Origin of the sequence: Mesorhizobium ventifaucium (genome assembly GCF_935822925.1) — a bacterium.
Lineage (GTDB): Bacteria > Pseudomonadota > Alphaproteobacteria > Rhizobiales > Rhizobiaceae > Mesorhizobium > Mesorhizobium ventifaucium.
The window spans coordinates 340308-397978 of sequence record NZ_CAKXZS010000011.1; the positions used below are offsets into that span (position 1 = coordinate 340308).

The 57671-nt window shown below is 62.7% G+C and carries 49 protein-coding genes and 3 pseudogenes (1 of these 52 only partly in view); 28 read left to right on the plus strand and 24 right to left on the minus strand.

What is annotated here, in order from left to right:
* Positions 1 to 195 precede the first annotated feature (195 nt).
* Positions 196 to 669, minus strand: a complete 474-nt coding sequence (locus NMG70_RS09875) for a VOC family protein (protein WP_077376998.1) — start codon at positions 667 to 669, stop codon at positions 196 to 198.
* Positions 670 to 946: 277 nt separating this feature from the next.
* On the opposite strand from NMG70_RS09875, the gene ilvD reads away from it, so the two are divergent.
* The 4 genes from ilvD (at position 947) to NMG70_RS09895 (ending at position 5491) form a co-directional block, all read left to right on the plus strand.
* Complete coding sequence (ilvD, locus tag NMG70_RS09880) at positions 947 to 2791, plus strand: dihydroxy-acid dehydratase (protein ID WP_254024307.1); 1845 nt, start codon at positions 947 to 949, stop codon at positions 2789 to 2791.
* Between the two features lie 28 nt (positions 2792 to 2819).
* A complete protein-coding gene (locus NMG70_RS09885) occupies positions 2820 to 4130 on the plus strand; it encodes an amidohydrolase family protein (RefSeq protein WP_254024308.1) in 1311 nt (436 codons plus the stop codon).
* Positions 4131 to 4178: 48 nt separating this feature from the next.
* Positions 4179 to 4433: a hypothetical protein gene (locus NMG70_RS09890; RefSeq protein ID WP_254024309.1), complete on the plus strand. Its 255-nt coding sequence runs from the start codon at positions 4179 to 4181 to the stop codon at positions 4431 to 4433.
* Positions 4434 to 4570: 137 nt separating this feature from the next.
* Positions 4571 to 5491 (plus strand): DMT family transporter, encoded by a 921-nt coding sequence (locus NMG70_RS09895; RefSeq protein WP_254024310.1) that lies wholly within the window; start codon positions 4571 to 4573, stop codon positions 5489 to 5491.
* 19 nt (positions 5492 to 5510) lie between these two features.
* On the opposite strand, the gene NMG70_RS09900 is transcribed toward NMG70_RS09895, so the two are convergent.
* Positions 5511 to 6413 carry a phosphotransferase family protein gene (locus NMG70_RS09900; RefSeq protein WP_254024311.1) on the minus strand — a complete coding sequence of 301 codons (903 nt, stop codon included), beginning with the start codon at positions 6411 to 6413 and terminating at the stop codon, positions 5511 to 5513.
* 159 nt (positions 6414 to 6572) lie between these two features.
* Between NMG70_RS09900 and NMG70_RS09905 the strand changes: the two genes are divergently transcribed.
* The gene (locus NMG70_RS09905) at positions 6573 to 7205 is read left to right on the plus strand and encodes a class I SAM-dependent DNA methyltransferase (protein WP_254024312.1); all 633 of its coding nucleotides are present in this window, start codon (positions 6573 to 6575) and stop codon (positions 7203 to 7205) included.
* 34 nt (positions 7206 to 7239) lie between these two features.
* On the opposite strand, the gene NMG70_RS09910 is transcribed toward NMG70_RS09905, so the two are convergent.
* Both NMG70_RS09910 and NMG70_RS09915 read right to left on the minus strand, forming a co-directional pair.
* Positions 7240 to 9693 (minus strand): GcvT family protein, encoded by a 2454-nt coding sequence (locus NMG70_RS09910; RefSeq protein WP_254024313.1) that lies wholly within the window; start codon positions 9691 to 9693, stop codon positions 7240 to 7242.
* On the minus strand, positions 9690 to 10574 hold the full coding sequence (locus tag NMG70_RS09915; RefSeq protein WP_254024314.1) for a phosphotransferase family protein: 885 nt from the start codon (positions 10572 to 10574) through the stop codon (positions 9690 to 9692). The genes NMG70_RS09910 and NMG70_RS09915 overlap by 4 nt, the downstream gene beginning before the upstream one ends.
* Before the next feature lie 426 nt (positions 10575 to 11000).
* On the opposite strand from NMG70_RS09915, the gene NMG70_RS09920 reads away from it, so the two are divergent.
* From NMG70_RS09920 to NMG70_RS09950, 7 genes are all read left to right on the plus strand, one after another.
* Positions 11001 to 11774 (plus strand): DeoR/GlpR family DNA-binding transcription regulator, encoded by a 774-nt coding sequence (locus NMG70_RS09920; protein WP_254024315.1) that lies wholly within the window; start codon positions 11001 to 11003, stop codon positions 11772 to 11774.
* Between the two features lie 76 nt (positions 11775 to 11850).
* A complete protein-coding gene (locus NMG70_RS09925) occupies positions 11851 to 12777 on the plus strand; it encodes a LysR family transcriptional regulator (protein WP_254024316.1) in 927 nt (308 codons plus the stop codon).
* 125 nt (positions 12778 to 12902) lie between these two features.
* The gene (locus NMG70_RS09930; protein WP_254024317.1) at positions 12903 to 14054 is read left to right on the plus strand and encodes an ABC transporter substrate-binding protein; all 1152 of its coding nucleotides are present in this window, start codon (positions 12903 to 12905) and stop codon (positions 14052 to 14054) included.
* Positions 14055 to 14248: 194 nt separating this feature from the next.
* Positions 14249 to 15247: an ABC transporter ATP-binding protein gene (locus NMG70_RS09935; protein ID WP_254024318.1), complete on the plus strand. Its 999-nt coding sequence runs from the start codon at positions 14249 to 14251 to the stop codon at positions 15245 to 15247.
* A gap of 250 nt (positions 15248 to 15497) precedes the next feature.
* Positions 15498 to 16463, plus strand: coding sequence for an ABC transporter permease (locus NMG70_RS09940; RefSeq protein WP_254024319.1), 966 nt, complete (start codon positions 15498 to 15500; stop codon positions 16461 to 16463).
* Positions 16453 to 17268, plus strand: coding sequence for an ABC transporter permease (locus NMG70_RS09945; RefSeq protein WP_254024320.1), 816 nt, complete (start codon positions 16453 to 16455; stop codon positions 17266 to 17268). The genes NMG70_RS09940 and NMG70_RS09945 overlap by 11 nt, the downstream gene beginning before the upstream one ends.
* A gap of 29 nt (positions 17269 to 17297) precedes the next feature.
* Complete coding sequence (locus tag NMG70_RS09950) at positions 17298 to 18725, plus strand: gamma-aminobutyraldehyde dehydrogenase (protein ID WP_254024321.1); 1428 nt, start codon at positions 17298 to 17300, stop codon at positions 18723 to 18725.
* Positions 18726 to 18857: 132 nt separating this feature from the next.
* Here the strand turns inward: NMG70_RS09950 and NMG70_RS32895 are convergent.
* The 11 genes and pseudogenes from NMG70_RS32895 to NMG70_RS10000 form a co-directional block, all read right to left on the minus strand.
* Positions 18858 to 19145, minus strand: a pseudogene (locus tag NMG70_RS32895) (hypothetical protein); the annotation flags it as partial.
* 10 nt (positions 19146 to 19155) lie between these two features.
* Positions 19156 to 19518, minus strand: coding sequence for a nuclear transport factor 2 family protein (locus NMG70_RS09955; protein ID WP_254024322.1), 363 nt, complete (start codon positions 19516 to 19518; stop codon positions 19156 to 19158).
* A 102-nt stretch (positions 19519 to 19620) separates the two neighbouring features.
* Entirely contained in the window at positions 19621 to 19791 is a 171-nt protein-coding gene (locus NMG70_RS09960; protein ID WP_254024323.1) for a helix-turn-helix domain-containing protein, read from the minus strand.
* A gap of 34 nt (positions 19792 to 19825) precedes the next feature.
* A complete protein-coding gene (locus tag NMG70_RS09965) occupies positions 19826 to 21136 on the minus strand; it encodes an alpha/beta fold hydrolase (RefSeq protein WP_254024324.1) in 1311 nt (436 codons plus the stop codon).
* Between the two features lie 166 nt (positions 21137 to 21302).
* Positions 21303 to 21650 carry a formate dehydrogenase subunit delta gene (locus NMG70_RS09970; protein ID WP_254024325.1) on the minus strand — a complete coding sequence of 116 codons (348 nt, stop codon included), beginning with the start codon at positions 21648 to 21650 and terminating at the stop codon, positions 21303 to 21305.
* The gene (gene fdhD, locus NMG70_RS09975; protein WP_254024326.1) at positions 21640 to 22470 is read right to left on the minus strand and encodes a formate dehydrogenase accessory sulfurtransferase FdhD; all 831 of its coding nucleotides are present in this window, start codon (positions 22468 to 22470) and stop codon (positions 21640 to 21642) included. Before fdhD ends, NMG70_RS09970 begins: the two co-directional genes overlap by 11 nt.
* A 3-nt stretch (positions 22471 to 22473) precedes the next feature.
* A complete protein-coding gene (gene fdhF / locus NMG70_RS09980) occupies positions 22474 to 25350 on the minus strand; it encodes a formate dehydrogenase subunit alpha (protein WP_254024327.1) in 2877 nt (958 codons plus the stop codon).
* Between the two features lie 10 nt (positions 25351 to 25360).
* Positions 25361 to 26917, minus strand: a complete 1557-nt coding sequence (locus NMG70_RS09985; protein ID WP_254024328.1) for a formate dehydrogenase beta subunit — start codon at positions 26915 to 26917, stop codon at positions 25361 to 25363.
* Positions 26914 to 27393 (minus strand): formate dehydrogenase subunit gamma, encoded by a 480-nt coding sequence (locus NMG70_RS09990; RefSeq protein WP_254024329.1) that lies wholly within the window; start codon positions 27391 to 27393, stop codon positions 26914 to 26916. The genes NMG70_RS09985 and NMG70_RS09990 overlap by 4 nt, the downstream gene beginning before the upstream one ends.
* 131 nt (positions 27394 to 27524) lie before the next feature.
* Entirely contained in the window at positions 27525 to 28424 is a 900-nt protein-coding gene (locus NMG70_RS09995) for a LysR family transcriptional regulator (protein ID WP_254019179.1), read from the minus strand.
* Positions 28425 to 28556: 132 nt separating this feature from the next.
* A complete protein-coding gene (locus tag NMG70_RS10000; RefSeq protein ID WP_254024330.1) occupies positions 28557 to 28934 on the minus strand; it encodes a VOC family protein in 378 nt (125 codons plus the stop codon).
* Between the two features lie 238 nt (positions 28935 to 29172).
* Here NMG70_RS10000 and NMG70_RS10005 point away from each other — a divergent pair, with 238 nt between their 5' ends.
* Positions 29173 to 30381 (plus strand): Mrp/NBP35 family ATP-binding protein, encoded by a 1209-nt coding sequence (locus tag NMG70_RS10005; RefSeq protein WP_254024331.1) that lies wholly within the window; start codon positions 29173 to 29175, stop codon positions 30379 to 30381.
* Positions 30382 to 30515: 134 nt separating this feature from the next.
* Here the strand turns inward: NMG70_RS10005 and NMG70_RS10010 are convergent, their stop codons facing one another.
* Complete coding sequence (locus tag NMG70_RS10010) at positions 30516 to 30977, minus strand: SRPBCC family protein (protein ID WP_254024332.1); 462 nt, start codon at positions 30975 to 30977, stop codon at positions 30516 to 30518.
* 157 nt (positions 30978 to 31134) lie between these two features.
* Here NMG70_RS10010 and NMG70_RS10015 point away from each other — a divergent pair, with 157 nt between their 5' ends.
* Positions 31135 to 32940, plus strand: coding sequence for an IlvD/Edd family dehydratase (locus NMG70_RS10015; RefSeq protein ID WP_254024333.1), 1806 nt, complete (start codon positions 31135 to 31137; stop codon positions 32938 to 32940).
* Positions 32941 to 33125: 185 nt separating this feature from the next.
* On the opposite strand, the gene NMG70_RS10020 is transcribed toward NMG70_RS10015, so the two are convergent.
* On the minus strand, positions 33126 to 33545 hold the full coding sequence (locus tag NMG70_RS10020; RefSeq protein WP_254024334.1) for a GFA family protein: 420 nt from the start codon (positions 33543 to 33545) through the stop codon (positions 33126 to 33128).
* A 192-nt stretch (positions 33546 to 33737) separates the two neighbouring features.
* Here NMG70_RS10020 and NMG70_RS10025 point away from each other — a divergent pair, with 192 nt between their 5' ends.
* The 3 genes from NMG70_RS10025 to NMG70_RS10035 all read left to right on the plus strand — a co-directional run bounded on the left by NMG70_RS10025 (position 33738) and on the right by NMG70_RS10035 (position 36509).
* Positions 33738 to 34550 carry a chromate resistance protein ChrB domain-containing protein gene (locus NMG70_RS10025; protein WP_254024335.1) on the plus strand — a complete coding sequence of 271 codons (813 nt, stop codon included), beginning with the start codon at positions 33738 to 33740 and terminating at the stop codon, positions 34548 to 34550.
* Positions 34547 to 35941, plus strand: a complete 1395-nt coding sequence (gene chrA / locus NMG70_RS10030; RefSeq protein WP_254024336.1) for a chromate efflux transporter — start codon at positions 34547 to 34549, stop codon at positions 35939 to 35941. The genes NMG70_RS10025 and chrA overlap by 4 nt, the downstream gene beginning before the upstream one ends.
* A gap of 169 nt (positions 35942 to 36110) precedes the next feature.
* A complete protein-coding gene (locus tag NMG70_RS10035) occupies positions 36111 to 36509 on the plus strand; it encodes a hypothetical protein (RefSeq protein WP_254024337.1) in 399 nt (132 codons plus the stop codon).
* A gap of 184 nt (positions 36510 to 36693) precedes the next feature.
* On the opposite strand, the gene NMG70_RS10040 is transcribed toward NMG70_RS10035, so the two are convergent.
* Together NMG70_RS10040 and pdxR are read right to left on the minus strand one after the other, a co-directional pair.
* Entirely contained in the window at positions 36694 to 38283 is a 1590-nt protein-coding gene (locus NMG70_RS10040) for a trimethylamine methyltransferase family protein (RefSeq protein WP_254024338.1), read from the minus strand.
* 175 nt (positions 38284 to 38458) lie between these two features.
* Positions 38459 to 39952 (minus strand): MocR-like pyridoxine biosynthesis transcription factor PdxR, encoded by a 1494-nt coding sequence (pdxR, locus tag NMG70_RS10045; RefSeq protein ID WP_254019169.1) that lies wholly within the window; start codon positions 39950 to 39952, stop codon positions 38459 to 38461.
* 110 nt (positions 39953 to 40062) lie between these two features.
* Here pdxR and NMG70_RS10050 point away from each other — a divergent pair, with 110 nt between their 5' ends.
* The 3 genes from NMG70_RS10050 (at position 40063) to NMG70_RS10060 (ending at position 42741) form a co-directional block, all read left to right on the plus strand.
* Positions 40063 to 40275 (plus strand): hypothetical protein, encoded by a 213-nt coding sequence (locus NMG70_RS10050; RefSeq protein WP_254024339.1) that lies wholly within the window; start codon positions 40063 to 40065, stop codon positions 40273 to 40275.
* Positions 40276 to 40369: 94 nt separating this feature from the next.
* Positions 40370 to 42013 carry a glucose-6-phosphate isomerase gene (pgi, locus tag NMG70_RS10055; RefSeq protein ID WP_254024340.1) on the plus strand — a complete coding sequence of 548 codons (1644 nt, stop codon included), beginning with the start codon at positions 40370 to 40372 and terminating at the stop codon, positions 42011 to 42013.
* Positions 42014 to 42018: 5 nt separating this feature from the next.
* Positions 42019 to 42741, plus strand: coding sequence for an HAD family hydrolase (locus NMG70_RS10060; RefSeq protein ID WP_254024341.1), 723 nt, complete (start codon positions 42019 to 42021; stop codon positions 42739 to 42741).
* Here the strand turns inward: NMG70_RS10060 and NMG70_RS10065 are convergent.
* Together NMG70_RS10065 and NMG70_RS10070 are read right to left on the minus strand one after the other, a co-directional pair.
* Entirely contained in the window at positions 42725 to 43489 is a 765-nt protein-coding gene (locus NMG70_RS10065; RefSeq protein WP_436798367.1) for a class I SAM-dependent methyltransferase, read from the minus strand. The two genes, NMG70_RS10060 and NMG70_RS10065, sit on opposite strands and share 17 nt — an antisense overlap.
* A gap of 8 nt (positions 43490 to 43497) precedes the next feature.
* Positions 43498 to 45486: a long-chain fatty acid--CoA ligase gene (locus NMG70_RS10070; protein WP_254024342.1), complete on the minus strand. Its 1989-nt coding sequence runs from the start codon at positions 45484 to 45486 to the stop codon at positions 43498 to 43500.
* Positions 45487 to 45932: 446 nt separating this feature from the next.
* Between NMG70_RS10070 and NMG70_RS10075 the strand changes: the two genes are divergently transcribed.
* The 5 genes from NMG70_RS10075 to NMG70_RS10095 are packed head-to-tail and all read left to right on the plus strand — an operon-like array spanning position 45933 to position 51197.
* Complete coding sequence (locus NMG70_RS10075) at positions 45933 to 47525, plus strand: ABC transporter substrate-binding protein (protein WP_254024343.1); 1593 nt, start codon at positions 45933 to 45935, stop codon at positions 47523 to 47525.
* 58 nt (positions 47526 to 47583) lie between these two features.
* Positions 47584 to 48591 (plus strand): ABC transporter permease subunit, encoded by a 1008-nt coding sequence (locus NMG70_RS10080; protein WP_254024344.1) that lies wholly within the window; start codon positions 47584 to 47586, stop codon positions 48589 to 48591.
* 1 nt (position 48592) lies between these two features.
* Positions 48593 to 49510, plus strand: coding sequence for an ABC transporter permease subunit (locus NMG70_RS10085; RefSeq protein WP_254024345.1), 918 nt, complete (start codon positions 48593 to 48595; stop codon positions 49508 to 49510).
* 2 nt (positions 49511 to 49512) lie between these two features.
* Positions 49513 to 50370 carry an ABC transporter ATP-binding protein gene (locus tag NMG70_RS10090; RefSeq protein ID WP_254024524.1) on the plus strand — a complete coding sequence of 286 codons (858 nt, stop codon included), beginning with the start codon at positions 49513 to 49515 and terminating at the stop codon, positions 50368 to 50370.
* Positions 50367 to 51197, plus strand: a complete 831-nt coding sequence (locus tag NMG70_RS10095) for a dipeptide ABC transporter ATP-binding protein (protein ID WP_254024346.1) — start codon at positions 50367 to 50369, stop codon at positions 51195 to 51197. Before NMG70_RS10090 ends, NMG70_RS10095 begins: the two co-directional genes overlap by 4 nt.
* 260 nt (positions 51198 to 51457) lie before the next feature.
* Here NMG70_RS10095 and NMG70_RS10100 read toward each other — a convergent pair whose 3' ends face one another.
* The 3 genes and pseudogenes from NMG70_RS10100 to NMG70_RS10110 form a co-directional block, all read right to left on the minus strand.
* Positions 51458 to 52780: a DNA-processing protein DprA gene (locus NMG70_RS10100; RefSeq protein WP_254024347.1), complete on the minus strand. Its 1323-nt coding sequence runs from the start codon at positions 52778 to 52780 to the stop codon at positions 51458 to 51460.
* On the minus strand, positions 52777 to 54855 hold the full coding sequence (locus NMG70_RS10105) for a RecQ family ATP-dependent DNA helicase (RefSeq protein WP_254024348.1): 2079 nt from the start codon (positions 54853 to 54855) through the stop codon (positions 52777 to 52779). The genes NMG70_RS10100 and NMG70_RS10105 overlap by 4 nt, the downstream gene beginning before the upstream one ends.
* A 396-nt stretch (positions 54856 to 55251) precedes the next feature.
* Positions 55252 to 55418, minus strand: a pseudogene (locus tag NMG70_RS10110) (IS256 family transposase); the annotation flags it as partial.
* Here NMG70_RS10110 and NMG70_RS10115 point away from each other — a divergent pair.
* From NMG70_RS10115 to NMG70_RS10125, 3 genes and pseudogenes are all read left to right on the plus strand, one after another.
* Entirely contained in the window at positions 55405 to 55602 is a 198-nt protein-coding gene (locus NMG70_RS10115) for a hypothetical protein (RefSeq protein WP_254024349.1), read from the plus strand. The pseudogene NMG70_RS10110 and the gene NMG70_RS10115 sit on opposite strands and share 14 nt — an antisense overlap.
* Before the next feature lie 185 nt (positions 55603 to 55787).
* Positions 55788 to 56903, plus strand: coding sequence for a reverse transcriptase domain-containing protein (locus NMG70_RS10120; protein ID WP_254024350.1), 1116 nt, complete (start codon positions 55788 to 55790; stop codon positions 56901 to 56903).
* 750 nt (positions 56904 to 57653) lie between these two features.
* Positions 57654 to 57671: pseudogene (locus NMG70_RS10125) on the plus strand (peptide ABC transporter ATP-binding protein); its annotated part runs 207 nt beyond the window's last position; the annotation flags it as partial.

Consider the following 57671-nt stretch of genomic DNA (forward strand, 5'->3'; position numbering starts at 1 on the left):
ACGGGGAGAAGGGGGCTGGCCGCAACACCAACGCCCTTCCTGCAACGTGGGTGATTGGCGAAATCTTGTATGAGAGCGCCCCTCTCCCCGTCACTATACGGGGAGAGGATGCCGGCAGGCAGGTGAGGGGCGGCGCCGACTTCCGCAGTTGATATTTCCAAATCGAGCAAAGATCGCTTGTCGGGAGCGTCTCACTCACCCCCTGGCCGCCTCTTCGATCTTGGCAATATCAATCTTGGTCATCTGCATCATCGCCTGCATGACACGGCCGGCCTTTTCCGTGTCGGGGTCCTGCAGCAGCCTCGGCAATTGCTCGGGCACGACCTGCCACGAGACGCCGAATTTGTCCTTCAGCCAGCTGCACTGGCTGGGCTCGCCACCGCCCTCGATCAGCCTGTCCCAGAAATAGTCGACCTCCTCCTGCGTCTTGCAGTCGATGGACAGCGAGACTGCCTCGGTGAACTTGAATTGCGGCCCGCCGTTGAGCGCCTGGAACTGAACGCCGTCGAGCTCGAAATAGGTCACCAGCACCTTGCCCTCATTATCGCCGCTGCCCTTGGGCCAGCGCATCACGCTCAGCACCTTCGAGTTCTTGAAGATGGAGATGTAGTGGTTCATGGCCTCCTCGGCCTGGTCGTCGAACCACAGGCAGGGGGTGATCTTTTGCATTTTCTTGCTCCTCGGGCTGTTTGGCTTTGTTGTCACTCGTAAAACGGCCGGCTGGCGATTGATGCCCGTCCGCGCCGTCTGCCCAAGGACGCACGGGCAAAACACGATCCGACAGCACCTCTGACTTTTTTGCGGCCTGAATCGGCTTGCCGTCTTTGGCTCAAGATCCCGGCGCATCGCAAAACCGTGGCCAGACCAGACCGTGGCGTATATAAGGCCGCTCAATTCCGGTTTCCCGCGCCTGTCCGGGTGCGACGCAGACAGCAAGGACATTTTAATGCCCGCCTACCGTTCCCGCACCACCACCCATGGCCGTAACATGGCCGGCGCCCGCGGCCTGTGGCGCGCCACCGGTATGAAGGATTCGGACTTCGGCAAGCCGATCATCGCGGTGGTCAATTCCTTCACCCAGTTCGTGCCGGGTCACGTCCACCTCAAGGATCTCGGCCAGCTGGTCGCCCGCGAGATCGAAAAGGCCGGCGGCGTCGCCAAGGAATTCAACACCATCGCCGTCGACGACGGCATCGCCATGGGCCATGACGGCATGCTCTATTCGCTGCCGTCGCGCGAGCTGATCGCCGACTCGGTCGAGTACATGGTCAATGCCCACTGCGCCGACGCCATGGTCTGTATCTCCAATTGCGACAAGATCACGCCGGGCATGCTGATGGCGTCGCTGCGCCTCAACATCCCGACCGTCTTCGTCTCCGGCGGGCCGATGGAAGCCGGCAAGGTGGTGCTCGCCGGCAAGACGCAGGCGCTCGATCTGGTCGACGCCATGGTCGCTGCCGCCGACGACAAGATCTCCGACGAGGACGTCAAGACGATCGAGCGCTCGGCCTGCCCGACCTGCGGCTCCTGCTCGGGTATGTTCACCGCCAACTCGATGAATTGCCTGACCGAGGCGCTCGGCCTGTCGCTGCCCGGCAACGGTTCGACGCTGGCGACGCACGCCGACCGCAAGCGCCTATTCGTCGAGGCCGGCCATCTGATCGTCGATCTCGCCCAGCGCTACTACGAGCAGGGCGACGACACCGCGCTGCCGCGCAGCATCGCCTCGAAGGGAGCCTTCGAGAATGCGATGACGCTCGACATCGCCATGGGCGGCTCCACCAACACCGTGCTGCACATCCTGGCTGCCGCGCATGAGGGCGAGATCGATTTCGATCAAGACGACATTGACGCGCTGTCACGCAAGGTGCCGGTGCTATGCAAGGTTGCCCCCGCCAAGGCGGATGTGCACATGGAAGACGTCCACCGCGCCGGCGGCATCATGGCGATCCTCGGTCAGCTTGATAACGCCGGACTGATCAACCGCGACCTGCCGACCGTACATACGCGAACGCTCGGCGAAGCGCTCGACCATTGGGATATCTCGCGCACGTCAAGCCAGAATGTTCGCGATTTTTTCCTCGCCGCACCGGGCGGCGTGCCGACGCAGGTCGCCTTCAGCCAGGACCGCCGCTGGGACGAACTCGATCTCGACCGGGAGAGGGGTGTCATCCGCTCGGCCGAATATCCTTTTTCCAAGGACGGTGGCCTTGCCGTGCTCAAGGGCAATCTGGCGCTCGACGGCTGCATCGTGAAGACCGCGGGCGTCGATGAATCGATCCTGAAATTCACCGGCCCGGCCAGGGTGTTCGAAAGCCAGGACGCCAGCGTCAAGGCGATCCTGTCCAACGAGATCAAGGCCGGCGATGTCGTCGTCATCCGCTACGAAGGGCCGCGCGGCGGCCCCGGCATGCAGGAAATGCTCTACCCGACCAGCTATTTGAAGTCGAAGGGCCTCGGCAAGGCCTGTGCGCTGGTCACCGACGGCCGCTTCTCCGGCGGCACCTCCGGCCTGTCGATCGGCCATGCCTCTCCCGAGGCGGCGGAAGGCGGGCTGATCGGACTGGTGCATGAGGGCGACACGATCGAGATCGATATCCCCAACCGCACCATCCGGCTCGCCGTCGACGATGCGGAACTGGCCGCCCGCCGCGCAGCAATGGAGGCCAAGGGAGCTGCCGCATGGAAGCCGGAGGAAAAGCGCAAGCGCAAAGTGACGATGGCCTTGCGCGCCTACGCGTCGATGGCGACCAGCGCCGCCAAGGGCGCGGTAAGGCATGTGCCGGAATAGGTCTGCTTCTTCAAAGGGATGACAGTAGATGACTTTCGACCTTATCGTCCGCGGCGGCACGCTGCCCGACGGCAGGATCGCCGATATCGGCATCATCGGCGAGACGATCGCGGCCATCGAGCCCGAGCTGAACGTTAGCGCGGGCACGGCGATCGACGCCCGTGGCAATCTGATCTCGCCGCCCTTCGTCGATCCGCATTTTCACATGGACGCCACACTCTCGCTAGGCATCCCGCGCATCAACGTGTCGGGCACGCTGCTCGAAGGCATCTCGCTGTGGGGCGAACTGAAGCCGCTGTTGACCCACGAAGCGGTGCGCGACCGCGCGCTCGCCTATTGCGACTGGGCAGTGTCGATGGGCCTGCTCGCCATCCGCAGCCATGTCGATGTCTGCGATGCCAGGCTGCTGGCGGTCGAAGCCCTGCTCGATGTGAAGAAGGCGGTTGCGCCTTATATCGACCTGCAACTGGTCGCCTTTCCGCAGGATGGGTTTTATCGCTCGCCGACGGCGCGCGACAACACCATCCGCGCGCTCGACATGGGTGTCGACATCGTCGGCGGTATTCCGCATTTCGAGCGCACCATGGCCGACGGCACGCGTTCGGTGACGGAACTGTGCGAAATCGCGGCAGAACGCGGCCTCATGGTCGACCTGCATTGCGACGAGACCGATGATCCGCTGTCGCGCCATATCGAACAACTGGCCTATGAGACGCAACGCCTCGGCCTGCAGGGCAGGGTCGCCGGCTCGCATCTTACTTCGATGCACTCGATGGACAACTACTATGTCTCGAAGCTGTTGCCGCTGATCGCCGAGGCAGGCGTCTCGGCAATCCCCAATCCGCTGATCAACATCATGCTGCAGGGCCGCCACGACACATTCCCCAAACGCCGCGGCCTGACGCGGGTCAAGGAAATGCTTGCCCACGGCATCCGCGTCGGCTGGGGCCAGGATTGCGTGCTCGACCCCTGGTATTCGCTGGGCACCGCCGACATGCTCGACGTCGCCTTCATGGGCCTTCACGTCGCCCAGATGTCGAGCCCGGCCGACATGGCGCGCTGCTTCAACATGGTCACCAACGTCAACGCCGCCATCATGGGCCTCGACCATCTCGGCCTGGCGGTCGGCAAGCGCGCCAGCCTCGTCGTCCTCGATGCCGGCGACCCGGTCGAGGCCTTACGCCTGCGTCCCGAGCGCCTCTGCGTCATCGCCAAGGGCAAGGTGGTGGCCGAGCGGGCCAGGCAGGAAACACGGCTCTCGATCGCCGGACGGCCGGCAACAGTGAACCGCAGGCATCGCCCGTCTCAAAACTCCATCGATCAGATTGATAGGTCCTGACCGCAAGTCTACAATCAACCTCCAGTTTTATGCCCGAGGAGGCACACCATGTGGCGCAAGACGGCGATGGTGCTCGCGTTGGCGGCGACCGGTGCAGGCTGCATGACGGCCGAAGACCGTCGTGCCGCGGACGAGGCGAAATGCCGTTCCTACGGCTTCCTCAGGAAGAATGACGCCTTCGCCGAATGTCTGCAGCGCATCGATCTGGCGCGCCGCGCCGACCTGAGAAGTGCGTCGGCTTTCGATCCCTGGGACCGGCCGGTGATCTATCGTTCGATCATCATTCGGGCGCGGCCAAAGTAGGCGTTCAAGCGGCTATCTAGGCCCAGTCGATTTCCGGCTCTGGTCTGGCCAGCTTCCCGAATTCCACTCGTCAAAGCGGCTGCTTGCGTCTACGAACGCTGCTCACCGGCTTTCATGCGTGAGGAAGCGACATCGGCATGGCACAGCCAACAGCCCAGAGTTCGACGATCAGGAACGTGCTTTTGGCTGGCATTCTGCTGATGCTGGCCGGCGATTTCCTGTTTGCGTTGAACGATGCAATGGGCAAATGGCTGGTCGCCAGCTTTTCCGTCGGCCAGGTCGTGTTGATCCGCTCGATCGGCGCCTTTTTCGTGCTCGGTCCAATGATCGCGCGTCAAGGCGCGGCCAGGCTGTTCCGCATGGAGCGCCTGGAACTGCAGGTCTTGCGCGTCGTCATGACTACGCTTGACACGGCGCTGTTTTACGCGGCCGTCGTCTATCTGCCGCTCGCCGACGTCATGAGCTTCTACATGGCGGGGCCGATCTACGTGGCGGCGCTGTCCCATTTGTTGCTTGGTGAAAAGGTCGGCTGGCGCCGCTGGATGGCAATCCTGGTCGGGTTCTGCGGCGTGCTGATCATGCTCGAACCGTCCTCGGCCGCGTTTTCGCTGTCGTCGACCTTCGCGCTGGCCGGAAGCATTTCATTCGCCTTCGCCATCATCCTCAACCGTAGGTTGCGTGGCACCAGCGACACCTCGCTCGTTACCTGGCAAACCATCGGCACGCTGCTGGTCGGCGGGTTTCTCACCATCGGCAACTGGCAGACGCCGTCCTCGCTGGATTTCGGTGCGATGCTGCTTCTTGGCATCGTCTCCTGCGGCGCACATCTGATGATCACCAGGGCGCTGAAGCTGGCGCCGGCATCGACGCTGGCGCCGCTGCATTACAGCCTGCTGCTGTGGGCCGTCATCTTCGGGCTGGCCTTCTTCGGCGACATGCCCGGCCCGCGCATCCTGATCGGCTCGGGCATCATCGTGCTGGCCGGCCTGTTCATCTTCCATCGCCAGAAGGTGGTCGACACCGTGCCGCCCGAAAACGTGCCGAAAGGCGTCAATTAAATCCAGATTTCTCTGGTCCTTAGCCCGCGCGCACTGCCGCCAGATGCCCTGAGAAGTCGGCTGTCCCCATCAGCGCCTTGCAGCGCGCGAAGCGGCCGTCGGCATAGGCGCGGAAATCGTCGACCGGATTGCTGTTGGCAAGCTGGATCAGCCCCCACAGCGTCCACAACAGATCGCACATCGCCTTGTAGACGACGATGCGGCCGTGCTCCGCCGGCGTCGGCTCGCCACCGAAATAGGCAAGCATCATCTCTTCCTCCTGCGCGATGTCGAACTGGCCTTCGACGCTGAGGTCGCCGAGATCCCAGAGCGGATCGTTCATGCCGGAATATTCCCAGTCGACGATCCACATCCTGTCGCCGGTATCGAGAAAATTTTCGCACAGCGGATCGCAGTGGCAGGCGACTAGAGGCAGGGGATGCGCGGCAAGCGCCCAGCGCACGGTTTGCGCCTCGCGCACCACATCGTGGTAGCCGGCAGGCAGGGCGATGTCCTTGGTCGACAGCACCTTCAGATAGTCGTCGATCATCGCAAAAAGCTCGAAACGGAAGGGAAACACCGCGCCGGATGTATGCAATCTGCGGAATGCTTTGCCGGCACGCGCCGGACTGCCCGGCCGGGTCTTGAATTTTTCCGGCGACATCGTCTCGGCGCCGACGACGAAGCGCGTCACCATCACGCCTGTCTCGCCGTCGACATGCAGCAACTCGGGGCTGACGCCGGCCTTGGCGGCTTCCCTTGCCGCCACCGCCTCGTTGGCGCGGTTGATATACTCCTCCGTGCCCTTGCCGGGAATGCGCAGGCAGACATCTCCAGCCCTGAAGACGAGGTTGGTGAGGCCGCCGAGCCGCTCCAGCGGTCCTTCGTAGCCGGCCAGCGCCGGAATGGCTGCAAGCGCCGCGCGTGCTTCCTCGTCCACCATCGCATCTGCCCTTTTTCGCGCCTTATTTGTGGTGACGACGGTTCCACAAATTTCGCCGTTTGGCTATCATCGCCGGCATGCGATTCACTTCAGCGCCGTGCGATCCTGCAGGACGCGCTAAGGACGCTGCGGCGTTTTAATTTTGCGGACAGGACTGCTATGGCGGACAGGAAAAACAAGGGTGCGCTCGCCGCAGCCTATGCGGCGAAGCGGCCAGAGGAGGTGGCGGCGCTCTACGACCGCTGGTCCGACACCTACGACGCCGACATGTCGGCGGCCGGTTATCGCCATCCGACCATCTGCCTCGCTTTGCTTGCCCGCCACCTGCCGCGCGGCGCGGCACCGCTCCTCGATGCCGGTGCCGGCACCGGGCTCATCGGCGAATGGCTGAAGATCGCGGGCTATCCGCAGGTCGAGGCGCTCGACATTTCCGAAGGCATGCTGGCCCAGGCAGCGCGCAAGGGCGCCTATTCGGCGCTTCACTGCCTGGCGCTCGGCGGGCCGCTGCCCTTCGCGGATGATGCCTATGCCGGCATCATATCGGCCGGCGTCTTCACCTCGGGCCATGTCGGCGCCGAGGGGCTGGACGAACTGATCCGCATCTGCCGGCCGGGCGGGATAATCGTGCTGACGGTCAAGAACACGCTGTGGGACGGCGGCTTTTCCAGACGGATCGCCGACCTCGAGGCGAAGGGCGTCGTTACGCGCGCCGAGGAGACATCGCCCTATGTCTCGATGCCGGGCGAGGCCGACACCGTGCCGAGCCGGGGGGTGGTTCTGCGCGTGAACTGATTATCCCGCTCTAGCAGACTTCTTCAACAGCCTGCTAGGCTCTGATCTTTTCTCCGGCCGGGTCGTAAAGCGGCTCGAGGTGGATTTTTGCCGGCGTCCGCTCCATCGCCACCACCAGCTCGTAATCGCCGCAGGCGAGGAAATCGTCGCTCACGCCGTCGGCGTTGCGCACATAGCCGTAGCCGATGTTCTTGCCGACCGTGTAGCCATAGCCGCCACTGGTCAGGTAGCCGACCGGCTCGCTGTTGCGCAGGATCGTTTCGCGCCCGAGCAGCACGATCTCGCAATCATCGACGGTGAAGCCGGCAAAGCGTTTTTTCAGCGCCGTGCCGCTGATCTCTTCCAGCGCCCGCCGCCCGAGAAAATCTGTATTCTTGCGAAGCTTCACCGCCCAGCCGAGTCCGGCCTCCTGCGGCGTGTCGTTGGGCGTGATGTCGGAGCCCCAGGCGCGGTAGCCTTTTTCCAGCCGCAGCGATTCCAGCGCCCTGTAGCCGACCGGGCGGATGTTGTATTTCTCGCCCGCGGTCATCAGCGCGTCGAAGATTTCGCCCGTCGCCGCGATCGGCACATGCAGCTCCCAGCCGAGCTCGCCGACATAGGTGACGCGCAGCGCCCGAACTGTGTGGCCGGCGATAGGGATTTCCCGCACATGTCCGAACGGGAACGCGGTGTTCGACACATCCGCATCGGTCACCGCAGCCAGCACGTCGCGGGCGCGTGGCCCCATCAGCGACAGCGTGCCGAAATCCTCGGTGACATCGGTGAGCGTCACGTCGAGCTCGTTGCCGACATGGTCGCCGATCCACGAGAAGTCATGAGTCCTAAAGCCGGTGCCGGTGACGAGGTAGAATCGGTCTTCGCCGAGCCGAGCCACGGTCAGGTCGGCCTCGATACCGCCGCGCGTGTTGAGAAGCTGGGTGTAGGTCAGCCGGCCGACCGGCTTGGCGACGTCGTTGGCGCAGATCCAGTCGAGCGCCTTCAGCGCATCCGCACCGGTCATTTCGTATTTGGCGAAGGACGACTGGTCGAAGATGCCGACGTGCTCGCGCACGTGCCGGTGCTCGTCGCCGACCGGCGAAAACCAGTTCTGCCGGCCCATCGAATAGATGTCCTTCGGCTCGACGCCTTCGGGCGCAAACCAGTTCGGCCGCTCCCAACCGAGCTTGGAGCCGAACACGGCGTGGTGCTTTTGCAGCCGTTCATAGAGCGGCGACACGATCCGTGGCCGACCCGTGACATACTCCTCATGCGGGAAGCCGATCGTGTAGTGATTGCCATAGGCTTCAAGCGTGCGGTCGCGGACCCATTGCCGGTCGCGGTGCAGGTCGGAAAAGCGCCTGATATCGACCACCCACAGGTCGAGTGGCGCCTCGCCGTCGATCACCCACTGCGCCAGCACCCAGCCGGCGCCGCCGCCTGCCGCGATGCCGAAGGCGTTGAAGCCGGCGCCGACGAACATGTTGGCGCATTCGGGCGCCACGCCGAGAATGAAATTGCCGTCCGGCGTAAAACTTTCCGGCCCGTTGATCATCTGCTTGACGCCGACGGTTTCGAGCGCCGGAACCCGCGTGACCGCCTGGTTCATATGCTGCTCGAAATGATAGTAATCGTCGTCGAACAGCCGGAACTGCCAGTCGTCAGGGACATCGCCGCCGGGAAGGTCAGTCGTCCAGGCTTGCGGGTTCGGCTCATAGCCGCCCATCACCAGCCCGCCGACCTCCTCCTTGAAGTAGATGCGGCGGTCGGGATCGCGGATCGTCGGCGCATCGGTCGCCAACCCGTCTATTTTTTCGGTGACGATGTACTGGTGCTTCACCGGCTGCAGCGGCACGTTGATGCCGGCTAGCGCCCCGACCTGCCGCGCCCATTGCCCGGCACAGTTCACCACCTTGTCGCAGGCGATATCGCCCCTGTTGGTCTTCACCGCGGTGATGCGGCCATCCTTCATGTCGAAGCCGGTGACGCGGACATCCTCGAACAGCCTGGCGCCATGCATGCGCGCGCCTTTGGCCAGCGACTGCGTGATGTCGGAAGGGCTTGCCTGGCCGTCGGTCGCCAGCCAGCTGGCGCCGACGAGATCGCCGGTTTCCAGCAGCGGCCACATTGCGTGGATCTCGGCCGGTGACAGCAACTGCATATCCATGCCAAAGCTTTTCGCCGTCGTCGCCAGCCTCTTATACTCGATCCAGCGGTCGGCATTGGTGGCGAGCCTGAGGCACCCGGTCATCTTCCAGCCGGTAGCGAGCCCGGTTTCGGCTTCCAGCCCCTTGTAGAGATCGACCGAATATTTGAGCACGCGGGTGATCGAGGCCGAAGACCGCAATTGACCGACCAGCCCCGCCGCATGCCATGTCGAGCCCGAAGTCAGTTTGCCCTGTTCCAGGAGCACGACATCGGCCTTGTGGTCCCGCGCCAGATGATAAGCCGTCGAACAGCCGATTATGCCGCCGCCGATGACGACGATCTCGGCGTGGGCGGGCAATGTCATGATTTCTGTCCGTATTTTGTTCTGTAGTTTTCCAGCGCGGCATCGAGCCGCGTCAGGTTTTCGCAGGTATAGGCGACGTAGTCGATGCCGGGCGCGTCGAGATAAAGTTCGGAAACCATGCTCCACATCGCCTCGCGCAGCAGCGATGCGCATTGCATGGCCGCATGCGAGCGGCGGATCGCCTCGTCCGGCTCCTTCATGAAATAGGCGGTCAGGAAGGCGAAGGACTCCTCGTCGTTCATGCTGGCGTTCGAGGCGGCGCCGGCGAGGTCGAACATCGCCGTGTTGAAGCCGGCATACTCAAAATCGATGAGCCACAGCCTATGGCCGTCGTCGAGAATGTTAGCCGGCAAGAGATCGTTGTGACCGAAGACGATCGGCAGCAATTTCTGCGCCCGTTCGAGCTCATCTGCAAGCGTCAGCAGCCGCGGCAACTCGCTTCGCATCCGGCTGTCGGCTTCCTCCAGCGTGCGCGCATAGTCGCGGATGACATGGAATACCCAGAACATGAAGCCGGCGCCGGTGACATGATTGGGCATCTCGCGATGGAAGCCGCGCATCAGGGCGGCGACGCGGTCGATATTGGCGCGGACGTCTTCCGCGACATAGGTCTTGGCGCCGAGAAATTCCGTCACCAGGATGCCGGGCTCGGAATGGTGGACCGCCGGCGCGAAGCCGGCGGCATGCGCCGCGCGCGCGGTCATCACCTCGCGCTCGCGAAAGACGTGATGGAACGGAAAGTCCTGGCCAAAGCGCACGACATGCCGCCCGGCGGCATCCTTGACCAGATAGTTGGCGTTGCTCAGGCCGCCCGGCAGCGGCGCGATCTCAATGCTGCCGGTCCAGCAGGGCAGGGCACGGATGCGATCCTCGGCGGTCACAGGTTCATCCCTCGTTGCGCGGGGGTCAAGGCGTCGCGGGCGACGCAAAGATGGCGGCCGGCAGGAGGGAGCAATGCGAAGTTCTCGTCGGTGCGGGATCCCGGGATCGGTATCCCGCACCGCACCGACGAGCCCCTGTGCCGGGTTCCTTGACTCCGGCATCCGCCCCCGCGGATTCAAAAAAGTCCTTTTCCCTTACGTCAGACGATTTCCCGGACGTTCGGGCAGGCGAATTTCGGTGCGGCTCTGCCATCGTTCTCCCGTGGCAGTTCCGAAGCCTGTCACAAGCCAGTGTCACGCCATGTGATCTGGCTTGTCAACGAAAACTTGTGGCTTTTTGCCCGAAATCACAGGGATTTCTTGTAGGCTGTGGCCAATTTGCCTTAGATGCGGTCAGTAGCGCAACAAACCGATTGGGTGAGACCGATGCACTCGAAGCGGCATGGCGAAATCCTGCGTCTCCTCCATGAGGAAGGCACCGTCACCATCGCCAGCCTGGCCGACCGGCTGGGCGTCTCGCTGGAGACCGTGCGCCGCGACGTCAAGCCGCTGACCAGCGCCGGATCGATCCTGAAGATGCATGGCGCCGTCGGCCTGCCGTCGATGGCCGGCGAGGCGCCGTTCGAGCGGCGCATGCGCGAGAATGCCGATGCCAAGCGCGCCATCGCCCGCATGGTTGCCGCCACCATCCGCGACGGCGAATCGATCATGCTCGACACCGGCACCACCACCTCTTTCCTGGCCCGCGAACTGCTCGGCCACCGGCGGTTGACGGTGGTCACCAACTCCTCCGACATCGCCCGCACGCTGGCCACGGTCAACGGCAACAAGGTCTATATGGCCGGCGGCGAACTGCGCAGCGATTCGGGCGCCGCCTTCGGCGTCTCGGCCATCGAATTCGTCAGCCGCTTTTCCGTCGGCCACGCTGTGATCTCCACCGGCGCGGTCGATGCCGTCACCGGCGTGATGGACTATGATCTGGAAGAGGCGGAATTCGCCCGCATGGTGCTGTCGCGCGGCCAGCGCTCGCTCGTCATCACCGACCACACCAAGTTCGGGCGCCAGGGCCTGGTCCAAGTCTGCGGCCTCGACGGTTTTTCCGAACTCGCCACCGATCGGCCGCCGCCGCGCGCCATTGCCGCAGCCCTTGGGGACGCGGGCGCGCGGCTCAGCATTGCCGGCAGCGAAAGCGCGACCTGACCTGGCCAGAGCAGTAAAGCGGTCAGCCTGAGATCGGCGGCTTTTCTTCCTTGCCGTCCCGGTGTTTAGTCCGGCGATGGCCTTCACCATCCGCCAATTGCAGTTCTTCATCGCCGTCGCCGAGCAAGGCACGGTGTCTGGCGCCGCCCAAAACCTGTCCATCTCGCAATCGTCGGTCACCGAGGCGATCAAAGAACTCGAAGGCGATCTCGGCGTCGAACTGTTCGAGCGCCATCCGCGCGGCCTCAACATCACTCACAAGGGCCACCAGTTCCTGCGCCACGCGACAAAAATCCTTGCCGACGTTTCCGATGCGCGCCGCGCCTTCTCCGGCGAGCAAGCGGCGGCTGGCGGCCGGTTGCAACTCGGCGTCACCTCGCTGGTCGCCGGCTATGTGCTGTCCGACCTTCTCGCCCGCTATCGCCGCGCCTATCCGGGCGTCGAGATCTCGGCCATCGAGGACAATGGCGACTACCTCGAACATCTGCTGATCGGCGGCAAGCTCGACATCGCCGTGATGGTGACCTCGAACCTGCGCGACCGCACCGCCCTGCAATCGGAAATTCTCGAAGTCTCGCCCTACCGGCTATGGCTACCGCTTGGCCATCCGCTGTCCGGCGCCGACATCATCGGCATTGGCGATATCGCGTCGGAGCCGCTGATCATGCTGACCGTCGACGAGATCGAAGAGAATACCGGAAAACTGCTGGCGGCGATCGCCGCCAAGCCGCATGTCGCCTTCCGCACCCGCTCGGTCGAAGCGGTGCGCAGCCTCGTTGCTACCGGCGCCGGCGTGGCGCTGCTGCCCGACCTCGTCTACCGGCCATGGTCGCTGGAAGGCGACCGCATCGAATCGCGCGATATTTCGGGCTCATTGCCGGTTGTCCAGGTCGGCACGGTCTGGCGGCGCGGCTCCGGCCTGCCGCAGTCGGCGCGCGATTTCATTGGGCTTGCCCAGTCGCAGCGCATGGTTCGTCAGCGGCCGGACAAGAACGGCCGCTGATCTATCGGAAAAACCGATATCGCCTTTCTGACAAATGAATTTGCGAAACCGGAGATTTCACAGCACCTTTAACTGTCAGGGACAAGCCGCCGCGACAGTGCGGCCCCTCAAATGGGAGATCGACGATGAATTCATTCCTGAAGTCCTGCACTGCATTGACGGTCGCGCTGGCCTTCTCCGGCCAGGCGATCGCCCAGGTCACGGAACTCGGCAAGGGCGAAGGCCAGGTCAACATTGTCGCCTGGCCCGGCTATATCGAACGCGGCGAAACCGACAAGAACTATGATTGGGTCACGTCTTTCGAGAAGAACACAGGCTGCAAGGTCAATATCAAGACCGCCAACACCTCCGACGAGATGGTCGCGCTGATGAACGAGGGCGGCTTCGACCTCGTCACCGCCTCGGGCGACGCGTCGCTGCGCCTCGTTGCCGGCAAGCGGGTCCAGCCGATCAACACCGATCTGATCCCGAGCTGGAACACGGTCGACGACCGGCTCAAGGATGCGCCATGGTTCACGGTCGGCGGCGTCCACTACGGCGCTCCCTACCAGTGGGGACCGAATGTGCTGATGTACAACACCGAGGTGTTCAAGGAAGCGCCGAAGAGCTGGAACGTCGTCTTCGAGGAGATGACATTGCCTGACGGCAAGTCGAACAAGGGCCGCGTCCAGGCCTATGACGGGCCGATCCACGTCGCCGATGCCGCCAACTATCTGATGTTTCACAAGCCGGAGCTCGGCATCAAGGATCCCTACGAGCTGACCGAGGATCAGTACAAGGCCGCCCTCGATCTGCTGCGCGTCCAGCGCACGCTGGTCGGCCGCTACTGGCATGACGCCGCCATCCAGGTCGACGATTTCCAGAACGAAGGCGTCGTTGCCTCCGGTTCATGGCCCTACCAGGTCAACACGCTGGTTGCTGCCAAGCAGCCGGTCGCTTCGACCATCCCCCAGGAAGGCGTCACCGGCTGGGCCGACACGACCATGCTGGCAGCCGACGCAGCCCACCCGAACTGCGCCTATATGTGGATGGAGCACTCGCTATCGCCGAAAGTGCAGGGCGATGTCTCCGCCTGGTTCGGTTCGCTGCCGGTGGTGCCGGCTGCCTGCAAGGGCAACGAACTGCTCGGCGACGAAGGCTGCAAGACCAACGGCTACGACAATTTCGAAAAGATCAAGTTCTGGAAGACGCCGGTGTCGAAATGCGCCACCCAGGACCAGTGCGTGCCTTACTATCGCTGGGTGTCGGACTATATCGGCGTCATCGGCGGGCGGTGAGTTCGTCTCGCATTGCTGGCAAGTTGGCGCTGCCCCTCACCCTTACCCTCTCCCCGTGAAGAACGGGGAGAGGGGGATCGCCAGCGTTGCGGCTGCCCCTTTTCCCCGTCTCTATACGGGGAGAAGGTGCCGGCAGGCGGATGAGGGGCGGCGCTGTCGCCTGAATTGACGAGCCTGGCAGATCAGGACATCCCATGACATCAGCCGTTTCCTTCCAAAAAGTCTCGCGCCATTTCGGCAGCGTGCGCGCCGTCGATATGGTCGACCTCGACATCGTGTCGGGCGAGTTCTTCGCCATGCTTGGACCTTCGGGTTCCGGCAAGACGACCTGTCTGCGGCTGATCGCCGGCTTCGAGCAGCCGACATCGGGGTCGATCTCCATTTTCGGCGAACGCGCCGAAGGCGTCCCGCCCTATCGCCGCAACGTCAACACCGTATTCCAGGACTACGCGCTGTTCCCGCATCTGAACGTGCTCGACAATGTCGCCTATGGGCTGATGGTCAAGGGCGTCGGCAAGCCCGAGCGGCAGAAGGCGGCGGAGGAGGCGCTGTCGCTGGTCCGGCTTCCCGGCTACGGCGCCCGCCGCCCCGGCCAGCTCTCCGGCGGTCAGCGCCAGCGCGTCGCGCTCGCCCGCGCGCTGGTCAACCAGCCCAAAGTGCTGCTGCTCGATGAGCCGCTTGGCGCGCTCGACCTCAAGCTGCGCGAGAACATGCAGGAGGAGCTGAAGTCGCTGCAGAAGGCGCTCGGCATCACCTTCGTTTTCGTCACGCACGACCAGGGCGAGGCACTGTCCATGGCCGACCGCGTCGCCGTGTTCAACGACGGCAAGGTCATGCAGATCGGTACGCCGGAGGACATCTACCAGCGCCCGAAGACGCGCTTCGTCGCCGATTTCGTCGGCTCGTCCAATGTGCTGCCGCCGGAATTCGTCCAGCGTTATTCCGGCCAGCATCGCTGGGCCAGCCTGCGCCCTGAATCCATTCGCATCGGCCGTGCCGCCAAGGGCGACGGCGTGGCCGCTCGCCTTGTTTCGACCAATTATCTCGGCGCCACGACCAGACTGGCGCTCGATGCCGACGGGTTGAGATTGCATGCGATCGTGCCGGCCGGTGCCACCTTGCCTAAGGAGGGTGAGGCTGTCGTGCTCACCTTCAACCGCGAGCATTTGCATTTGATGGACGAGCCGGCATGAGGGCGGTGAGGAAAGTCTTGGCTGACAGGCCAAGTGCGGCGATTCACGGCGCCCCCCTCTGTCCTGCCCACTTTGCCATCACTTGGCATCTCCCCCACTTGGGGGGAGATCGGCAGCTTCGCCAGTGGCGCCTCTTCTGCAACGTTCGTGATTGGCGAAAGCAGTCGCGACAGCCAATCTCCCCCCTCGTGGGGGAGATGTCCGGCAGGACAGAGGGGGGCGCGAAGGAACGCGGCCAGTCGAAGGAACCATGACTCTGACCGCGACCCAGGCAAAACCTGCCCCAGCCCTCCTTCCCCGCGCCGGCGGCGTGCGCGGCGCCCTGTCCGACCTGTTCTGGCGCAGGCCCAAGCTGCTGCTGCTGTTGATGCTGCTGCCGCCGGTGCTGTGGCTCGGCATCGTCTATGTCGGCTCGCTGTTGGCGCTGCTGTTGCAGAGTTTTTTCTCGATCGACGAGTTCTCCGGCCTCATCAACCGGCAGTTCACGCTGAAGACCTATGGCGACCTGCTGCAGGCCGCCAATCTCGACATCATCCTGCGCACGGTGACGATGGCGGCCCTGGTCACGCTCGCCTCGGCGATCATCGCCTTTCCCATCGCCTATTACGCGGCCCGCTATGCACGTGGTCGCTGGAAGGCGCTGTTCTATCTGGGCGTGATGCTGCCGCTGTGGTCGAGCTATCTGGTCAAGATTTATGCCTGGAAGCTGATCCTCGCCAAGGAAGGCATCCTGACCTGGCTGCTCGCCAAGCTGCATCTTCTATGGCTGCTTGATGGCTGGCTGTCGCTGCCGATCGTCGGCGGCAATTCTCTGTCGGTGTCCTCCACCGGCACCTTCATCGTCTTCGTCTACGTCTGGTTGCCGTTCATGATCCTGCCGGTGCAGGCGGCGCTCGAGCGCGTGCCGGGCAATCTGGTCGAGGCCTCGTCCGATCTCGGCGCCTCGCCCGGCCAGACCTTCCGCAACGTGCTGTTCCCGCTGGCGCTGCCGGGCATCGTCGCCGGCTCGATCTTCACCTTCTCACTGACGCTTGGCGACTACATCATCCCGCAGATCATCGGCACCTCGCGGCTGTTCATCGGCCAGGCCGTCTATTCGCAGCAGGGCACCGCCGGCAACATCCCGCTCGCAGCCGCCTTCACCGTGGTGCCGATCGTCATCATGGGCTTCTATCTCTGGGGTGCCAAGCGCATGGGGGCCTTCGATGCGCTCTGATGGCTCATCATCCGCCCCTCTCGGCCTGAAGGTCGCCGCCACCGGCGGCCTGCTGTTCCTGCATCTGCCGATCTTCCTGATCTTCATCTATGCCTTCACGACCGAGGAAAAGAGCTTCGCCTGGCCGCCGCCGGGGCTGACCACGCAATGGTTCGCCGTCACCTGGAACCGCCCGGACGTGTGGGAAGCGCTGTCGCTGTCGGTCCGCGTCGCCGCTATCTCGACACTCGTCGCTCTGGTCCTCGGCACGCTCTGCGCGGCCGCCGTGTCGCGAACGCGGTTCTTTGGCCGCGAAACCATCTCGCTGCTGGTAATCCTGCCGATCGCGCTGCCCGGCATCATCACCGGCATCGCGCTGCGTTCGGCCTTTTCGCTGGCCGAGATTCCGTTTTCGTTCTGGACGATCGTGCTCGGCCACGCAACCTTCTGCGTCGTCGTCGTCTACAACAACGCCGTCGCCCGCTTTCGCCGCACTTCCGGCTCGATGATCGAGGCGTCGATGGACCTCGGCGCCGACGGCTTCCAGACCTTTCGCCATGTCGTGCTGCCCAACATCGCCACCGCGCTGCTTGCCGGCGGCATGCTTGCCTTTGCGCTGTCGTTCGACGAGGTCATCGTCACCACCTTCACCGCAGGCCAGCAGCAGACGCTGCCGATCTGGATGCTGGAAGAGCTGATCCGTCCGCGCCAGCGCCCGGTCACCAATGTCGTGGCCATGGTCGTCGTGCTGGTGACGCTGCTGCCCATCCTCGTCGCCTATTACCTGACCCGCGACGGTGACCAGATCGCCGGTTCGGGCAAATGACGTCAAGAATCCACAAGGGAGAGACTGCCATGGACACAAAGATGCTGATCGGCTCGAGATTCGAGAAGGGCACCGAGACCGAGGAGCCGATCCTCAATCCAAAGACCGGGGCGGCTATCCTCAACCTGCCTGAAGCCAGCCAGGCACAGATCGAGGCCGCGGTGCTGGCGGCCGAAAACGCCTTCGTCACCTGGTCGCGCACCACGCCGGCGCAGCGCTCAGCCTATCTCCTGAAGATCGCCGATCGCATCGAGGCCGCGGCACAGGATTTCGCCGCCCTCGAGGCGCTCAATTGCGGCAAGCCGATCAATGCCGTGCTCAACGACGAAATCCCGGCGATCGTCGACTGCTACCGCTTCTTTGCCGGCGCTGTCCGCTCGATGCCCGGCCAGGTCGCCGGCGAGTACATTCCCGGCCACACTTCGATGGTCCGCCGCGACGCAATCGGCGTCGTCGCTTCGATTGCGCCATGGAACTATCCGTTGATGATGATGGCCTGGAAGCTGGCGCCGGCGATTGCCGGCGGCAACACTGTCGTCTTCAAGCCGTCGGAGCAGACGCCGCTGACCGCGCTGAAGCTGGCCAAGATCCTCGCCGAAATCCTGCCCGAGGGCGTCGTCAATGTCGTGCTCGGCCGCGGCGACAGCGTCGGCAACACGCTGATCAACCACCCGAAGGTCAACATGATTTCGATTACGGGCGACGTAGCCACCGGCAAGAAGGTGCTGCAGGCCGCCGCCAAATCGGTCAAGCGCACACATCTCGAACTCGGCGGCAAGGCGCCGGTCATCGTCTTCGACGACGCCGATCTCGGCGCGGTGGTCAATGGCCTGCGCGCCTTCGGCTACTACAACGCCGGCCAGGACTGCACCGCGGCGTGTCGCATCTATGCCGGCAAGAAGATCTACGACAAGCTTGTTGCCGATCTTTCCTCCGCCGTCTCGACCATCAAATACAACCGCCCCGACGACACCGAGAACGAGATCGGGCCGCTCATCTCACGCCGCCAGCGCGACCGCGTCTCGAGCTTCGTCGAGCGCGCCTCGGAACTGAAGCACATCGAGATCACCACCGGCGGCAGGCCGGGCGAGGGCTCCGGCTTCTTCTACCAGCCGACCGTCGTCGCCGGCGCGCTGCAGGAAGACGAGATCGTGCGCCGTGAAGTGTTCGGGCCGGTCGTCTCCGTCACTCGTTTTTCCGAGGTCGACGAGGCGGTGAACTGGGCCAACGACAGCGATTATGGCCTCGCGTCCTCGGTGTGGACCAAGGATGTCTCGCGCGCCATGGCGACAGCCGCCCGTCTGCAATATGGCTGCACCTGGATCAACACCCACTTCATGCTGACCAACGAGATGCCGCATGGCGGGCTGAAGCAGTCCGGCTACGGCAAGGACATGTCGCTCTATGCGCTGGAGGATTATACCGCCGTCCGCCATGTGATGGTTGCGCACGGGTAGTCTCCCTTCTCCCCGTGACGGGGAGAAGGTGGCCCGAAGGGCCGGATGAGGGGCAGCACAAGCCTTTGCCAAGCTGGCGCCAACCCTCATCCGCCGGTCGGCGTCTTCTCCCGTAAATGAAGAGAACTCCACGATGCTGGTGCCTGACACGACATAGGGCTCCATCTCCTTGCCCCATTTGGCGTGGGCGTCGATCTTGCCGATCTTGGCGAAGAACTCCTCCAGATGGGCAAGGCTTTCGACCTGATGATGCGACTCGACCGTTGCCTCTCTTGCGCCGATCGAGCCGGTCATGATCTGGAACTCGAGGTCGGCCAGACCGACCTGCGAGCCGATCTCGTGTTCCCATTTTTTCAACAAGTCGAGCACTGTCTGCTTGTGCCCGAACTTGGCGTCGATCTGCCATCTGGCGCTGAACATGGCTGCCTCCTCACTCGTCCCAGGCCTGCACGACGGTCTGCCGCGCAATCTGGCCGTCCTTCAGCTCCAGCATCGCCGCGCAGAATACCTTTGTGCCATCCGGGTAGGTGCAGGCCTGGGTGAAGGCGAGGTTGTCGCCATCGGCGATGGTGGTGTCGACCTTGTGGGTCATCGCACGGCTGCAGATGTCGTCCCAGAACGTGCTGATCGCCGCGCGCCCGCGGATTTCCCGCGGCTTGCTCGGCGGATTGTTGCGGTCGATAACTCGCACCAGCGCGTCATCGGCATAGAAGCTCGACAGCATCTTTCCGTCACGGCCTTCGATCGCATTCTTGATCGCCGCACCGTCCACGGCCTGGGTCTTGGTCTGCATTTTCTCCTCCATATGCCCGTCTTCACGATCGGGCGTTTAGATTGGGAAGAATTGATAGCGGTTACATGGCTTCGGCCGCTTCGCCCGAAAGCGCCATGGCTCCTATGGCCCGTCCGGGCCAGTGTGCCTGGCCGAGAACGCCGCTGCCGCGGCCCGCGACGGCAGATCGAGCTTGAGCAGTATGTTGGCGACATGGCGCTTGACCGTATGCTCGCTCAGCCTGAGCTCGGTGGCGATGGCGGCATTGCTCTTGCCGTCGGCGATCAGGCTCACCACCTCGCTTTCGCGCGCCGTCAGCGCAGCCGGCTCAGTCGCCCGGATCCTGGGGTGGCAGGCCGGCTCCAGATGCTTCTCGGACGTCGCCAGAACCAGTGCCAGCGGCTCGGCCAGCTCGTCGAGCGTGATCCGGCCGGCATCGGCGAAATGAAGTCCCGAAACCGGTTGCCAGGTCGGCCACCAGCCGGGAAGCCAGGATGTCGCCGCGGGCGGCATGGGCGGAGAGCTGCATCGTCACGCGCGCCGTCAGCCCCGTTGGCGGCCCGCGCGATTCAATCTCACCGACATGCACGCCCTGCGCGCTGGCCACGCCGATCCCCTGTGCTGCATCACGCAGCGCTGCCGCGCAGCGTATGGCGCGCGCCGATCCGTCGAAGCGCGATATCATCAGCTCGCCATGCGTCCCTGCAGTGCGGCCGCCATGGCGCCCGACCAGCAGCCGCCAAGTCTCCTGGAACCGCTGGCTCCGCTCACTCCACATGCGGTCACCGAGCCGTGCCGTATCGTGAATGCGCGTCACCAAAAGCGCAGCGAGCACACGCTCCGCCTCGGCCACGGCGTACTTGCCGGTCAGGAATTCCTCGGTCAGGTCCGCCACGCGGTCCACGTCGCCGGTCCAGATCGGGTGGTCGCGCCCTGGCACCTCGACCAGCCGCGCATTCGCGATCTTCCTGGCCAGGAAGCGGCTGGCGTCGGGATCGACCCGCGCATCGTTGCGGCGATGGATCAGCAGCGTCGGAGCGCTGATCGCCGCCAGCACGCCGCGCACGTCGATCCCCGCATTCATGCGCGCCAGCGCCACTGCCGCCGTCGGGCTCGCCGACAGCCGCTCGAAGCGCCCCCACCAGGTTGCAAAATGGGGATCGTCGACCCGGCCAGGCGCGAAATGCGGCAAGGTGGCTCGGGTGCCCCATGCCGTCTCCGCCATCTCGATGAAGGCGTCGAGGCGTTCGGGCGGCATCACCCATTTGTGGAAATGTGCATAGCCGCCATAGAGCACCAGCGCCCGCGTCCGCTCCGGATAGGTGGCGGCGAACAGCATTGCCATCGGCGCGCCTTCCGAGGCACCGAGCAATGCCGCACGCCCGCTGCCGGCGGCGTCCATCACCGCACGCACGTCGTCCATGCGGGTTTCAAGGCTAGGTAGGTGATTGGTATCGATGCGGTCCGATAGACCGGTGCCGCGCTTGTCGAACAGGATCAGCCGCGAGAAGGCTGAAAGCCGCTTCAGCAGCCGGCTGTAGCCCTCGTCTTCCCAGTGCAGGTCGAGATTGGAAATGAAGCCCGGCACGAAAACGAGATCGAACGATCCCTGGCCGACCACCTGATAGGCGATCCGCACGTCGCCACTTCGGGCGTATCGAGTTTGGATCGGCCTCACGAGATTTGTCCGCCCGGCCCGACGATTTCTGATCGCCCAACATAGCAGAGGCGTATCGCTTGCGGCAGATCAAACTTTAGTGGACGGAAATAGAAGCCGGCGAGCCGTCAGAGGCACGTCCGTTAGCCTACTTCTGCGAAGCGGCGATCCCGGCATTCAACTCACCGGCCCCGGGGCCTTTGCCGCCTGGAACGACGCCCCCGGCATCGGCGCCTAAGTCCGCTGGTTCCGGTGCAGCCGGCCGCTTGATCCTTGCCGAGGCGGCCACGACAAGCTCGTTGAAGCCTTCGCCGCCGCTGTCCAGCATTTCGAACAATTGCCGCCGCATCCTCGGTTCCCAGAACTTATTGATGTGCTCGGCGACGCCGGCAATGCCTTCCTCACGCGGCTTGGAGTGAAAAAAGGCGGCGATCTGGTTGGCCATGCGGACCAGCTTTTCGCTGGTGCTCATGATGTGGCCTTCGTTATGCGACATGCTTGGCAACTCCGCAAGCAACCCGTTCGGGGTGGGTGAAAATATCGAAATCATCGCCGCGCACGAGAGCTACCAGCGTCATGCCGGCATCCCCGGCGGTGCGGATGGCAAGTGCCGTCGGCGCTGAGACGGCGATGATGAACGCAGCACCGATCGCCGCCGTCTTCTGCACCATCTCGACCGAGACGCGCGACGTCACCACGACGGCACCCGAGTTGCCATCGATGCCGGCTTTGGCGAGTGCCCCGGCCAGTTTGTCGAGCGCATTGTGGCGGCCGACATCCTCGCGCGCCATGACGATGCCCTTGCCTGGGATATAAAAACCGGCGGCATGGACCGCACCGGTCTCGGCATGCAGCGGCTGCGCTTTCGACAAAAGCTTGACCGAACAGACGATGTCGTCGGTGTTAAGCGTAAGTTTTGACGAACCGACCACTTCGACCGAGCGCATCGCCTCCTCGATCGACTCGATGCCGCACAGCCCGCAGCCGACCGGGCCGGCCAGCCGTCGGCGCCGCGCCTCGAAGCGCGTATTGGCCTGGTCCTTCAGCCTGATCTGGATGTCGATGCCGGCGCCGTGATCCTCAACCTCGATCGCCCCGATTTCTTGCCGGTCGGCGATGATGCCCTCGGTCAGCGAGAAGCCGAGCGCGAAATCCTCGAAATCGGCTGGACTTGCCATCATCACCGCATGGGTGGTGCCGGCAAAGGATAACGCCACCGGCGTCTCTTCCGGCACCATCCGGTTGGCAGCCGCAGTGCCGCCGGCGCGGTGCGCCAGCCGCGAGATCTGCGTCGTTGCTTTGCGGCGCGCGCTCAAAGATTACTCCGCTGCTTCCAGCGTCGCGATGCGACGGCTGTTGCGGGCCTGCTCGTCATAGTCGAGCTGCCATTCCGAAGGCCCGTTGGAAGCGCCGACCTGCACCGCCGTCACCTTATATTCCGGGCAGTTGGTCGCCCAGTCGGAGAAGTCGGTGGTGATGACGTTGGCCTGCGTGTCGGGGTGGTGGAACGTCGTGTAGACCACGCCAGGCGACACTTTGTCGGTGATCAGCGCGCGCAGCGTCGTCTCGCCGGAGCGGCTGGTCAGGCGGACCCAGTCGCCGTCGCGCAGGCCGCGGTTTTCGGCGTCATGCGGGTGGATCTCGAGCCGGTCCTCGCTGTGCCACATGACATTGTCGGTACGCCTGGTCTGCGCGCCGACATTGTACTGCGACAGGATGCGGCCGGTGGTCAGCAGCAGCGGGAAGCGCGGTCCCGTCCTCTCGTCGGTCGCGACATATTCGGTGCGGATGAACTTGCCCTTGCCACGCACGAAGCCGCCGATATGCATGATCGGTGTGCCTTCCGGCGCCTGCTCGTTGCACGGCCACTGCACCGAGCCCATCTTGTCCAGATAGTCAAAGGAAACCTTGGCGAAGCTCGGCGTCGTCTTGGCAATCTCATCCATGATCTCGGACGGATGCTGATAATTCCAGGCAATCCCCATCGCCTGCGCGAGCTTCTGCGTCACTTCCCAGTCGGCCAGCCCGTTCTTCGGCGCCATCACCTTGCGCACGCGATTGATGCGGCGCTCGGCATTGGTGAAAGTGCCGTCCTTCTCGAGGAAAGTCGAGCCCGGCAGGAAGACATGCGCGTAGTTGGCGGTCTCGTTGAGGAAGAGGTCGTGGACGACAACACATTCCATCGCGGCGAGGCCCGCGGCGACATGCTTGGTGTCGGGGTCGGACTGCAGGATGTCCTCGCCTTGCACATAGAGGCCCTTGAACGAGCCGTCGACGGCGGCGTCCAGCATGTTGGGGATGCGCAGGCCGGGCTCGTCGTCAAGCTTGACGCCCCAAAGGCTCTCATAGATATCGCGCACCGCATCGCCGGAGACGTGACGATAGCCGGGCAGCTCGTGCGGGAACGAGCCCATGTCGCAGGAGCCCTGGACATTGTTCTGGCCGCGCAGCGGATTCACGCCGACGCCAGGCCGGCCGATATTGCCGGTCGCCATCGCGAGGTTGGCGATGGCGATGACGGTGGTCGAGCCCTGGCTGTGCTCGGTCACGCCGAGGCCGTAATAGATCGCGCCGTTGCCGCCGGTGGCAAACAGCCGTGCGGCGCCGCGGATCTCTTCGGGATCGACATTGGCAAGCTGGCCGACCACTTCCGGGCTGTTTTCCGGCAGCGCCACGAACGATGCCCAGTCCTGGAACTCGTCCCAGTCGCAGCGCTCGCGGATGAAGGCTTCGTCGAACAGACCTTCGGTGACGATGACATGGGCAAGCGCGGTGACCACGGCGACATTGGTGCCGGGCTTCAGCGGCAGATGATGCTGTGCCTCGATATGGGCCGAGCGCACGATGTCGGTGCGGCGCGGGTCGAGCACGATCAGCTTGGCGCCCTTGCGCAACCGCTTCTTCATGCGCGACGCAAACACCGGATGTGCGTCGGTCGGATTGGCGCCGATGATCATCACCACGTCGGTCTGCTCGATCGAATCGAAATCCTGGGTGCCGGCCGAGGTGCCGAATGTCTGGCCAAGGCCATAGCCGGTCGGCGAATGGCAGACGCGGGCGCAGGTATCGACATTGTTGTTGCGGAAACCCTGGCGGATCAGCTTCTGCACCAGATAGGTTTCCTCGTTCGTGCAGCGCGACGAGGTGATGCCGCCGATCGAGGTGCGGCCATACTGGTACTGGATGCGGCGGAACTCGCTGGCGGTGTGGGTCAGCGCTTCTTCCCACGACACTTCGCGCCATGGATCGGTGACCTTTTCGCGGATCATCGGATTGAGGATGCGCTCCTTGTGGGTTGAATAGCCGTAGGCAAAGCGTCCCTTGACGCAGCTATGGCCACGGTTGGCCTTGCCGTCCTTGTAGGGCACCATGCGCACCAGTTCGTCGCCGCGCATTTCGGCCTTGAACGAGCAGCCGACGCCGCAATAGGCGCAGGTGGTGACGACCGAATGCTCCGGCTGACCGATCTTGATTACCGATTTCTCGGAAAGCGTCGCCGTCGGGCAGGCCTGCACGCAGGCGCCGCATGACACGCACTCGCTGTCGATGAAAAGCTGGTGCATGCCGGGCGACACGCGGCTTTCGAAGCCGCGGCCCTCGATGGTCAGCGCGAAGGTGCCTTGCACCTCCTCGCAGGCGCGCACGCAGCGCGAGCAGACGATGCATTTCGATGGATCATAGGTGAAGTACGGGTTGGACTCGTCCTTCGCCATCCATTTGAAGTTTTCTGCGCCGTCGTTCTTCTTGAAGACGTGGTTGTCGCCCTCGTAACCGTAGCGTACGTCGCGCAGGCCGACGACGCCGGCCTGCGTCTGCAATTCGCAGTCGCCATTGGCAGCACAAGTCAGGCAGTCGAGCGGATGGTCGGAAATGTAGAGCTCCATCACGCCGCGGCGGATGTCCTTCAGCCGACCGGTCTGGGTGTGCACGACCATGCCCGGCGCCACCGGCGTCGTGCACGAGGAGGGCGTGCCGTTGCGGCCGTCGATCTCGACCAGGCAGAGCCGGCAGGAGCCGAAAGCGTCGACCATGTCGGTGGCGCAGAGTTTTGGAATGGCAATGCCCGCCTCCATCGAGGCGCGCATGATCGAGGTGCCTTCCGGCACGGTGACGGTGAAGCCGTCGACGGTCAGCGTCACCTGCTTCTCGGATGTCGAGGCCGGTGTTCCGTAGTCGATTTCCTGAATGAGACCCATGGCGAGACTCCTATTCTGCTGCTTCGGCGACTGGCGCCGGCTTGAAATCATCGCGGAAGTGGTTGATTGCGCTCATCACCGGATAAGGCGTGAAGCCACCCAGCGCGCAGAGCGAACCGAACTTCATCGTGTTGCAGAGGTCTGTCACCAGCTCGATCTGCTTTTCCGGCTCGATACCCCTGGCGATCTTGTCGATCGTCTCGACGCCGCGCGTCGAGCCGATCCGGCAGGGCGTGCACTTGCCGCAGCTTTCGATGGCGCAGAACTCCATGGCGAAACGCGCCTGCTTCAGCATGTCGGCGCTATCGTCGAACACGGTGATGCCGGCATGGCCGATCAGCCCGTCCTTGGCGGCAAAGGCTTCGTAATCGAACGGCGTATCGAACAGGCTGCGTGGAAAATAGGCGCCGAGCGGCCCGCCGACCTGCACCGCCTTGACCGGCCGTCCAGTCGCCGTGCCACCGCCGATGTCGTCGACTATCTCGCCAAGCGTCATGCCGAACGCCGCCTCGAACAGGCCGCCATATCTGACGTTGCCGGCGATCTGGATCGGAATGGTGCCGCGCGAGCGGCCCATGCCGAAATCCTTGTAGAAGGCAGCACCCTTGTCCATGATCACGGGCACCGAGGCCAGCGAGATGACGTTGTTGATCACCGTCGGCTTGCCGAACAGGCCCTGGATCGCCGGCAGTGGCGGCTTGGCGCGAACCACGCCGCGCTTGCCTTCGAGGCTGTTGAGCAGCGAGGTTTCCTCGCCGCAGACATAGGCGCCGGCGCCAACGCGGATTTCCATGTCGAAGGCGTTGGGCGAGCCCAGCACGTTGAGGCCGAGCAGGCCGGCCTTGCGGGCGGCCTCGACCGCCTTTTGCATCATCGCCACCGCATGCGGATATTCCGAGCGGATATAGACAAAGCCCTTGGTTGCGCCGGTGGCGACACCGGCGATCGCCATGCCTTCGATCAGCACGAAGGGGTCGCCCTCCATGATCATGCGGTCGGCGAAGGTGGCGCTGTCGCCCTCGTCGGCATTGCAGACGATGTACTTTTTGTCGGCGGTCGTATCGAGCACCGTCTTCCACTTGATGCCGGTCGGGAAGCCGGCGCCACCGCGACCGCGCAGGCCTGATTCCGTCACCTGTTTGACGATTTCGGCCGGCGCTATAGCCACGGCGTTCTGCAGCCCCTTCAGCCCGCCATGCGCCTTGTAGTGATCGAGCGACAGCGGATTAATGACGCCGCAGCGCGCAAAGGTAAGTCGCGTCTGCCTGGCCAGGAACGGGATCTTGTCGGGCGCGCCCAGCCAGCGCTTGTGATGACCGCCGGTGAGGAAGCCGCTGTCGAACAGGCTTTTGACCTCGGACGGCTGCACCGGCCCATAGGCGACGCGGCCCTTTTCTGTCGCCACCTCGACCATCGGCTCGAGAAAGTAGGCGCCGCGCGAGCCGTTGCGCACGATCTTGGCCTCGATGCCGCGATCGGCCAATTCCTTTTCAATCGCGATGGCGACCTTTTCCGCACCGAGCGCCAGCGCGCCGGAATCGCCGGGAACGTAGATGCGCGCGATCATGAGCGCACCTCGGCAACGATCTCGTCGAGCTTTTCGTCATCGAGCCGGCCGATCACCTCGCCGTCCAGCATCGCCGATGGCGCGCAGGCGCAAAGGCCGAGGCAATAGACCGGCTCCAGCGTCACTGAACCGTCGCGGGCCGTCTCATGGAAGCCGATGCCCAGCAATTGCTTGAGCTTGGCGGCAACCGCGTCCGAGCCCATCGACTGACAGGCTTCGGCCTGGCAGAGCTTCAGCACATGCCGGCCGGCCGGGTGGCTGCGGTAATCGTGGTAGAAGGTGACGACGCCGTGCACCTCCGCCTTGGAGATGTTCAGCGCCTCGGCGATGACAGGCAGCGCGTCCTGCGGCACATGGCCGAACTCTTCCTGGATGCCGTGGAGGATCGGCAGCAGCGGGCCTTCGAGGCCCTTCAGCTCCTGGACGATCGCCGCCGTGCGCGACGCGATCTCGGTACTTGCAGGCTGCATGATCACGCAGCGCCCTCCCTGGTCGTAGTAATCCGCTAAGTGCTTAGTAAATCGGAGGAAACCCGCTGAATCAATAAAGCTGATCCGTTGCTCGATAGAAATCTTCTATCGCTGCCGTCCAGCCTGCAATCTCTAGCTCAGTGGCGGGCGCGGAAATCGTCTGCCAGCGCCATCGCCTCGTCCAGCAGCGCCGAGACCAGCGGCGTGTGCGGCTCGCGCAGCGTCGCCACTAGCCCGACGGTGTGGCTGGCGTCAGGCTCGACGATCGGAATGGCTCGGATCGGTTCGGAAAAGCCGAATGTTTCCGAGAGGTTGAGCGGCATGATCGACGACCATTTGCCGGTACGGATATGCGAGAACAACACGATCATCGAATTGGATTCGAGTGTCGGCCGCACCTGCGTGCCGGCTTCGGCCAAATGCTGGTCGATGATGCGACGGTTCTGCATGTCGGGCGTCAACAGGCAGAGCGGCAGCTGGCTGAGCTCCGCCCATGTCACTTTGTCGCGGTCGGAATAGGGGTTTCCGATCGCGGTGATCAGCTGATAGCGCTCGTCATAGAGCGGCACGCTGGTCACCCGCCCCAGCGGCTCGTTGTCGAGATAGGTGATGCCGGCGTCGATATCGAAATTGCCGAGCAGCGACAGCACCTCGATCGAGGTGCGCGACAGCACCGAGAAGGTGACGCCGGGATGTTTTGCCCGAAAGGGTGTCGTCAGCCGCGCCACCATGGCCAGCGCCGTCGGGATGGCGGCGATGCGGATGCGCCCCGAAAGGCCGTGACGCGCCGCCCGCATCTCCTCGCGCATGGTGCGCGTGTCGCCGACGATGCGGCGCGCCCACACCAGCACCTGTTCGCCCTCCGGCGTCAGCCCCTGGAAGCGCGAGCCGCGCAGCACCAGCATCACGCCGAGCTGGCCCTCCAGCTGCTTGATCCCGGCCGAAAGCGTCGGCTGGGTGACGCCGCACACCTCCGCCGCCCGGCCGAAATGCTCTTCCCTGGCCAGCGCGATGAAGAATTCCAGCTTGTCGATCATGGGTAGACGCTACAAGGCCAGGTGAGGCTGCGCCAGACGCACGCTGTTGTTGCCTGGCGAAATCGTCGTACGACCGAAGTTGCCGTCGCCCCAGTCTGCCTGTCGACAAGGTTCTACCTGTCGACAAGGTCCCTACCTGTCCACAAGGTTCAGGATGTTGCCGTCGGGATCCTTGAACCAGGCGACCTTCATGCCGTGACCGACGTGGATGTCGCCCTCGATCGTCGTGTGAGGCATGTCGTAATGTTCGAAAACAACACCTTTCGACCTTAGCGCGCTGACAATCTTTTCGATCTCGTCGCCGACCATCCAGGTCACCGCCGTCGCCTTGTTGGTTCCGGCGAAGTTCGAGCGATACACATTGATGCTGGTGTCGCCGCATTTGTAGACGATCAGTTCGCCACCCTCGTTGTGAACCTCCGTCAGCCCCAGAACGTCTTCATAGAAGGCCTTGGCCCTGGCCAGGTCCTTCACTGCGAGATTGGCCGTTGCGTTGCTGTTTGCGAGCATGATTGGTCTCCTTTCCTTGCTGGCGAGCACGTCCGAAGCCTGCAAAGATAGGGCTGCTTCGTCTTCCGGCGACCGCAGCTTGTGCTATCGGCGTGCCCTCTTGCCAAGGACGTTTCGACCCCCGCAAATCCTACGGGCAGACGCGAGTTTTGATGCCATGCCACGATGCGTGTGGCGCCGCCGCTTGGTTCTGTTCGGGAAGTGCATTATCTGAAGCGCAAAAGCAGAGGAAAAGCTGATGCCCGCCGTCCAGGAAAACGTCACCAAGGAAATCGTCATCGAGCGCCTGAAGACGGTCAACGGACCGGACTTCACCGGCAACATCGTCGACCTCGGCATGGTCTCCGAGATTTTCATTGCCGATGCCAAGGTGTTCTTTTCGATCACGGTGCCGGCTGCCCGGGCCCAGGAGATGGAGCCGCTGCGTGCCGCCGCCGAGCGTGTCGTCAAGGCGATCCCGGGTGTCGCCGGCGCCGTGGTCGCGCTGACGGCGGAAAAGAAGGGTGGCGGCATGGAAGCTCCGGTTCCGCAAAGGCCTGCCCCCAGGCCCGTACCGCCGGCCGCACCCGCTGCCGCGCCACGTCCGGCCCCTCACGCTCCAGCCTCGCATGCTCCAACCTCGCACAGTCAGGGCAAGCGCGGCGTGCCCGGCATCGAGGCGATCATCGCTGTCGCTTCCGGCAAGGGCGGCGTCGGCAAGTCGACCACTGCCGTCAATATCGCGCTTGGCCTCGCCGCCAACGGCCTGAGGGTCGGCGTGCTCGACGCCGACATCTACGGCCCGTCCATGCCGCGGCTGCTCAACATCCATGGCCGGCCGCAGACCGTCGACGGCAAGGTCCTGAAGCCGATGGAGAACTACGGCCTGAAGGTCATGTCGATGGGCTTCCTCGTCGATGAGGAGACGCCGATGATCTGGCGCGGACCGATGGTGATGTCGGCATTGACGCAAATGCTGCGCGAGGTTGAGTGGGGTCCGCTCGACGTGCTCGTCGTCGACATGCCTCCCGGCACCGGCGACGCGCAGCTGACCATGGCCCAGCAGGTGCCGCTGGCCGGCGCCGTCATCGTCTCGACGCCGCAGGATCTGGCCCTGATCGATGCGCGAAAAGGCCTCAACATGTTCAGGAAGGTCGACGTGCCGGTGTTGGGCATCGTCGAGAATATGAGCTATTTCCTCGCTCCCGACACCGGCAAGCGCTACGACATCTTCGGTCATGGCGGCGCGCGCCGCGAGGCCAAGCGTCTCGAAGTCAGCTTCCTCGGCGAAGTGCCGCTCGAAATGGGCATCCGCGAAAGCTCGGACGCCGGCACGCCGGTGGTGGTCTCGAAGCCCGATAGCGCCGAGGCGAAGATCTACCGCGACATCGCGGCGAACGTCTGGGGCAGGGTCAACGAAGAACGTGGCGCGGCCGAAGCCGCCGTGCCGAACATCGTGTTCGAGTAACCCCTCCCCCTTGAGGGGAGGGTGCCGCGCGAAGCGCGGCGGGAGGGGTCGCCTCAGCTGCCTCGACCTCTTGCGAAAGAAATGCCGGAGCGAGTCGCCACCGACCCCACCCGGCCCTACGGGCCACCCTCCCCTCAAGGGGGAGGGGCTGCGCCGACCTTCTCGCCAAAACTCGAAAAAAACTGTCCGGCCAGTTTCTTCGATGTCGATTCGATCAGCCGGCTGCCGAGCTGGGCGATCTTGCCGCCGACATCGGCCTTGGCCGCGTATCTGAGGATCGTCGCCTCCGGGCCGTCGGCCGTCAGCGTCACATCGGCGCCGCCTTTGGCGAAGCCGGCGATGCCGCCCTTGCCCTCGCCCTGGATGGTGTAGGAATGCGGCGGGTTGAGGTTCGTCAGCGTCACCTCGCCGTTGAACGTCGCCTTGATCGGGCCGATCTTGACCACCACGGTCGCCGCCATCTCGGTGTCCGACTTCTTTTCGAGGTTTTGGCAGCCCGGAATGGTCTGTCTCAGAACGTCCGGGTCGTTCAGCGCTTCCCACACCTTCTGCAGGGGTGCGGCGATGCGTTCCTCGCCTTCGATCACCAAAGCCATCAAAATCTCCCGGATACGAATTGACAAGCCCCGATGCGGTCTAGCGTGGGGGTAGACGCATGTCTATCGCACCAAAGTCCGGAATCGGATGGCGCGTGCCTCTTGCCTGCTCTCGCGCGTTGTCATATCGATTTGTCATACAAATACGGAGACCATGATGGCCGGCGCCCCCACACAAAAAAAGAAATTTCGCTCGCAGGAGTGGTTCGACAATCCCGACAATCCGGGGATGACGGCGCTTTACCTCGAGCGCTACTTGAATTACGGGCTGACGCGCGCCGAACTGATGTCGGGCAAGCCGCTGATCGGCATCGCCCAGACCGGCTCGGATCTGTCGCCCTGCAACCGCCATCATATCGAGTTGGCCAAGCGCGTGCGCGAGGGCATCGTGTCGATGGGCGGCATCCCTTTCGAGTTCCCGTGCCACCCGATCCAGGAGACGGGCAAACGCCCGACCGCGGCACTCGACCGCAACCTTGCCTATCTCGGCCTGGTCGAGGTGCTCTACGGCTATCCGCTCGACGGCGTCGTGCTCACCATCGGCTGCGACAAGACGACGCCGGCCCTGCTGATGGCAGCGGCCACCGTCAACATCCCGGCTATCGCGCTGTCGGTCGGCCCGATGCTCAATGGCTGGCACAAGGGCAAGCGCACCGGCTCCGGCACCATCGTCTGGGAATCGCGCCAGCGCCTGTCGGCCGGCGAGATCGGCTATGACGAGTTCATGGACATCGTCGCCTCCTCGGCGCCGTCCACCGGCTATTGCAATACCATGGGCACCGCAACCACCATGAACTCGCTGGCCGAGGCGCTCGGCATGCAGCTGCCGGGCTCGGCCGCCATTCCGGCACCCTACCGCGAGCGCGGCCAGATCGCCTATGAGACGGGAAAACGCATCGTCGACATGGTGCATGAGGATCTGAGGCCCTCCGACATCATGACTCGTCAGGCCTTCGAGAACGCCATCGTCGTCAACTCGGCCATCGGCGGCTCGACCAACGCGCCGATCCACCTCAACGCCATCGCCCGTCATCTCGGCGTGCCGCTCGACAATGACAACTGGCAGACGGTCGGCCTGAAAGTGCCGCTCATCGTCAACCTGCAGCCGTCTGGCGAATATCTCGGCGAGGATTATCACCATGCCGGCGGTGTGCCGGCGGTGGTCGCCGAACTGATGAAGGCCGGGCTGCTGCCCCATCCCGACGCCATGACGGTCAACGGCAAGACGATCGGCGCCAATTGCAGTGGGGTCGTCAACGAGAATCTCGATGTTATCCGCACCGTCGCCGAGCCGCTGAAGGCCAATGCCGGTTTCATCAATCTCAGGGGTAATCTGTTCGATTCGGCGATCATGAAGACCAGCGGCATCTCGCCCGAATTCCGCGAACGCTATCTGTCGAACCCGGACGACCCCGAGGCCTTCGAAGGCAATGCCATGGTCTTCGACGGGCCCGAAGACTACCACGCCCGCATCGACGATCCGGCGCAAGGCATCGACGAGCACACCATCCTGTTCATGCGCGGCGCCGGCCCGATCGGTTATCCCGGCGGCGCCGAAGTCGTCAACATGCAGCCGCCGGCCCATCTCATCAAGAAGGGCATCCATGCGCTGGCCTGCATCGGCGACGGCCGCCAGTCGGGCACGTCGGGCTCGCCGTCGATCCTCAACGCCTCGCCCGAAGCCGCCATAGGCGGCGGGCTGGCGCTGTTGAAGACCGGCGACCGCGTCCGCATCGACCTGCGCAAGGGCACCGCCGACATTCTCGTCACCGACGACGAGATCACGCGCCGACGCGCCGAGCTGCAGAACAGTGGCGGCTATCACTACCCCAAGCATCAGACGCCATGGCAGGAGATCCAGCGCGGCATGGTCGACCAGTTTTCCGAAGGAATGGTGCTGAAGCCGGCGGTGAAATACCAGGATGTGGCGCACACCAGCGGCGTGCCGCGGGACAATCACTGAACGCTGGATCTTACCTTCTCCCCTTGTGGGAGAAGGTGGCCGAGCGAAGCTCGGTCGGATGAGGAGTGTTCTAGCTTGGCGCCAATCGCACGCCGTCCAACACCCCTCAACCGTCTTGGCGCTGCGCGCCAATCCACCTTCTCCCACAACAAGGGGAGAAGGAAAGAGCCTCGTCCGAGCAGCGCTTATAGATGGCCGGTGATCTCAGGCGCTTGGTCCTGCCTGTCGCGCTTGCCGTCCTCGTAGACGATTGGGGCTGCCGCGAGTTCCTCTTCGGTGACGTCGTCGAGGCAGGCGACGTTCACCGCCCAGAAATTCCCGCCCATGAAGTCGAGATAGCCGCGCGACAGAAAATTCGCGCCGCAGTTCGGGCACATATAGTGGTTGATGTCGCCTTCCGGCCAGTTCGACGGCGTCGCCTTGTACTCCCGCATCCGGTCGCGGCCGTCCGTCACCCGCACGGCCTCATAGGCGGCGAAGGACTTCCGGTAGCCGAGTTTCCAGCAGAAGCTGCAATTGCATTTGCGGATGCCCTCAGTGAGGTCGATTTCGGCTTCGAAACGCACCGCACCGCAATGGCAGCTGCCGTGATAGGTCTTTTTCATGGTTTTCCTCCCAGAAATGTCCTGGCTCCGCCAAACCGGCAGCCGGAGCCAGAACATCCTTGCTCCAGGCATGACGCTTGACAAGCGGGCGCGACAAATCCACGATCATGGCAAGGGGTGCATCGCGACGACCCCGTGAGGCGTCAGCCCAACGTTCGCGTCCAAGCTTCTCTCTCAAGGAGGGTGGACGCCATGCCGTCGACAACCGCTATCACCGTTCCCCAACTGTCCCGTCTGATTGGTCTGCCGGGTGCGCCCGCGATCGTCGATGTTCGCATCGAGGAGGACTACAGCGCCGATCCGCGCCTGTTGCCGGCCTCAAACCGGCGTGACTTCAAAACCGTCTCGACCTGGGCATCCGAATTCGCCGGCAGCCGAGTGACGGTCGTCTGCCAAAAAGGGCAAAAGCTCTCACAAGGCGTGGCCGCATGGCTGCGGCATGAGGGCGTCAGTGCCGAATCCCTCGAAGGCGGGTTTGAAGCCTGGCGCGATGCCAAGGGGCCTTTGATCCATGCCGGCAAGATACCGCCCCGCGATGAAAAAGGCCGCACTGTGTGGGTGACGCGGAGCCGCCCGAAGGTCGATCGCATCGCCTGCCCCTGGCTGATCCGGCGCTTCATCGATTCGAGCGCGGTCTTCCTCTTTGTCGAGGCGGCCGAAGTGTCGGCGGTTGCGGATCGCTTTCAGGCCGTGCCTTTCGACATCGATAATGTGTTCTGGACTCATCGGGGCGAGTGCTGCACCTTCGACACGATGATCGAAGAGTTCGGGCTCGAATCAGAGGCGCTCGACCGCCTCGCCGTGATCGTGCGCGCAGCCGACACCGCAAGCCTCGATCGGGTTCCACAGGCTGCCGGCTTCCTGGCCGCCTCGCTTGGCCTGTCGCGGATGTTTCGCGACGATCTGGAACAGCTGGAGGCAGGAATGCTGCTCTACGATGCGTTTTTCCGATGGTGCCGCGATGCCACCGAGGAGACGCATAACTGGCCAGGCAAGCCGTCATGAGCGAAACGGGGACTTCTGCCAAAACGATCGAGATCGCCGAGGTGCCGGCAGCGCCTACCTTCCGCGAAGGCGTAAAACTCTGGGCGAAAATCGGCCTGCTCAGCTTCGGCGGGCCGGCCGGCCAGATCGCGCTCATGCACAGGGAACTGGTCGAGGAGAGGCGTTGGATCGGCGAGCAACGTTTCCTGCATGCGTTGAACTACTGCATGCTGCTGCCCGGCCCTGAAGCCCAGCAACTCGCCATCTATATTGGCTGGCTGCTGCACCGGACGATCGGCGGCCTGGTCGCCGGCATCCTGTTCGTCGCGCCGGGCGCGCTTGTGATGCTCACCTTGAGTATCCTCTATGCGCTATATGGCGACGCTCCCCTCGTCGAGGCACTGTTTTTCGGGGTCAAAGCGGCCGTGCTCGCCATCGTGATCGAGGCGATGATCCGGATCGGACGACGTGCCCTGAAGAACCGGGTCATGGTTTCGATCGCGCTCGCCGCCTTCATCGCCATCTATGCATTGAACATGCCGTTTCCGGTCATCGTCCTGCTTGCCGGCCTGACGGGCTGGATTGGAAATCGTGTTGCGCCAGCGCTTTTTTCCGGCGCGGCGCACGGCAAGGACGCGGTTCCCGACATCAAGGGCGCGGTCGACCTGATGTTCGAGCGCGGCGAACTGGCCCACACCCAGCCGACGCGATGGCATGCGCCGCGCACCGTCGCGATCTGGCTGCCGATCTGGCTCGGGCCGGTGCTGCTGATCTGGGCTTTTACCGGGTCTGCTAGTGTGTGGACGCAGATCGGCGGCTTCTTCAGCGTCATGGCGGTCGTCACCTTCGGCGGCGCCTACGCGGTGCTTGCCTATGTCGCGCAGGCAGCGGTCGAGTCCTTCGGCTGGCTCGCACCCGGTGAAATGGTCGATGGCCTCGGGCTTGCCGAAACGACGCCCGGCCCGCTCATTCTGGTCCTGCAGTTCGTCGGCTTTCTGGCCGCGTTCCGCCAATCGGGATCGTTGAGCCCGCTGCTTGCCGGATCGCTTGGCGCGATGCTCACCCTGTGGGCGACGTTCACGCCTTGCTTCTTCTGGATATTCCTCGGCGCGCCGTATATCGAATCCCTGCGCGGCAACAAGGCCCTGTCGGCGGCGCTGGGCGCGATCACCGCTGCCGTCGTCGGCGTCATCATGAATCTCGCTCTGTGGTTCGGCTTGCACGTCATTTTCGGCGAGGTGCGCACCATCGGGCTTGGAACGGACGTGCCGGTGCTCTCATCGATCGACTGGCGCGCGGCGCTGCTGTCGTGTGCTGCCATGATCGCCATTCTGAAGCTGAAGATCGGCATGCTGCCGACGCTTGCGGGATCGGCCCTCGCCGGTGTTTTGTTGCTGGCAGCGAGTGGTTAATGCATGTCGCGCAAAAGCATGCCTCGCGCCTGACCCGAGGGTGTGCAGTGGTTTGCGATAACGACAACAACCTAAAGCGCGTCGCATGCGGCCGGTCAAACGCGACGCGCTTTAGCGGCTGCCTGCGGTGGGCTTAGCTGCGGTTTCGGGCATTCGGATAGGGAACATCATGGCGAGACGGCGCTCCTCTCTAGGCTTCCTTGAAATGTTCGGCCGCTCAGGCGACCTCAGGCAACTCGACGCCGCGTTACGCGACGTCGACCTTCATCCCGCCCTTATGCCGGAAGGAGCAAAGCTCACCATCGTCAATCTGATGAAGGACCACTGGCCCGACGAGCCGCCGGCACAGGCCTACCCGCCGGTGGCCCAGCTGCTTGGCTACTGTATTGCCGGGCCTGAAGCATTCGAGCAATCCAACGGCCTTCAACTTAGGCTGGATGCGGAGCGCCGGCTTGAGGCGGCACTTGAGGCCGGCGACAGCTTCGATGCGCAAATCATACTGATGACGCTGCATGCCAAGCTGATCAGTGGCGAGGTCGTCGAGCGCCACGGGTTGAACGCCGAGTAGGCCATGATCCTGAAAAGTGGAACCCGGTTTTCAGAAAAGATCATGGTCAAACAGACCATGATCCCGAAAAGTGGAACCCGGTTTTCGGAAAAGATCATGGTCAAACAGAAAGCTAGAGCCCCATCCCGATTTTGTCGGGATGGATTAGGCTCTGACCGTTTCAGTTTTGACGAGAGAACCGTCTTCAGCCGCCCATGCCGCTGCGCGGCAGATGGATCAGATTGCCGAAGCTGGCGCGCAGCTTGTCGTCGACCGGCTTCGGAACGTGGCGCGGGAAGCGCTCGGCGAGGATGCGTTTCTTCTCGATGATCGCCCGCTGCAGGATGTCGGGCCTGCCTTTCTCGTTCCATTCCTTCGGCGAAAAGCGGTCGCCGACCGCCGGATAGAAATATTCCGTCTGCATCAGCCGCAGCGTCTGCTCGTTGCCGAGATAATGACCCGGCCCCTTCAGGCAGACGTCGGCGATGGTGTCTATCGACAGCGACTCATCGGTCACCTCGATGCCGCGCACGCAGCGCAGGCAATGGCCGAGCATGTCGTTGTCGATGATCAGGCTTTCCAGGCAAAAGCCGAGCAGCGAGGCGTGCATGCCGGCCGATTCATAGACAAGGTTGAGGCCGGCAAGGCCGGCCATCACGTCAGTGATGCCCTTTTCGTAACCGGACTGAATGTCGGGCAGCTTCGAATCCGTCATGCCGGCGGCCGAACCGCCGGGCAGGTCGTAGAATTGCGCCATCTGGGCGCAGGCCGCGGTCAGCACCGCTTGCTCGGCCGAGCCGCCGGACATGGCGCCGGTCCTGAGGTCGGAGACGAACGGCCAGGTGCCGAAGATCGCCGGATGTCCGGGTTTGATGGCATTGACATAGACGAGGCCGACGAGCACTTCGGCCACCGCTTGCACCACCGCACCGGCGATCGCCGCCGGCGCCGTGGCGCCGGCCTGGCCGGCCGACAGCAGCAGGATCGGAATGCCGCCTTCGACGCAGGCCTCGAGCACGCCGCAGGCATCCTCGGCAAACTTCATCGGCGGCACGACAAAACAGTTCGAATTGGAGACGAAAGGCCGCGCGCGAAAATTCTCTTCGCCGCCGGCAATCGCATAGAGCATGTCGAGTGCCGGCTTGACGTTCTCGCGCACCGTGAAGGATGTGCCGACATGCTTCGACGTGCCCATCACGCAGGCGTAAAGCGTGTTGAAATCCATATCGAGCGGATCGGGAATGTCGCGCGGCACCATTGGCCGCTGGAAGAAATGGATGTTGTCGAGCCCTTCGACGATGCGGGCGGCGTCATAGATGTCCTGCAGCAGCGATTCGCGATAACAGCGCTTCTCGACGTCGACCAGATGCACCGCTGCGCCAGCCGTGCCGTAATGCACGCGCTTGCCCTGGATCAGCATGTCGTGCCTGGGATCCTGGCCATGCAGGGTGAAATGGCGTGCCGCCTTCTTGATGGTGTCGAGGACGAGCGCGCGGGGAAAACGAATGCGGCCGTCCGCGCTGAGCGTGGCGCCGGCCTTGGTCAGCGCTTCGATGCAGGAGGGGATGGCATTGGCGAAGCCGACCGTTTCAAGCAGCGTCAGCACCGCTTCGTGAATGCGCTCGCGGTCGTTGTCGCTGAGCGGCCCGTAGCTTCCGCCTTCGAGGCCGGCGCGCACCGGCTTGATATCGTCGGCAAGCGGCGCTGCCCGCATGGCGCGACGCGCTTCGCGCCCGCCGGAACGCCGCGAACGTTGGTCCGAGGGCGTATCCGGCTTCTCGACAGCCACTGACATCGGAGGCACTCCACCTTTAGCTGCGAAGCGGGCGGCGGTGGTTGGTCCACCACCGGCCCGGTTCGTCCCCTTATCCCTCGAACTATGCCGCCGGCATTAGGACAGCCTATGGGCCAGGCGGTCCCGCCGCATATGCCAGGGCGCTAAAAAACGGCGGCCTGCGCAGGCCGAGGCCTCAAGCCGCGGCCGGCCTGCGCCCGGCTGCAGTCGCCAGTTCGCGGATGCCGGGCTCGATGTGCTGCAGCGCGATCGAGGAGATGCCCAGCCGCATGAAGCGCGACGGCTTTTCGGTGCGATCGAAGAAACGGTCGCCAGGCTCGATGATGACGCTGCGCGAGGCGGCGGCCTCGGCCAGCCCGCGCGAATCGGTGCCGCGCGGCCCTTCGAGCCAGAGCGACGCGCCGCCGGCGGAATCGGTCGAGCGCCACTCCGGCAGAAAGGCGGAAATCGCATGGATCAGACGCTTGCGCCGTTCGTCGAAGGCGCTCGACAGCCGCCGCACCAGCGCCTCGTGATGGCCAAGCGACAGGAACAGCGCGACCGCGCGCTGATTGTTGGCCGGCGGATGACGCAGCATGAAGCGACGCAGCGCGCGAAGCTCGGAGATCAGCCCGGCCGAGGCGACGATGTAGCCGAGCCTAAGGCCCGGAGCCAGCGTCTTCGACATCGAGCCGACATAGATGACGCGGCCGGAACGGTCGAGGCTCTTCAGCGCCTGCTGCGGCGCCTCGTCCAGAAGCTGGCTGTCATAGCCGTCCTCGATGATGATCTGGTTGTGGCGGTTGGCGCGCGCCAGCAAATCCTGCCGGCGCTCCGCCGACAGCGGGACCATGGTCGGGCAATGGTGGCTGGGCGTCACGAAGACGAAGCCGGAATCGCTGGGAATAGAAGCGGTTACAATGCCGGAATGGTCGACCGGGACCGGTATGACGTCGGCGCCCGCCAGCCGGAAGATCGAGCGTGCGTCGGGATAGCCGGGGTCTTCCATGGCCACCTTGGAGCCCTTGGTCATCAGCAGCGTCGCCAGCATGTAGAGCGCGTTCTGCGCACCGAGCGTGACGATGATCTCATCGGGATTGGCGAAGATGCCGCGCCGCGGCAACAGCCGCGCCTGGATCTGCTCGATCAAAAGCGGATCGTCGCGATCAACCATGTCGGACGCCCAGTTGCGGATCTCGAGCACGGCGAGCGCCATGCGGTTGCACTCGCGCCACTCGGCGGTCGGGAACAGTGCCGGATCGAACTGGCCATAGACGAAGGGGTAGGACGACTTGATCCAGTTGTCGTGCTTGGCCGGCGGCGGCATGTCGCTGGCCGCGATCTGCCGGCGCGCCTTCCAGTCGATCTCATTGGCCTGGTCTGGCGCCTTCTGGTGCGGTTTGGCCGGCGTCGCCAGCACGTCCGGATTGACGAAATGGCCGCGCCGTTCGCGCGCCACCAGGAAACCCTGGTCGACGAGCTGCTGGAAGGCCAGCACCACGGTGCCGCGCGCCACGCCGAGTTTCTCGGCCAGGATTCGGCAGGACGGAAGCGGCATCGAAGCGGCAATTTGCCGGTCGAGGATGGCGGCGACGATCGCTTGACGGATCTGCGCCTGCAGGGTCTGGCCGGACTCCGCCGAAATCCGGAACAGGCCGGACCATATGGCCGTGTCGTTTCGCTGTGGCATGGGAGTGTTCCTCGGATGGCCAGCTTTTTTACCTAGCTGGACCAGTCGAATGTACCGGTGGCACAAGCTGTTGCGCCAATCAATTTTTCTGATTGCTGGGATTTACGCCAGTGATCCTTCCCCAGCGTAACGTAACGCGTCATCCCAGCGCGACGCAACGCGTCATCCCCAGCGTGACGCAACGCGTCATCCCCAGCGCGACGCAACGCGTCATCCCCAGCGTGACGCGACGCGTCGTCCCCAGCGTGACGCAACGCGTCGTCCCCAGCGTGACGCAACGCGTCGTCCCCAGCGTGACGCAACGCGTCATCGCGGCGCATTGAAACCAGTCGATTTCGGCTAGATAGTTCGCCGCGACGACACGCGCCGGAAACATCCGGTCTGTTATGTTGGCATTTCAAGGCTCGGAGTGAGGCAGTGGATCAATCGTCCTTTCAAGAACAGCTCGACGCCCTGCGCGATCACCGTGCGGCCAGATCGGGCAGCATGCGCGAGGCTTTCACTGCTGATCCGCAGCGCTTCGAAAAATTCTCCGCCAGCGACGGCGACCTGCTGCTCGACTGGTCGAAATGCGCGGTCGATGCGCAGACGATGGATCTGCTCGAGAAGCTGGCGGCAGCCGCGGATCTCGAAGGCCGGCGCGCCGCGATGTTCTCAGGCAAGAAGATCAACGTCACCGAAGGCCGCGCCGTGCTGCACACCGCGCTGCGCAACCTGAACGGTAAGGGTATCGTGCTCGACGGTCAGGACGTGAAGGCGGAGGTTGTCGCCGTGCTCGACGCGATGGGCGCCTTCGCCGATGCGGTGCGCTCCGGCAAGGCGGCCGGCGCCACCGGCAAGAAGATCACCGACATCGTCAACATCGGCATCGGCGGGTCCGATCTTGGCCCGGCCATGGCGACGCTGGCGCTGGCGCCCTATCACGACGGGCCGCGCTCGCATTACGTGTCGAACATCGACGGCGCCCATATCCACGACACGCTGAAGGGCCTCTCCGCCGAAACCACGCTGTTCATCGTTGCTTCCAAGACCTTCACCACGATCGAGACGATGACCAATGCCGAGACGGCGCGCGAATGGGTGCAGAAGGCGCTCGGCAAGGAAGCGGTCGGAAAGCATTTCGCCGCCGTCTCGACGGCGCTCGACCTGGTGGCCAAGTTCGGTATTGCGTCCGATCGCGTCTTCGGCTTCTGGGACTGGGTCGGCGGACGCTATTCGGTGTGGGGCGCGATCGGCCTGCCGGTGATGATCGCCGTCGGCCCGAAGAATTTTCGCGCCTTTCTCGAGGGCGCGCATGCGATGGACGAACATTTCCAGACGGCGCCGCTGGCCAGGAACCTGCCGGCGCTGATGGGGCTGATCGGCTGGTGGCATCGGGTGATCTGCCAGTACCCCGCCCGCGCCATCATTCCCTACGACCAGCGCCTGTCGAGGCTGCCGGCCTATCTGCAGCAACTCGACATGGAATCGAACGGCAAGAGCGTCACCCTCGACGGCGGCGCTGTCACGACGCCGACCGGCCCGCTGGTCTGGGGCGAGCCCGGCACCAACGGCCAGCACGCCTTCTTTCAGCTGCTGCACCAGGGCACCGATTTCATCCCGGTCGAATTCCTCGCGGCGGCCATCGGCCATGAGCCGGATCTCAAGCATCACCACGACCTGTTGCTCGCCAACTGCCTGGCGCAGTCGGAGGCGTTCATGAAGGGCCGCACGCTGGAGGAAGCGCGCGCGCAGATGCTGGCAAAGGGCATGGCGCCCGCCGAAGTCGACAGGATCGCCCCGCACCGCGTCTTCTCCGGCAACCGGCCCTCGGTGACGATCCTCTACAGACAACTCGATCCGCATACGTTCGGACGGCTGATCGCGCTCTATGAGCACCGCGTCTTCGTCGAAGGCACGCTCTTCAACATCAATTCCTTCGACCAGTGGGGCGTCGAGCTGGGCAAGGAACTGGCGACCGGACTGCTGCCTGTCGTGGAAGGCAAGGAGAATGCCGCAAAGCGGGACGCTTCGACCGCCGGACTGGTGGGACACATCCATCGATTGCGCGGATCGGAGTAAGCGGCTTGGCCGAGATCAAGGGAATACTGTTCGACAAGGACGGCACCCTTGTCGACTTCAACGCAACATGGCTCGGCGTTGCCGATTTCATGGCGATGGATGCGGCGGAGGGTGACCGCTGGAAGGCCGACAGGCTGCTTGCCGCGGCGGGCTATGATTTCGCCACCAAACGCTTCAAGCCCGATTCCATCTTTGCCTCCGGCACCAACATGGATGTCGTCGAGCTTTGGTTTCCGCGGCTGTCGGACGAAGAGCAGATGCTTGCCGTCGCCCGCTTCAACGAGATCACCTCGGTGCAGGGTTCGGCGATGGCGGTGGCGCTGCCGGGCATCGTCGAGACGCTTGGCGTTCTTCACAGGAAATCCTACCGGCTCGGCGTCGCCACCAACGATTCGACCACTGGCGCGGAAAAGACATTGCTGACACTGGGTGTCGCGCAGCTGTTCGACGCCGCCTATGGTTATGATGCGGTGGCCAATCCGAAACCGGCCCCCGACACGATCCTCGCCTTCTCGGACCTGACCGGCCTGAGGCCGGCCGCGATCGCCGTGGTCGGCGACAATCGCCACGATCTGGAAATGGCGCGGGCCGGCGGCTGCGGCCTGGCGATCGGCGTGCTCTCCGGCACCGGCACGCGGGAATCGCTGTCGCAGATCGCCGACGTCATTCTGGATTCGGTTGCCGACCTGCCCGACTTTCTTTCGGCAAAGGTCAAGGAGACGATCTGAACTCGCCTTCGAGCTGCTCCGGCTCGAACGAGAAGACACCGCTCGGCTTCGCCGCGCCATTTGCTTGGCCGACATCCGGCACCTGGTATTCGGCCAGCAGGCGAAGCCGCGAGCGGGGCAGGTAGGCGCGGCCCGGGTCGCCGACCAGCACATTGATGCCGGCAGCCAGGCAGCGGTCGAGGAAGGGGATGACCCGGTCGGCGAGATCTTGCCGGTAAAACAAGTCGCCAGCTGCCACGACGTCCACCGGCGGCGGCGGCCCAGCGGTGATATCCTCGCCGACGACCGTGATTGCGACGCCGTTCGCCGCCGCATTGAGACCAAGCGCGGCGACGCCGTTGCGGTCGATCTCGGATGCAATCACTTCGCTGGCTCCGGCCTTTGCCGCGGCGATACCGACGAGGCCAGACCCGGCGCCGATGTCGAGCACGCGAAGCCCGGCCACGGTCTCCGGCCGATTGAGGATGTAGCGGGCAAGCACCGCGCCGCCGGCCCAGGCATAGGCCCAGTAAGGAGGCTGCGACTCGGGGCCGTCCTCGTCGGCTTCGCTTCCTTCTTCTTCCGGCTCGGCTGCTCGTCCCTGTGGACGCGTGAGCCGCCACAGGCCGCTCGCTGGATGGGCTGCATAAAGCCGGATTTCGGGAAGTGCCGGAACAGGGGCGATACGCATGTTTGCCTTGATGAATGTCAGCGGATCGGGACGGGAAAGCGTATCCGCCGCGTCATCGACAGTAAGGCTATCGCCCAAAGTTGTCCCTATTCCCGCAATGCCCGCCGCAGGATCTTGCCGACCGGCGTTTTCGGCAGTTCGGTCCGGAACTCGATGTATTTTGGCCGCTTGTAACCGGTCAGGTTGTCGCGGCAATAGACAGTCAGCACCTCTGCGGTCAGCAACGGGTCCTTCTTGACGACGAACAGCTTCGGCACTTCGCCTGAATGCTCGTCTGGCACGCCGATCGCGGCCACTTCGAGCACGCCCGGATGCAGGGCCACCACTTCCTCGAGTTCGTTCGGATAGACGTTGAAGCCGGACACGAGGATCATGTCTTTCTTGCGGTCGACGATCTTGGTGTAGCCGCGCTCGTCCATGAATCCCATGTCGCCCGACTTGAAGAAACCGTCCTTGGTCATCACCTTGGCGGTCTCGTCAGGCCGGTTCCAGTAGCCGGCCATCACCTGCGGTCCGCGGATGCAGATTTCGCCGACCTCGCCTGGCGGCAAATCGTTGCCGTCGTCGTCGCGGATGGCGATTTCGGTCGAGGGCAGCGGCAGGCCGATCGTGCCGGTGAAGGCGCCATTGCTGAACGTGTTGGCGGTGGCCACCGGCGAGGTTTCCGAAAGCCCGTAGCCCTCGGTAACCGGGCAGCCGGTCAAATTCTTCCAGCGTTCGGCGACACCCTTCTGCACCGCCATGCCGCCACCCAGCGTCAGGATCAGCGGTCTGAAGTCGAGCTTGCGGAAATCCTCATTGTTGAGCAGCGCGTTGAACAGCGTGTTGAGGCCAGGAAAGATGTGGATCGGGTATTTGCCGAGTTGCTTGACGAAGCCGGGAATGTCGCGCGGATTGGGAATGAGTATGTTCTGACCGCCCAGCTGCATGCCCATCAGCGCGTTAACTGTCAGCGCGAAGATATGGTAGAGCGGCAGCGCGCAGATGAAGTTGAGATGCGCCGGCTTGGGCTTGACCGTGAAGGCGTCCTCGATCCACAGCGCGTTCTGCGCGACGTTGGCCAGCACGTTGCTGTGGAGCAGCACCGCGCCCTTCGAGATGCCGGTGGTGCCGCCGGTATATTGCAGGAATGCGACGTCGTCGGCAGCGACCTTCACCGGCTTGAAATTCATGCCGGCGCCTGCCTTCAACGCGGCGTTGAACTTGACATGGCCCGGCAGCGACCAGGCCGGCACCATCTTCTTCACGCGGCGCACGACGAGATTGACGATCGTCCCCTTCAGGCCGCCAAGCATGTCGCCCATCGCCGCGACCACGACATGCTTGACCGCCGTTTTAGCGATCACCGCCTGCAAGGTGTTGGCGAAATTCTCGAGAATGACCATGGCTTGCGCGCCGGAATCCTTGAGCTGATGTTCCAGCTCGCGCGGCGTGTAGAGCGGGTTGACATTGACCACGACATAGCCGGCGCGCAGCACTGCCATCATCGCCACCGGATATTGCAGCACGTTCGGCATCATCAGCGCCACGCGTGCGCCTTTCGGCAGTCCCGTCGATTGCAGATAGGCGCCGAAGGCGGCCGATTGCCGCTCGACTTCCGCGTAGCTGATGGTCTTGCCCATGCAGGTAAAGGCCGGCCGGCTGGCGTACTGCTTGCAGACATCGGCGAGCAGATCGCCGATGGAGCCGAAGGGCAGAGCGCCGATCTCGGCCGGAACGACTTTCGGATAGCTTTTGAGCCAGGGTTTTTCCGGCAATCCGGCGGCAACCGCATTCGGCAAGCTTCCGGACGGATCTGGCTTTGACGCCGATGCAGCCGCTGTCGGTGCCGCCTTCGCCGCTGGTTTGGCGGCGGCGGGCTTTGCGCCAACCTTCGCGGATGCATCGGTCTCCGCGGATGCATTGGTCTTCGCGGATGCACCGGCCTTCGCGGACACAGCGGCCGCCTTCGACCTGGCTTTGGCCGTCGGCGCCTTTGGCCTTTGGCTTGTCCGGGGCTTGTCGGGGCTGGCCGGTTTCGCAGCAGTTTTGGCCTTGGCTGTCGCTGGCGCCGCCGTCCTTGGTGTTTTTGCCACTCGTCCCTCCCTCGATTGTTCTTGTTGTCTCTGCCTGCCCGCCGCGTCGCCTCCGAATGACAGAGACGTCCTCCGCTGCTGCCGGCATCCAGGAAATCCAGCCTGTCATCTATGTCCAGCCTGTCATCTATGTATTGCGACTATCGGCAGCCGTGCAAGTCTGCCCCTGCGGCAAGGTGGCAAGAAATCGTCCGCACCAATGACAAGCCGAAGGCGGCGGTTCCTCACCGTCGGATGCGCTGAAGATGATAAAAAAATGCAGTCGTTAACAATATCGTGATCGATTAGATCTAACATTTCATTCTCTCTTTCGGCGAGCCCGAAGAAAGAAATTCTGCTTCCCATGGGGTAGGCAAACCAGGTGTTCCAAAGCCGGAAAAACGGTGCTTATATGCGCGCTTCGCGAGCCTGATAGAGGGGCTTGGAAGAACATCAGGGAGTCCTCCATGAAAAAGAAACTGACTTTTGCGGCCGCGTTGCTGGCCGCAAGCGTCCTCGGTGGCATGGCCAATGCGAAACAGCTGGTCTATTGCTCGGAGGCGTCGCCGGCCGGCTTCGACCCGTCGCCGTGGAGCGGTGGCAACGACTTCGACGCGTCCTCGCGCACCATCTATTCGCGCCTGGTCGAGTTCGAGCACGGCAAAACCACCATCACACCCGGCCTCGCAGAGAGCTGGACGGTTTCCGACGACGGTCTCGAATACACGTTCAAGCTTCGGCCCGGCGTGAAGTTCCAGACCACCGACTATTTCACGCCGACGCGCGATCTCAACGCCGACGATGTGATCTTCTCCTTCGAACGGCAGTGGAAGAAGGAAAACCCGTGGTACAGTTATCTGGAAGGCACCGGCTGGGAATATTTCACCGGCATGGGCTTCCCGGATCTGCTCAAGGAAATCGTCAAGGTCGATGACCTGACGGTGAAATTCGTGCTGAACAAGCCTGAGGTCGCTTTCCTGCCGGACCTCGGCATGGATTTCGCTTCGATCGTCTCCAAGGAATACGCCGACCAGCTTGATAAGGCCGGCACCAGGCAGCAATTCACCCAGAAGCCGGTCGGCACCGGTCCGTTCCAGTTCGTCGACTACCAGGTCGATGCGGTCATCCGCTATGCGGCATGGGACGGCTACTATGGCGGCCGCCAGAAGATCGACGATCTGATCTTCGCCATCACGACCGATCCGGCCGTGCGCGCGCAGAAGCTGAAGGCGGGCGAGTGCGATATCATGTCGTACCCGGCGCCGGCCGACATTGCCGGCCTGCAGGCCGACCCGAACCTCAAGGTCGACGAGCAGGAAGGCCTGAACATCGGCTACATGGCCTACAACACGACGCAGCCGCCCTTCGACAAGGTCGAGGTCCGCAAGGCCCTCAACATGGCCGTCAACAAGCAGGCCATTCTCGATGCGGTCTATCAGGGCGCTGGCCAGGCGGCGATAAACCCGATCCCGCCGACGATGTGGTCCTATAACAAGGAGATCAAGGACGATCTGTACGATCCGGACGCGGCCAAGAAGATGCTGACTGATGCCGGTGTCACGGACCTCTCGATGAAGATCTGGGCAATGCCGGTCAGCCGCCCGTACAATCCGAACGCCCAACGGGTCGCGGAACTGATCCAGGCCGACTACGCCAAGATCGGCGTGAAGGCCGAGATCGTCAGCTACGAATGGACCGAGTATCGCGAACGCGGCAAGGCCAAGGACCGTGACGGCGCCTTCCAGCTCGGCTGGACCGGCGACAATGGCGATCCGGACAACTTCCTGTTCCTGCTCGGCTGCGATGCCATCGGCCAATCCAACTATGCGATCTGGTGCAACCAGGAGTTCGAAGCCCTGCTGCAGAAGGGCAAGGCGACAACGGACGTCGCCGAGCGCACCAAGATCTACGAGGAAGCTCAGGTCGTGTTCAAGCGTGAGGCGCCGTGGCTGACCATCGCCCATTCCAAGGTCTTCATGCCGATGAACAAGAAAGTTACCGGCTTCGTCATGGATCCGCTCGGCATTCATCGGTTTGACGGCGTCGACGTCACCGAATAACTCCTGAGAAATTGGACGGCGGCGCTGGACTTCCGGCGCCGCCGTTCTATGAAGTAAGATGCTCCGCTATCTCCTCCACAAGCTCGCCTTGATCGTCCCGACCGTGTTCGGCATATCGCTGGCGGCGTTCGCTTTCGTCCGGCTTTTGCCGGGTGACCCGATCACGGCCTTGGCCGGCGAGCGCGGCGTCAGCCCGGAACGCTACGCCGAGCTTGTCGAACGGTTTGGCTACAACCGGCCTTATGTCGTCCAGTATCTCGAGTATATCGGCAGGGTCCTGACCGGCGACTTCGGCATATCGCTCGCCACCAAACGGCCGGTGCTCGGTGAATTCCAGGCGCTGTTTCCGGCGACGCTGGAACTGGCGACGATCGCGCTGATCATCGCCGTCCTCATCGGCATTCCCGCCGGCATCTTCGCCGCGGTCAAGCGCGGATCATGGTTCGACCAGGCGACGATGGGGGTGGCGCTGACCGGTTATTCGATGCCGATCTTCTGGTGGGGGCTGCTGCTCATCATCTTCTTCTCCGGCTATCTCGGCTGGACGCCGGTTTCCGGCCGCATCGGCCTTCAATATTTCTTCAAGCCGACGACTGGGTTCATGCTGATCGACAGCCTGATCTCCGGCAAGAGCGGCGCTTTCAGGTCCGCCGCCAGTCATCTGGTCCTGCCGGCGATCGTGCTGGCGACGATCCCGCTCGCCGTCATAGCGCGCCAGACGCGGTCGGCGATGCTGGAGGTGCTGGGCGAAGACTACGTCCGCACCGCCCGCGCCAAGGGCCTGGCGCCGCGTCGCGTCATCGGGCTTCACGCTTTTCGCAATGCGCTGATCCCCGTCGTTACCACCATCGGCTTGCAGGTCGGCACGCTGATGGCGGGCGCCATCCTGACCGAAACGATCTTTTCCTGGCCCGGTATCGGCAAGTGGATGATCGACGCGATCGCCAAGCGCGACTATGTCGTCGTCCAGAGCGGCTTGCTGATCATCGCGCTGATCGTCATGGCAGTGAACCTGATCGTCGACGTGCTCTATGCCGTCATCAACCCACGTATCCGGGTGCAGTGAGATGACCGACCAAACCACGGCAGAAGCCACCGCCGCCTCCATTCCGACTGGCGGCCGGCAACGCGCCTTCACCGAGTTCTGGCATTACTACTCGATGAACACCGGCGCCGTCATCGGCCTGGTCGTGTTCACTGCTCTGGTGCTGGTGGCGATCTTCGCGCCGCTGGTCGCGCCGCATTCGCCTGACGAACAGTTTCGCGATGCGCTGCTGGCGCCGCCGGCCTGGCAGGAGGGCGGCAAATCGATGTTCCTGCTCGGCACCGACGCCGTTGGCCGGGACATGCTTTCGCGCCTGATTTTCGGGGCGCGGTTCTCGCTGTTCATTGGACTGGTCGTCGTCGTTTTCTCGCTGACCAGCGGCATCGTCCTCGGCGTGCTCGCGGGTTATTTCCGCGGCTGGGTCGATACGCTGATCATGCGCGTCATGGACGTCATTCTGGCCTTCCCGTCGCTGCTCCTTGCCCTGGTTCTGGTGGCGATCCTCGGGCCCGGCCTGTTCAACGCCATGCTGGCGATCGCGCTGGTGCTGCAGCCGCATTTCGCGCGGCTCACCCGCGCGGCGGTGATGGCCGAAAAGAACCGCGAATATGTCATCTCCGCCAAGGTGGCCGGTGCCAGCCATCTCAGGCTGATGTTGAAGACGATCCTGCCGAACTGCATGGCGCCGCTGATCGTGCAGGCGACGCTGTCCTTCTCCAACGCCATTCTCGAGGCCGCCGCTCTTGGCTTCCTTGGCGTCGGCGCGCAGCCGCCAACGCCGGAATGGGGCACCATGCTGGCCACGGCGCGCGAGTTCATCCTGCGCGCGCCATGGGTGGTGACCTTCCCCGGCCTTGCCATCCTGATCACGGTGCTTGCCATCAACCTGATCGGCGATGGGCTGCGCGATGCCTTCGATCCCAAGCTGAAGAGGTCGTGAGCATGCCTCTTCTCGAGATCAGGAACCTCACCGTGTCGTTCGATACCGCTGCCGGACCGTTCATGGCCGTGCAAGGCATCGACCTGTCGATCGAGCCGCGCGAGGTGCTGGCGATCGTCGGCGAATCCGGCTCCGGCAAATCGGTGGCGATGCTGGCGGTGATGGGGCTGCTGCCGAACACGGCGACGGTGAAGGCCGATCGCATGGCCTTTGACGGCATCGACCTGCTTGAGCTCAGCCCGTCCGAGCGCCGCAAGATCGTCGGCAAGGACATCTCGATGATCTTCCAGGAGCCGATCGCCAGCCTCAATCCGTGCTTCACCGCCGGCTTCCAGATCGAGGAGGTGCTGCGCTTCCATATGGGCATGGACCGCGCCCAGCGCCGGGCCCGCGCCACCGAGTTGATGAAGCTGGTCGGCATTGCCGATCCGGAAGAGCGGCTGAACTCGTTCCCGCACCAGATGTCGGGCGGCCAGTGCCAGCGCGTCATGATCGCCATCGCCATCGCCTGCAATCCCAAGCTGCTGATCGCCGACGAGCCGACCACCGCGCTCGACGTCACCATCCAGAAGCAGATCCTCGATCTTTTGGTCGGCCTGCAGGCCAAATACGGCATGGGGCTGATCATGATCACCCACAATATGGGCGTCGTCGCCGAGACCGCCGACCGTGTCATCGTCCAGTACAAGGGCCGCAAGATGGAAGAGGCCGACGTTCTGTCGCTGTTCGAGCAGCCGAAGAGCAACTACACGCGGGCGCTGCTGTCGGCGCTGCCGGAGAACGCCGTCGGCGACCGGCTGCCGACCATTTCCGACATGCTGTTCGAACCGGCCCCCTCTGCAACGGGAGCCGCGTCATGAGCGTGACGGTTCTCGAAGGCAAGAACATCGTGCGCGACTATCATGTCGGCGGCGGCCTGTTTCGTCCCTCGCGCACGGTGCACGCGGTCAAGGGCGTTTCGTTCAGCGTCGACAAGGGCAAGACGCTGGCCATCGTCGGCGAAAGCGGCTGCGGCAAGTCAACGCTCGCCCGCATCATCACGCTGATCGATCCCGCGACAGCGGGCGAGCTCTTTATCGACGGCAACAAGGTCGACATCGCCAGGAATGGGCTGTCGAAGGAGATGCGCCGCAAAGTGCAGATCGTCTTCCAGAACCCCTATGGGTCGCTCAATCCGCGGCAGAAGATCGGCGACGTGCTGGGCGAGCCACTGCTCATCAACACCGACAGGCCGGCGGACGAACGGCGCGATCTCGCGATGAAGATGCTGAAGAAGGTCGGCCTTGGACCCGAGCATTACAACCGCTACCCGCACATGTTCTCGGGCGGCCAGCGCCAGCGCATCGCCATTGCCCGCGCGCTGATGCTCAATCCGAGTCTTTTGGTGCTCGACGAGCCGGTGTCTGCGCTCGATCTGTCGGTGCAGGCGCAGGTGCTCAACCTGCTCGCCGACCTGCAGGACGAGTTCGAGCTGACCTACGTCTTCATCAGTCACGACCTGTCGGTGGTGCGCTACATCGCCGACGACGTGATGGTCATGTATTATGGCGAGGCCGTCGAATACGGCTCGCGCGACGAGGTCTTTGCCGACCCCAAGCACAGCTACACCAAAACACTGTTCGCGGCGACGCCGCGCGCCGACGTCGCCAGCATCAAGGCGAGGCTGGCGAAGAAGAGGGCTGCCTGACGCCGCAATCGCGGCACCCAGTCCATGCTGAGCTTCAGGGCGCCGGCTGATCAAAGGGCTACAGCGACACCATGCCCGCGCCCAGCCGAAGTTAGATCACTGAGGCGTGTTGAAGGTTAGCTACCAAACCATGTGCCCTGCGGGACGGCTTCAGCCTCACAGTGGTGTATGGCAGGTGGAGCGATTGGGGGGCCGGTCCTGTGTCGGGGATGGGAGGGGAGGTCACGCAAGGTGATGAGAACAGCAGCCTTCGATTTTGCTCACTCGATCAGCCTCCGTTGCTTGAGTTTGTAGCCCGCAGGTTTCTTTACCTTTTCTAAGTGACCCTCGTCGACCAAACGGCCCAGCCATTGTTTTGCTTGCCGGCTAGAAATTCTGAGGACGTCAGCAACGTCATCATCCTTCATTGAATGGTCGCTCACGTGGCGCAGGATCAACTCGCGCACCGTCGCAAATAGGATTTCCGCGGGAGCTTCCGGCTGATTGGCTAACTGCTCGGACGCGATTGCGTCGATAGCACCATCGTGACTGACTATTGCCGAGGATGTGGGTGCACTCTCTCGGGAAACGTGCGGCGCAGGAGATATGTCAGCGGCCATCTTCGCTGCAAATAGGGCAAGATCACCTTGAGAAGGTTCTTCAGCGGAAGCATTTAATGTTTCTTGCAGTGCTTCAGGAGTATCTGGGTTCGGCCACGGCCAAGCACCCTTGCGGCGCAGGGCGGCGAGTCCCGGCGACACATCCCCCGTCGATCGTACATACAATGGACCAAACTTGAACTTGTCGAGCTGCTCAGTGGCTCCAGCCCACGTCCCGCCTTTGTCGAGATCAGAGCTGACCACCAAAGAAGCGTCAGCCAACGCGTAGATAAGTTTGTTACGTTGCATGGCATTGCCAACATGGAATGCTGCGTTGGGGTCGTATGGCGACACCAGTGCGAGCTGGCCATGAAGCAACATGTTCCGGTGCTCTCGAACCATTGCCTGCTTTTCGAGACTGTCTGCTAAGACGCCACAAGCTTGGCCTCCCTCCTCCAAAGCCCCCCTCATGGCCGCCTGATCAATTCCTTTGGCACCGCCCGAAATGATGGACCGGTCGGCCCGGGCAACCAAGCGGCCCACCGCCATTGTGTAGTCAAACAAATCATCATCGATGTGGCGCGATCCAACCACTGCCAGGCCACCTTTGTCCAACAGACCCACCTCCCCACAGCCAAAAAGCAGAGCGGGAGCTTGGCTACCTAGTCGTGCTTTCAAGCGTTGAGGGTATGCAGGGTCAGGACGGCTGATCACCCAGATGGCCCGCGCCTGCCAACGTTCCACGGCTTGGCTCAACTGAAAGCCACGTCCAAGCAGCCGTTGGAGGCGCTCTATGTCGACGACCGTTCTATAAACCTGAAGGCTTTCAGCCGATCTCGCCGCCAGGAGATCGGCCGGCTCACATCCAACTTCACGCAAGCGTTGAGCGAGACGATTATATTCACTGAGGGTCAGTATGTCGGATTTTGGCGAATTCCGTCCGACAATCAAGTGAGCGGTGATCAAGAGGATTGCTTTGGCGTTGGGAGAAAGTGAAGGCATCATTCGTTATGCCCAGTCAGCGAAAGAGCCATCGGCCATACCTCGCCGCATCCATTCACGCGCAATAGCCATGCCGAAACCGTCAATGTCCAGCGGGAATCGACCATATCATCAACCAAAAGTACCGGTCCCGGCGGAATCGGGCGATTGCTAAGTACTAAGGAACCATCGACATTCCGTGCCTGCTGAGTGCTGTTCGCCATTGTCTTTTGCTCAGGCCGGTAATTCGTTTTCACAAGGGCCACGTGAAAAGGTAGGTTCAGTTCGACGGCTAAGCGCCGCCCAAAATCCGGCACGAGGTCGGGATGCCTTAGCGATGGAACGCAAGTAAGCCAGGCCGGAGCTGGCTGTGGGTTCCATTCACGGATCATCTTCGCGCACGCGGCCACCAGGTCATCGGAGAAGCGGTTGTCGTCATATTTGCCGCGCCGGACCAAACCACCCCATCCCGCATCGCCCCAAATACACAGGGCCTTACCCGGTTGAGCCTGATGCCTCGCCTCAATGGGGCCTCTCAGTCCGTATCGCGGCAACCCACCCGTCGGCCACTGTTTTCGGGGCTCAAAGGGCAAACTGGTTCGCCGTAGGAATGCGATAGCCTCATTGATGAGTTCTTCGCTCACTCTCGTTGGCAGCGGAGGCAATAGAGGCACAGTGACGAGGCTGGGGTCCCCATCAAGAGCGTCGATCAAGAACTTCATATGCTGGCCAAACGGCAAATCGACATATTCCTGCATCTGCAGATGTTCATCTCGTCTCAAGGCGGTCAAGCGCTCCGCTCGCTCCCAAAAACTATTGCTCAGTTGCGCCGCCGTGAGCTGCCACTTGCTGCCTTGTTTCGCTATCGGAGCGGGTGCTTCAAGCGATAGCAGGGCAATCGTTTTCTCGATCCGGCCTCTGCTGAGATTGACTTTGCCGAGCAGTTCCGGAACCGACAGCCCTGCTGGCTCCTCTTCCAACGCGGCAAGCACTGAAGCTACTTCCTCCTGAGTTGGAAATGCGCTGCGAATGAACCAGTCCGTGATCTCCGCTTCTTCCTGACCGCTGAGCGGAACGCCGTACGCCGATTCTAAGGCACGTCCGGCGCGTCCCACTTGCTGATAGTAGGCAACGACCGACCCAGGCGTCTGGTAGTGAATTACGAACGCGAGATCAGGCTTGTCGTAGCCCATTCCCAAGGCGGTAGTTGCGATCAGCGCCTTCACTCGGTTGTCGAGCAGTGCTTGCTCCAGTTCCTCGCGCCGTTCGCCCGTCTCGCCCGTATAGGCTTCCACATCAAAACCGCGCGTTCCCAACCAGCGAGCAACTTGGTTCGCGTCACGAACGGTCAGTGTATAAATTATTCCATGGCCTGCCAACGTCGCGAGCTGTTCGGCGAGCCAAGCCAAGCGCTCTGCTTGCGTGGGCAACCTGATAGTCTGTAGTGAGAGCGATGTACGGTTCAGGTCCCCGCGGGAGACGCTTAGATCGGGCCCTAGAACGGTAACCAAATCATCCATCACGCGGTCGTTGGCTGTTGCCGTGGTCGCGAGCAAGCGCAAGTTTGGCGGCAGTGTTGCGACGATCCGCTCCAGAAGGCGGTAATGCGGGCGAAAGTCGTGCCCCCAGTCCGATATACAATGCGCTTCGTCCACGACTAGTAAGCTGATCTGAGCTGAAATGCCTGCGAGCACCTGCATTCGAAATCGCTCATTGGCCAACCTCTCGGGAGAGATCAGCAATATGTCGAGTTCGCCACGGGCAAGCCTCGCCTCCACAGAAGCCCACTCATCCATGTTGTCTGAATTTATAGTGGCGGCGCGAACGCCAATTCGCTCGGCAGCGGCGATCTGATTGCGCATCAACGCCAGCAATGGTGAGATCAATAGAGCTGGCCCGGAGCTGGCCTCACGCAGAAGTTTTGTGGCGATGAAATATACGAAGCTCTTGCCCCAACCAGTCCTTTGGACCACCAGTAGGCGACCATGCCCCTGAACGATGTGACGGATCGCCTCTTCCTGACCGTCGCGAAATACCGCATCGGCTAGCCCGGAACCGGTTCTAAGCACGTCCAATGCCCGAGCTGGATCATAGTTCACGATGTTCCTTCCTTTCCTCGCCTGTGACTCAAGCTATCTTGCTCGCCGGTCAAGCCATAGTCGTTTTCGCAACCCTCCGAAGCTTGAACTTCGAACTATCGGCAAGACGAGAATATGTGTTCCTTGGTGCTGACGCACATCCCGATAGCCATTCGGGTTTCCCACAAGGGGTCTCCTTCGTTCTAGTTGGGGGAGACCCCTTTGGACGGGAAAGAGGAGATCAGAGAAACAGCGCAAGTCCAAAACGCAAGGTAAGCGCGGAAGTCCAGTTCCGGAGAGGTTCTCCGGATCTGTAAAAGTCCATGCGCGGCATAGCGGCGCGTACATGTAGGTTGCCCTCCGTCCGCCATGAGCGTTGTCGGGTTTCCTCGGGGCGAGACAAGTGCCGTTCCGTCAAGCTGACCGCTGTCCGACAGCATGCCCCTGAGGCCAGTCAACGCAAATGGCCGTGCCCCCCTCCAACTCCATCAGCCGCTCGGCGGCAAAGCCGATCTTCTCGCGCAGGATATCGGCGTCGGGGTCTTCTCTACGAGCGTGCGCAGGTTCATCATGTCGTTGGTCATCGGTGGTTCCTTCGAATCGATGACCGCCGCTACGCCGCTCGCTCGCTACAGCGCTGTTGAGAGCGCGCTCGCGAGCGGCTTCGCTACCGCCGACCTACACCACGCGGTGGGACACGACCGTTTCAGTCTATTCACGCTGAGCGACGCAGCCGCCGCGCTGGAGAAAACACCGAGCTGGATTTGACTCTGCTGACGCTACAGATAAGTTGGTTTCGTGGCGAAGTAGCCGAGGCGGCGGGGCGAAGTACCGGGCATCTATGGTGCCGATGGCGCATCTGTTGGAAACTTCAGATGTGACGGTGGGGTAGGCAATCCCTATCGGAATCCCTGACTATTAGCCCCGTCGCCGACTTCGTTCGGGAGGGGACATTGCAGAATGCGTTGAGGGCAGAAATAAAGCGCTTAGCCACTAAATCGTTTTCTAAGCAAGATCCTACTGAGTATTCCGAAAGGGAGTATCGAGAAAAGTTTAAGAAGCGGACGGGGATAGATGCTGGGCTTCCGCCGTCTGCACCGCCCACTTTTAAGCATAGGCATTTTGATCCAGCATACTGTGCACGCCATGCAAATTTCTTGGCCAAGACAATTTGGCATAAGGTGTTGACAAAAACATATGAGCCAATACCGGCCATAAACTATCAGATACCAAAGCCAGATGGGGGAAAGCGCTCCATAATGGCATTCTCAATTCCGGATGCCGCACTTGCAAATGTGGTCCTCCGTCGGACGAGAGGTAGAAATCTAAAGCGCCTGTCCCCCTCCTCCTACGCGTATCATCCTGAAAAGAATGTCTTTGAGGCGATTCTTGCGCTGCGCGAGTTTGAAACCGACGGAAAGCTATTTGCTGTACAGATCGATTTTGAGAAATATTTTGATAACCCATCGTGGTATCTAAAGAAAAAAATAAATGATGCCGAGCGAGTCAGTCTCACACCGCACGAGCGATTCGTCTTTGGGCAATTCTTACATCACCGCTATTCACCATACGATGCCTATCAATTGGGCAATCATTTGCGACGAGTTCATGGGACTCCTCAAGGATCGTCTGTATCGCTAATTCTGGCAAACTTGGCGAACCATGACCTTGATACAGCTCTATCGGCCTCCTCTGGCAGGTTCGTTCGCTTTGCAGACGACGTCGTGGCCCTTTGTAGTGACTATTCCCAAGCACAAGAACTGGAGCGATGTTTTGTAGAGCACTGTAGAATCAGTGGACTAAAATTGAATGCAAATAAATCTCCTGGAATAGCGGTTATCTCTAATTACAATCAAGAGATGCGTACCTATCCGCACTTTGATTATCTAGGGTATCGCTTCACAGTAGGCGGACTAACAGTACCAGAGAAAACGATTAATAAGTTGAAGGCACGTGTTTCTAGGCTATTAAATATATATCTAATTTTTTACTTGAAGAATGGGTACAATATATCACGTGCGTCGTCAGGTAATCCAAAATATGACTGGGACCTCCTAGGATTTATATGAGCTTAGAAACTCCCTTTATGGCGGGTTGACCGAAGCAGACCTGACGAATTTTATTTTTGAAGGACAAAAGCTTGAACGCATGAAGGGTCTAATGGGCTTCTACTGTCTTATTGATGATCCAACACCTCTCCGTGATCTGGACGGTTGGATGTTGAGCATTTGTTCGCCGAGCCATGATCCGGCGAAATGCAATACTGAATGCAAAATATGGCTGCAATTGCCCCACTCCTACTAACGCCGAATTGGCGACAGGTAAGTGGCTAGACCCGGCGGCGTGGAAAGGTGGAGCCTTACCTGACGCCCGTTTGCCAAGCTTGGTCAGGGGTTGGCGGGCCGCCAGAAAGCACTTCTTCACGTTCGGTTTGGAGCAAGTGGAAGCGCCCGGATATGAGGTCTACGGGGATATCACGAAACTCATTTAAGCCGAACGGGCAAGTGACCCTCCCGTCCGGGCACCAAGATTGTCTCGCTTCTTCAGGCCGCCTTGTCAGCGCGAACCCCCGTCACCTTTTTCGTGATCGTGAGATTTTAGCCATCAAGGCATAGTGGCGAGCACGCTGCGATTCTACCTTGAGCAGATTTCCGCTTCGCCCTGCACTAGCGACCAATGCAATGCTTGAGAGAACGGCAGACGAATCAATCCGATAAGCGCGTTCAAATTTTTGAACCCTAGTCATCGCTTACTCCTGTGTGCGGCTTGTTGCTTCCTTATATACAGTCGGAACGGCAAGAACCCGAACGCACGATCTGGAGTTCGAGCTGACCTAT

Excerpts from the sequence above, each read along its gene's own strand:
- NMG70_RS09905 (WP_254024312.1), top strand. The coding sequence starts at position 6,573 with ATGGCGGACAGGAAAAACAAGGGTGCGCTCGCCGCAGCCTATGCGGCG.
- NMG70_RS09985 (WP_254024328.1), bottom strand. The coding sequence starts at position 26,917 with ATGATCGCGCGCATCTACGTTCCCGGCGATTCCGGCGCGCTGGCGCTC.
- ilvD (WP_254024307.1), top strand. The coding sequence starts at position 947 with ATGCCCGCCTACCGTTCCCGCACCACCACCCATGGCCGTAACATGGCC.
- NMG70_RS10040 (WP_254024338.1), bottom strand. The coding sequence starts at position 38,283 with ATGTCAGTGGCTGTCGAGAAGCCGGATACGCCCTCGGACCAACGTTCG.
- NMG70_RS10080 (WP_254024344.1), top strand. The coding sequence starts at position 47,584 with ATGCTCCGCTATCTCCTCCACAAGCTCGCCTTGATCGTCCCGACCGTG.
- NMG70_RS10020 (WP_254024334.1), bottom strand. The coding sequence starts at position 33,545 with ATGAAAAAGACCTATCACGGCAGCTGCCATTGCGGTGCGGTGCGTTTC.
- NMG70_RS10010 (WP_254024332.1), bottom strand. The coding sequence starts at position 30,977 with ATGGCTTTGGTGATCGAAGGCGAGGAACGCATCGCCGCACCCCTGCAG.
- NMG70_RS09930 (WP_254024317.1), top strand. The coding sequence starts at position 12,903 with ATGAATTCATTCCTGAAGTCCTGCACTGCATTGACGGTCGCGCTGGCC.
- NMG70_RS09895 (WP_254024310.1), top strand. The coding sequence starts at position 4,571 with ATGGCACAGCCAACAGCCCAGAGTTCGACGATCAGGAACGTGCTTTTG.
- NMG70_RS09890 (WP_254024309.1), top strand. The coding sequence starts at position 4,179 with ATGTGGCGCAAGACGGCGATGGTGCTCGCGTTGGCGGCGACCGGTGCA.
- NMG70_RS09920 (WP_254024315.1), top strand. The coding sequence starts at position 11,001 with ATGCACTCGAAGCGGCATGGCGAAATCCTGCGTCTCCTCCATGAGGAA.
- NMG70_RS09970 (WP_254024325.1), bottom strand. The coding sequence starts at position 21,650 with ATGTCGCATAACGAAGGCCACATCATGAGCACCAGCGAAAAGCTGGTC.
- chrA (WP_254024336.1), top strand. The coding sequence starts at position 34,547 with ATGAGCGAAACGGGGACTTCTGCCAAAACGATCGAGATCGCCGAGGTG.
- NMG70_RS09945 (WP_254024320.1), top strand. The coding sequence starts at position 16,453 with ATGCGCTCTGATGGCTCATCATCCGCCCCTCTCGGCCTGAAGGTCGCC.
- NMG70_RS09875 (WP_077376998.1), bottom strand. The coding sequence starts at position 669 with ATGCAAAAGATCACCCCCTGCCTGTGGTTCGACGACCAGGCCGAGGAG.
- NMG70_RS10100 (WP_254024347.1), bottom strand. The coding sequence starts at position 52,780 with ATGATGCCTTCACTTTCTCCCAACGCCAAAGCAATCCTCTTGATCACC.
- NMG70_RS10075 (WP_254024343.1), top strand. The coding sequence starts at position 45,933 with ATGAAAAAGAAACTGACTTTTGCGGCCGCGTTGCTGGCCGCAAGCGTC.
- NMG70_RS09910 (WP_254024313.1), bottom strand. The coding sequence starts at position 9,693 with ATGACATTGCCCGCCCACGCCGAGATCGTCGTCATCGGCGGCGGCATA.
- NMG70_RS10090 (WP_254024524.1), top strand. The coding sequence starts at position 49,513 with ATGCCTCTTCTCGAGATCAGGAACCTCACCGTGTCGTTCGATACCGCT.
- NMG70_RS10035 (WP_254024337.1), top strand. The coding sequence starts at position 36,111 with ATGGCGAGACGGCGCTCCTCTCTAGGCTTCCTTGAAATGTTCGGCCGC.
- NMG70_RS10115 (WP_254024349.1), top strand. The coding sequence starts at position 55,405 with ATGTCGTTGGTCATCGGTGGTTCCTTCGAATCGATGACCGCCGCTACG.
- NMG70_RS09935 (WP_254024318.1), top strand. The coding sequence starts at position 14,249 with ATGACATCAGCCGTTTCCTTCCAAAAAGTCTCGCGCCATTTCGGCAGC.
- NMG70_RS09955 (WP_254024322.1), bottom strand. The coding sequence starts at position 19,518 with ATGCAGACCAAGACCCAGGCCGTGGACGGTGCGGCGATCAAGAATGCG.
- NMG70_RS09940 (WP_254024319.1), top strand. The coding sequence starts at position 15,498 with ATGACTCTGACCGCGACCCAGGCAAAACCTGCCCCAGCCCTCCTTCCC.
- NMG70_RS10000 (WP_254024330.1), bottom strand. The coding sequence starts at position 28,934 with ATGCTCGCAAACAGCAACGCAACGGCCAATCTCGCAGTGAAGGACCTG.
- NMG70_RS09995 (WP_254019179.1), bottom strand. The coding sequence starts at position 28,424 with ATGATCGACAAGCTGGAATTCTTCATCGCGCTGGCCAGGGAAGAGCAT.
- NMG70_RS09900 (WP_254024311.1), bottom strand. The coding sequence starts at position 6,413 with ATGGTGGACGAGGAAGCACGCGCGGCGCTTGCAGCCATTCCGGCGCTG.
- NMG70_RS10085 (WP_254024345.1), top strand. The coding sequence starts at position 48,593 with ATGACCGACCAAACCACGGCAGAAGCCACCGCCGCCTCCATTCCGACT.
- NMG70_RS10025 (WP_254024335.1), top strand. The coding sequence starts at position 33,738 with ATGCCGTCGACAACCGCTATCACCGTTCCCCAACTGTCCCGTCTGATT.
- NMG70_RS09950 (WP_254024321.1), top strand. The coding sequence starts at position 17,298 with ATGGACACAAAGATGCTGATCGGCTCGAGATTCGAGAAGGGCACCGAG.
- NMG70_RS10005 (WP_254024331.1), top strand. The coding sequence starts at position 29,173 with ATGCCCGCCGTCCAGGAAAACGTCACCAAGGAAATCGTCATCGAGCGC.
- pdxR (WP_254019169.1), bottom strand. The coding sequence starts at position 39,952 with ATGCCACAGCGAAACGACACGGCCATATGGTCCGGCCTGTTCCGGATT.
- NMG70_RS09925 (WP_254024316.1), top strand. The coding sequence starts at position 11,851 with ATGGCCTTCACCATCCGCCAATTGCAGTTCTTCATCGCCGTCGCCGAG.
- fdhF (WP_254024327.1), bottom strand. The coding sequence starts at position 25,350 with ATGGGTCTCATTCAGGAAATCGACTACGGAACACCGGCCTCGACATCC.
- NMG70_RS10095 (WP_254024346.1), top strand. The coding sequence starts at position 50,367 with ATGAGCGTGACGGTTCTCGAAGGCAAGAACATCGTGCGCGACTATCAT.
- NMG70_RS10015 (WP_254024333.1), top strand. The coding sequence starts at position 31,135 with ATGGCCGGCGCCCCCACACAAAAAAAGAAATTTCGCTCGCAGGAGTGG.
- NMG70_RS09885 (WP_254024308.1), top strand. The coding sequence starts at position 2,820 with ATGACTTTCGACCTTATCGTCCGCGGCGGCACGCTGCCCGACGGCAGG.